At 71.4% G+C, this 57,671-nt stretch carries 48 protein-coding genes, 1 pseudogene and 1 CRISPR repeat array (1 of these 50 only partly in view); of the genes and pseudogenes, 8 read left to right on the forward strand and 41 right to left on the reverse strand.

The features are described 5' to 3' along the window. Positions 1-59: 59 nt before the first annotated feature. A CRISPR array of direct repeats spans positions 60-4,253; the repeat unit is 37 nt; unit sequence GTTGCGATCCTCGCCCGGCGCGGTGGCCGGGCGCAGC. A gap of 126 nt (positions 4,254-4,379) precedes the next feature. The 17 genes from cas2 to amcA all read right to left on the reverse strand — a co-directional run bounded on the left by cas2 (position 4,380) and on the right by amcA (position 21,788). Next, complete coding sequence (gene cas2 / locus AB0C02_RS18420) at positions 4,380-4,670, reverse strand: CRISPR-associated endonuclease Cas2 (protein ID WP_357549425.1); 291 nt, start codon at positions 4,668-4,670, stop codon at positions 4,380-4,382. 3 nt (positions 4,671-4,673) lie between these two features. Then, positions 4,674-5,702 (reverse strand): type I-C CRISPR-associated endonuclease Cas1c, encoded by a 1,029-nt coding sequence (gene cas1c / locus AB0C02_RS18425; protein ID WP_357549427.1) that lies wholly within the window; start codon positions 5,700-5,702, stop codon positions 4,674-4,676. Beyond that, positions 5,695-6,345: a CRISPR-associated protein Cas4 gene (gene cas4 / locus AB0C02_RS18430; protein ID WP_357549428.1), complete on the reverse strand. Its 651-nt coding sequence runs from the start codon at positions 6,343-6,345 to the stop codon at positions 5,695-5,697. The genes cas1c and cas4 overlap by 8 nt, the downstream gene beginning before the upstream one ends. Then, positions 6,342-7,232, reverse strand: a complete 891-nt coding sequence (gene cas7c, locus AB0C02_RS18435; protein ID WP_357549430.1) for a type I-C CRISPR-associated protein Cas7/Csd2 — start codon at positions 7,230-7,232, stop codon at positions 6,342-6,344. The genes cas4 and cas7c overlap by 4 nt, the downstream gene beginning before the upstream one ends. After that, positions 7,229-9,058 carry a type I-C CRISPR-associated protein Cas8c/Csd1 gene (gene cas8c / locus AB0C02_RS18440; protein ID WP_357549431.1) on the reverse strand — a complete coding sequence of 610 codons (1,830 nt, stop codon included), beginning with the start codon at positions 9,056-9,058 and terminating at the stop codon, positions 7,229-7,231. Before cas8c ends, cas7c begins: the two co-directional genes overlap by 4 nt. Beyond that, positions 9,058-9,747, reverse strand: coding sequence for a type I-C CRISPR-associated protein Cas5c (cas5c, locus tag AB0C02_RS18445; protein ID WP_357549576.1), 690 nt, complete (start codon positions 9,745-9,747; stop codon positions 9,058-9,060). Before cas5c ends, cas8c begins: the two co-directional genes overlap by 1 nt. Before the next feature lie 834 nt (positions 9,748-10,581). Continuing rightward, the gene (gene cas3 / locus AB0C02_RS18450; protein ID WP_357549432.1) at positions 10,582-12,846 is read right to left on the reverse strand and encodes a CRISPR-associated helicase Cas3'; all 2,265 of its coding nucleotides are present in this window, start codon (positions 12,844-12,846) and stop codon (positions 10,582-10,584) included. Positions 12,847-13,102: 256 nt separating this feature from the next. Continuing rightward, a complete protein-coding gene (locus AB0C02_RS18455) occupies positions 13,103-13,582 on the reverse strand; it encodes an NUDIX domain-containing protein (RefSeq protein WP_357549435.1) in 480 nt (159 codons plus the stop codon). A 426-nt stretch (positions 13,583-14,008) separates the two neighbouring features. Continuing rightward, entirely contained in the window at positions 14,009-14,857 is an 849-nt protein-coding gene (locus AB0C02_RS18460) for an aminoglycoside phosphotransferase family protein (RefSeq protein WP_357549437.1), read from the reverse strand. After that, the gene (locus tag AB0C02_RS18465) at positions 14,854-15,501 is read right to left on the reverse strand and encodes a histidine phosphatase family protein (RefSeq protein WP_357549438.1); all 648 of its coding nucleotides are present in this window, start codon (positions 15,499-15,501) and stop codon (positions 14,854-14,856) included. Before AB0C02_RS18465 ends, AB0C02_RS18460 begins: the two co-directional genes overlap by 4 nt. Before the next feature lie 23 nt (positions 15,502-15,524). Then, positions 15,525-16,262, reverse strand: coding sequence for a phosphotransferase (locus tag AB0C02_RS18470; protein WP_357549439.1), 738 nt, complete (start codon positions 16,260-16,262; stop codon positions 15,525-15,527). 94 nt (positions 16,263-16,356) lie between these two features. After that, complete coding sequence (locus AB0C02_RS18475; RefSeq protein ID WP_357549440.1) at positions 16,357-16,878, reverse strand: topology modulation protein; 522 nt, start codon at positions 16,876-16,878, stop codon at positions 16,357-16,359. Positions 16,879-16,929: 51 nt separating this feature from the next. Further along, positions 16,930-17,976, reverse strand: coding sequence for a hypothetical protein (locus tag AB0C02_RS18480; protein WP_357549443.1), 1,047 nt, complete (start codon positions 17,974-17,976; stop codon positions 16,930-16,932). Beyond that, positions 17,961-19,670, reverse strand: a complete 1,710-nt coding sequence (locus AB0C02_RS18485; protein WP_357549445.1) for a carbamoyltransferase C-terminal domain-containing protein — start codon at positions 19,668-19,670, stop codon at positions 17,961-17,963. The genes AB0C02_RS18480 and AB0C02_RS18485 overlap by 16 nt, the downstream gene beginning before the upstream one ends. Then, the gene (locus AB0C02_RS18490) at positions 19,667-20,620 is read right to left on the reverse strand and encodes a thymidylate synthase (RefSeq protein ID WP_357549447.1); all 954 of its coding nucleotides are present in this window, start codon (positions 20,618-20,620) and stop codon (positions 19,667-19,669) included. Before AB0C02_RS18490 ends, AB0C02_RS18485 begins: the two co-directional genes overlap by 4 nt. A 17-nt stretch (positions 20,621-20,637) precedes the next feature. After that, entirely contained in the window at positions 20,638-21,606 is a 969-nt protein-coding gene (locus AB0C02_RS18495) for an NAD-dependent epimerase/dehydratase family protein (RefSeq protein ID WP_357549449.1), read from the reverse strand. Next, positions 21,606-21,788, reverse strand: a complete 183-nt coding sequence (gene amcA / locus AB0C02_RS18500; RefSeq protein WP_357549451.1) for a multiple cyclophane-containing RiPP AmcA — start codon at positions 21,786-21,788, stop codon at positions 21,606-21,608. Before amcA ends, AB0C02_RS18495 begins: the two co-directional genes overlap by 1 nt. 443 nt (positions 21,789-22,231) lie before the next feature. Between amcA and AB0C02_RS18505 the strand changes: the two genes are divergently transcribed. Continuing rightward, positions 22,232-23,566 (forward strand): helix-turn-helix transcriptional regulator, encoded by a 1,335-nt coding sequence (locus AB0C02_RS18505; RefSeq protein WP_357549453.1) that lies wholly within the window; start codon positions 22,232-22,234, stop codon positions 23,564-23,566. On the opposite strand, the gene AB0C02_RS18510 is transcribed toward AB0C02_RS18505, so the two are convergent. The 10 genes from AB0C02_RS18510 to hpnC form a co-directional block, all read right to left on the reverse strand. Further along, entirely contained in the window at positions 23,563-24,219 is a 657-nt protein-coding gene (locus AB0C02_RS18510; RefSeq protein WP_357549454.1) for an HAD family hydrolase, read from the reverse strand. The two genes, AB0C02_RS18505 and AB0C02_RS18510, sit on opposite strands and share 4 nt — an antisense overlap. A gap of 241 nt (positions 24,220-24,460) precedes the next feature. Beyond that, complete coding sequence (locus AB0C02_RS18515) at positions 24,461-25,000, reverse strand: hypothetical protein (protein WP_357549455.1); 540 nt, start codon at positions 24,998-25,000, stop codon at positions 24,461-24,463. Beyond that, positions 24,997-25,389, reverse strand: coding sequence for a hypothetical protein (locus tag AB0C02_RS18520; RefSeq protein WP_357549458.1), 393 nt, complete (start codon positions 25,387-25,389; stop codon positions 24,997-24,999). Before AB0C02_RS18520 ends, AB0C02_RS18515 begins: the two co-directional genes overlap by 4 nt. Positions 25,390-25,919: 530 nt before the next feature. Continuing rightward, positions 25,920-26,921, reverse strand: coding sequence for an adenosyl-hopene transferase HpnH (hpnH, locus tag AB0C02_RS18525; protein ID WP_357549460.1), 1,002 nt, complete (start codon positions 26,919-26,921; stop codon positions 25,920-25,922). Then, positions 26,918-28,468 (reverse strand): 4-hydroxy-3-methylbut-2-enyl diphosphate reductase, encoded by a 1,551-nt coding sequence (gene ispH, locus AB0C02_RS18530; protein WP_357549462.1) that lies wholly within the window; start codon positions 28,466-28,468, stop codon positions 26,918-26,920. Before ispH ends, hpnH begins: the two co-directional genes overlap by 4 nt. After that, the gene (gene shc / locus AB0C02_RS18535; RefSeq protein WP_357549463.1) at positions 28,465-30,417 is read right to left on the reverse strand and encodes a squalene--hopene cyclase; all 1,953 of its coding nucleotides are present in this window, start codon (positions 30,415-30,417) and stop codon (positions 28,465-28,467) included. Before shc ends, ispH begins: the two co-directional genes overlap by 4 nt. Further along, entirely contained in the window at positions 30,417-31,424 is a 1,008-nt protein-coding gene (locus tag AB0C02_RS18540) for a polyprenyl synthetase family protein (RefSeq protein ID WP_357549465.1), read from the reverse strand. The genes shc and AB0C02_RS18540 overlap by 1 nt, the downstream gene beginning before the upstream one ends. Next, positions 31,421-32,788, reverse strand: a complete 1,368-nt coding sequence (gene hpnE / locus AB0C02_RS18545) for a hydroxysqualene dehydroxylase HpnE (RefSeq protein WP_357549467.1) — start codon at positions 32,786-32,788, stop codon at positions 31,421-31,423. Before hpnE ends, AB0C02_RS18540 begins: the two co-directional genes overlap by 4 nt. Further along, on the reverse strand, positions 32,785-33,654 hold the full coding sequence (gene hpnD, locus AB0C02_RS18550; protein WP_357549470.1) for a presqualene diphosphate synthase HpnD: 870 nt from the start codon (positions 33,652-33,654) through the stop codon (positions 32,785-32,787). Before hpnD ends, hpnE begins: the two co-directional genes overlap by 4 nt. Further along, complete coding sequence (gene hpnC / locus AB0C02_RS18555) at positions 33,651-34,508, reverse strand: squalene synthase HpnC (RefSeq protein ID WP_357549473.1); 858 nt, start codon at positions 34,506-34,508, stop codon at positions 33,651-33,653. The genes hpnD and hpnC overlap by 4 nt, the downstream gene beginning before the upstream one ends. 296 nt (positions 34,509-34,804) lie before the next feature. Here hpnC and AB0C02_RS18560 point away from each other — a divergent pair, with 296 nt between their 5' ends. The 6 genes and pseudogenes from AB0C02_RS18560 (at position 34,805) to AB0C02_RS18585 (ending at position 40,048) form a co-directional block, all read left to right on the forward strand. Then, complete coding sequence (locus tag AB0C02_RS18560; protein WP_357549474.1) at positions 34,805-35,677, forward strand: SAM-dependent methyltransferase; 873 nt, start codon at positions 34,805-34,807, stop codon at positions 35,675-35,677. Positions 35,678-36,061: 384 nt separating this feature from the next. Next, positions 36,062-36,655 (forward strand): dihydrofolate reductase family protein, encoded by a 594-nt coding sequence (locus AB0C02_RS18565; protein ID WP_357549476.1) that lies wholly within the window; start codon positions 36,062-36,064, stop codon positions 36,653-36,655. Between the two features lie 88 nt (positions 36,656-36,743). Continuing rightward, on the forward strand, positions 36,744-37,157 hold the full coding sequence (locus AB0C02_RS18570; RefSeq protein WP_357549577.1) for a YciI family protein: 414 nt from the start codon (positions 36,744-36,746) through the stop codon (positions 37,155-37,157). Beyond that, positions 37,154-38,298: pseudogene (locus tag AB0C02_RS18575) on the forward strand (DUF6596 domain-containing protein). The gene AB0C02_RS18570 and the pseudogene AB0C02_RS18575 overlap by 4 nt, the downstream one beginning before the upstream one ends. Positions 38,299-38,417: 119 nt before the next feature. Then, entirely contained in the window at positions 38,418-39,311 is an 894-nt protein-coding gene (locus AB0C02_RS18580) for an SGNH/GDSL hydrolase family protein (RefSeq protein WP_357549478.1), read from the forward strand. 200 nt (positions 39,312-39,511) lie between these two features. Continuing rightward, complete coding sequence (locus AB0C02_RS18585) at positions 39,512-40,048, forward strand: GNAT family N-acetyltransferase (protein WP_357549480.1); 537 nt, start codon at positions 39,512-39,514, stop codon at positions 40,046-40,048. A gap of 38 nt (positions 40,049-40,086) precedes the next feature. On the opposite strand, the gene AB0C02_RS18590 is transcribed toward AB0C02_RS18585, so the two are convergent. Then, positions 40,087-40,740: a GPP34 family phosphoprotein gene (locus tag AB0C02_RS18590; RefSeq protein ID WP_357549481.1), complete on the reverse strand. Its 654-nt coding sequence runs from the start codon at positions 40,738-40,740 to the stop codon at positions 40,087-40,089. A 195-nt stretch (positions 40,741-40,935) separates the two neighbouring features. Between AB0C02_RS18590 and AB0C02_RS18595 the strand changes: the two genes are divergently transcribed. Next, positions 40,936-42,453 (forward strand): APC family permease, encoded by a 1,518-nt coding sequence (locus AB0C02_RS18595; RefSeq protein WP_357549482.1) that lies wholly within the window; start codon positions 40,936-40,938, stop codon positions 42,451-42,453. A gap of 100 nt (positions 42,454-42,553) precedes the next feature. On the opposite strand, the gene AB0C02_RS18600 is transcribed toward AB0C02_RS18595, so the two are convergent. From AB0C02_RS18600 to AB0C02_RS18660, 13 genes are all read right to left on the reverse strand, one after another. After that, the gene (locus AB0C02_RS18600) at positions 42,554-43,552 is read right to left on the reverse strand and encodes a prenyltransferase (protein WP_357549483.1); all 999 of its coding nucleotides are present in this window, start codon (positions 43,550-43,552) and stop codon (positions 42,554-42,556) included. 203 nt (positions 43,553-43,755) lie between these two features. Then, positions 43,756-46,653, reverse strand: coding sequence for an FAD-linked oxidase C-terminal domain-containing protein (locus tag AB0C02_RS18605; RefSeq protein ID WP_357549484.1), 2,898 nt, complete (start codon positions 46,651-46,653; stop codon positions 43,756-43,758). 2 nt (positions 46,654-46,655) lie between these two features. Further along, positions 46,656-47,858, reverse strand: coding sequence for an L-2-hydroxyglutarate oxidase (gene lhgO / locus AB0C02_RS18610; RefSeq protein ID WP_357549486.1), 1,203 nt, complete (start codon positions 47,856-47,858; stop codon positions 46,656-46,658). Beyond that, positions 47,855-49,351, reverse strand: a complete 1,497-nt coding sequence (locus AB0C02_RS18615) for an aldehyde dehydrogenase family protein (protein WP_357549489.1) — start codon at positions 49,349-49,351, stop codon at positions 47,855-47,857. Before AB0C02_RS18615 ends, lhgO begins: the two co-directional genes overlap by 4 nt. Further along, complete coding sequence (rbsK, locus tag AB0C02_RS18620; RefSeq protein ID WP_357549493.1) at positions 49,348-50,295, reverse strand: ribokinase; 948 nt, start codon at positions 50,293-50,295, stop codon at positions 49,348-49,350. The genes AB0C02_RS18615 and rbsK overlap by 4 nt, the downstream gene beginning before the upstream one ends. Beyond that, the gene (locus AB0C02_RS18625; RefSeq protein ID WP_357549496.1) at positions 50,292-51,305 is read right to left on the reverse strand and encodes an acetamidase/formamidase family protein; all 1,014 of its coding nucleotides are present in this window, start codon (positions 51,303-51,305) and stop codon (positions 50,292-50,294) included. The genes rbsK and AB0C02_RS18625 overlap by 4 nt, the downstream gene beginning before the upstream one ends. Further along, positions 51,302-52,066, reverse strand: coding sequence for an alpha/beta fold hydrolase (locus AB0C02_RS18630; protein WP_357549498.1), 765 nt, complete (start codon positions 52,064-52,066; stop codon positions 51,302-51,304). Before AB0C02_RS18630 ends, AB0C02_RS18625 begins: the two co-directional genes overlap by 4 nt. After that, entirely contained in the window at positions 52,063-52,821 is a 759-nt protein-coding gene (locus AB0C02_RS18635) for a glutamine amidotransferase (RefSeq protein WP_357549502.1), read from the reverse strand. Before AB0C02_RS18635 ends, AB0C02_RS18630 begins: the two co-directional genes overlap by 4 nt. Before the next feature lie 53 nt (positions 52,822-52,874). After that, positions 52,875-53,807, reverse strand: coding sequence for a nucleoside hydrolase (locus AB0C02_RS18640; RefSeq protein WP_357549505.1), 933 nt, complete (start codon positions 53,805-53,807; stop codon positions 52,875-52,877). Continuing rightward, positions 53,804-54,715, reverse strand: coding sequence for an ABC transporter permease (locus tag AB0C02_RS18645; protein ID WP_357549509.1), 912 nt, complete (start codon positions 54,713-54,715; stop codon positions 53,804-53,806). Before AB0C02_RS18645 ends, AB0C02_RS18640 begins: the two co-directional genes overlap by 4 nt. Beyond that, positions 54,712-55,830 (reverse strand): ABC transporter permease, encoded by a 1,119-nt coding sequence (locus AB0C02_RS18650; protein ID WP_357549514.1) that lies wholly within the window; start codon positions 55,828-55,830, stop codon positions 54,712-54,714. The genes AB0C02_RS18645 and AB0C02_RS18650 overlap by 4 nt, the downstream gene beginning before the upstream one ends. Beyond that, positions 55,827-57,380, reverse strand: a complete 1,554-nt coding sequence (locus AB0C02_RS18655) for an ABC transporter ATP-binding protein (protein WP_357549518.1) — start codon at positions 57,378-57,380, stop codon at positions 55,827-55,829. Before AB0C02_RS18655 ends, AB0C02_RS18650 begins: the two co-directional genes overlap by 4 nt. A gap of 70 nt (positions 57,381-57,450) precedes the next feature. Beyond that, on the reverse strand, positions 57,451-57,671 hold the final stretch of the coding sequence (locus tag AB0C02_RS18660) for a BMP family ABC transporter substrate-binding protein (protein WP_357549520.1). 817 nt of this gene lie beyond the right edge of the window; the window shows 221 of its 1,038 coding nt (coding positions 818-1,038); its start codon lies beyond the right edge, outside the window — the gene reads right to left on this strand; the stop codon is at positions 57,451-57,453.

A 57,671-nucleotide genomic window follows, 5' to 3' on the forward strand; every position in this document is an offset into this window, starting at 1 on the left:
GCGCGGTGGCCGGGCGCAGCTGGTCGCGGGGCCTACGCGACCTGCTGTTGCCCGATGAGGTTGCGATCCTCGCCCGGCGCGGTGGCCGGGCGCAGCTGGTCGCGGGGCCTACGCGACCTGCTGTTGCCCGATGAGGTTGCGATCCTCGCCCGGCGCGGTGGCCGGGCGCAGCCCGCGAATAAATGCGGATGATCTCACCGTACGATGCGTTGCGATCCTCGCCCGGCGCGGTGGCCGGGCGCAGCCAGCGGTTCTTGACGACGCTCAGGAGGTACGGCAGGGCGTTGCGATCCTCGCCCGGCGCGGTGGCCGGGCGCAGCTAGGCAGCGACCGCCGCCGCGTCCCGCTTGACCAGGTCGTTGCGATCCTCGCCCGGCGCGGTGGCCGGGCGCAGCACGGCGGCGATCTGCAGGATCTCCCCGGAGAGCTTGAGGTTGCGATCCTCGCCCGGCGCGGTGGCCGGGCGCAGCGCTCGGACGCGGCCAGCCGGTCATTCGCCGCGCGCCTGTTGCGATCCTCGCCCGGCGCGGTGGCCGGGCGCAGCTGAAGCCGTTCTGGCGTGGCGTCCTGGCGGGGACGACGTTGCGATCCTCGCCCGGCGCGGTGGCCAGGCGCAGCCGGTAGCGGCGGCACCCCATCCGTTGCTGGTCGTGCGGCTGTTGCGATCCTCGCCCGGCGCGGTGGCCGGGCGCAGCTTCGCGGAAGACTTTCGGCCAACCTCCACCCACGCGAGTTGCGATCCTCGCCCGGCGCGGTGGCCGGGCGCAGCGACCAGCCGGGAATGTTGGTTCGTCAATCCGTGGATCGTTGCGATCCTCGCCCGGCGCGGTGGCCGGGCGCAGCAGCGGCGCCGCGTTGGCGCCCGTGCCGGACCACACCTGGTTGCGATCCTCGCCCGGCGCGGTGGCCGGGCGCAGCGATGGACCGGAGCACGCCCCACGGGTGGGCGGGGAGGTTGCGATCCTCGCCCGGCGCGGTGGCCGGGCGCAGCTAAGGAGCGGTTGTCCCGGCGCGACGAGCGCGACATCGTTGCGATCCTCGCCCGGCGCGGTGGCCGGGCGCAGCCGGGCCAGGGACGCGCTCGCCAGCCTCAACAAGGAGCGTTGCGATCCTCGCCCGGCGCGGTGGCCGGGCGCAGCACCCGGGGCGGTTGGCGGGACGCGTCCAGCATCGTCACGTTGCGATCCTCGCCCGGCGCGGTGGCCGGGCGCAGCGCCCACAACAACCGGGCGCTCGAACCCCGCGAATACGAGTTGCGATCCTCGCCCGGCGCGGTGGCCGGGCGCAGCGCAGGCGAGGCGGACAGTCGGACGACCAGGTTGTTGATGTTGCGATCCTCGCCCGGCGCGGTGGCCGGGCGCAGCCCGAGAGGACCGAGATGGGCCTGTTCAGCAACCCGCAGTTGCGATCCTCGCCCGGCGCGGTGGCCGGGCGCAGCTAGGCGATCAGCGCCTCGTCCTTGGACATGCGGACGCCGTTGCGATCCTCGCCCGGCGCGGTGGCCGGGCGCAGCCGGCGACGTCACGGACGAAGTCCTCCGCAGTCATCCCGTTGCGATCCTCGCCCGGCGCGGTGGCCGGGCGCAGCCGCCACAGCCTGAGGAGGAAAGACTGTGCCGACCAGCGTTGCGATCCTCGCCCGGCGCGGTGGCCGGGCGCAGCTTTGGTAGCGCGCGCCACACCGCCATCGGTTTCAGCGTTGCGATCCTCGCCCGGCGCGGTGGCCGGGCGCAGCCTCGGGGCTGTTCTCCATCGGTTCCTCCTTCAGTCTTGTTGCGATCCTCGCCCGGCGCGGTGGCCGGGCGCAGCGCCATAGCCGGCGGCAAGACACCGACCGGCAGGCCGGCGGTTGCGATCCTCGCCCGGCGCGGTGGCCGGGCGCAGCCTGGGTGGCGCTGCCGTTCCTGCAGGGCGGCCCGGTGTTGCGATCCTCGCCCGGCGCGGTGGCCGGGCGCAGCGGGCTGCTGGAACTGCTGCGCAAGCCGACCAAGGCGGAGTTGCGATCCTCGCCCGGCGCGGTGGCCGGGCGCAGCCCGCCTCATCCCACGGCCGGCCCGCCCGGCGCACCACCGGTTGCGATCCTCGCCCGGCGCGGTGGCCGGGCGCAGCGCGTCCCGCCTGCCGTTGACGGGGTGCGTCCACTCCACGTTGCGATCCTCGCCCGGCGCGGTGGCCGGGCGCAGCCCGACGATGAAGATCGTGGCATCCTTGGCGATCAGCGAGTTGCGATCCTCGCCCGGCGCGGTGGCCGGGCGCAGCGATCTTCCGGACGGGCAGATCGCTTCCCAACAATGGGTGGTTGCGATCCTCGCCCGGCGCGGTGGCCGGGCGCAGCTCACCCGTGGCACGGTCTCCTCCTTTACTGCGCTACTGTTGCGATCCTCGCCCGGCGCGGTGGCCGGGCGCAGCTTCCCGGCGTTCCCGGTGTCGGCACCCGGACCGTGCGGGTTGCGATCCTCGCCCGGCGCGGTGGCCGGGCGCAGCTCCCGCTCAGCCTCAGACGCCCCGGCGTCATCGCCCAAGTTGCGATCCTCGCCCGGCGCGGTGGCCGGGCGCAGCACCTCGGCCAGGGCCTCGGCGATGACCGCGCTCGGGCTGTTGCGATCCTCGCCCGGCGCGGTGGCCGGGCGCAGCCGTCGGAGTAGTGCCCGACGCGGCGTGGCAGGCCCATGTTGCGATCCTCGCCCGGCGCGGTGGCCGGGCGCAGCGCGACGCCGGCTCCGCAGCCGACCACCCCGCCCACCTCGTTGCGATCCTCGCCCGGCGCGGTGGCCGGGCGCAGCGCCATCCGTTCGGCGTCTTCTTCGTCCTTCGGCGCGAAGTTGCGATCCTCGCCCGGCGCGGTGGCCGGGCGCAGCTTCCGGCCCCAGGTCCGCCCAGTCGACCCGATCCGGTTGCGATCCTCGCCCGGCGCGGTGGCCGGGCGCAGCCAGCTGATGGACGGCAGCGGCCGATGGGTGGTGCTGCTGTTGCGATCCTCGCCCGGCGCGGTGGCCGGGCGCAGCGCCTGCGCGGGGAGATGACCCGGCTGCTCGCCGACGCGTTGCGATCCTCGCCCGGCGCGGTGGCCGGGCGCAGCCGCCGGGCGGTGGCCGTCACCTCGCTCGGCTGGGCGGTGTTGCGATCCTCGCCCGGCGCGGTGGCCGGGCGCAGCGCCGCCGGCTTTTTGCATCCGGCCGAGACCCTTGATGTTGCGATCCTCGCCCGGCGCGGTGGCCGGGCGCAGCTCGCTCGCGTAGGCGTTGGCCACGTGCGAGGGCCCGCTGTTGCGATCCTCGCCCGGCGCGGTGGCCGGGCGCAGCGGCCGCGGCCGGCGACGCGGGGCGGGTCCACGTGCGGGTTGCGATCCTCGCCCGGCGCGGTGGCCGGGCGCAGCCTTGGCGTCGGCCAGCAGCCGGCCCAGCTCGGAGGCGTTGCGATCCTCGCCCGGCGCGGTGGCCGGGCGCAGCCCCCTGCTGGCGACGCTGTCGCTACGCCGGCGGCTGTTGCGATCCTCGCCCGGCGCGGTGGCCGGGCGCAGCGCCACGCGCGGGCTTGCAGCGTGTCGCTCACACACCGGTTGCGATCCTCGCCCGGCGCGGTGGCCGGGCGCAGCGTCAAGGAGACCGGCACGGGCAACACCGGCTGGATCGCGTTGCGATCCTCGCCCGGCGCGGTGGCCGGGCGCAGCCGTGCCGTCGGGGGCCACCTGGTCGGGGTTGATGACGTTGCGATCCTCGCCCGGCGCGGTGGCCGGGCGCAGCCAGGGGCAGATCGCGCAGATGGTCGACACCGACCGGGTTGCGATCCTCGCCCGGCGCGGTGGCCGGGCGCAGCCCTTGCCGAAAATCCAGAGCATCAGGCCCGAGCAGTCGTTGCGATCCTCGCCCGGCGCGGTGGCCGGGCGCAGCCGTGCCGTCGGGGGCCACCTGGTCGGGGTTGATGACGTTGCGATCCTCGCCCGGCGCGGTGGCCGGGCGCAGCCAGGGGCAGATCGCGCAGATGGTCGACACCGACCGGGTTGCGATCCTCGCCCGGCGCGGTGGCCGGGCGCAGCCCTTGCCGAAAATCCAGAGCATCAGGCCCGAGCAGTCGTTGCGATCCTCGCCCGGCGCGGTGGCCGGGCGCAGCCACCAGATCACCGAGAACCGGGTCACCGCACTGTCGTTGCGATCCTCGCCCGGCGCGGTGGCCGGGCGCAGCTCTAGCGCATTAGCGGGTGCCGTAGGCCCGTCCGCGTTGCGATCCTCGCCCGGCGCGGTGGCCGGGCGCAGCGGTTCGCGAGCAGCGGCGATAGCGATATGCCGATACGTTGTCGACTTGCCCGCGTTCCGGTTTGTTCATTTGATCCGCATTTCTCGGCTCGGAACCCTCTGGGGTTTCCGCGTTCACTTGGGGTTCCTAGATCACCAATGGCCCCCGTGGGTCGATCAACCGTGGCTTGCCAAGATGTTCTACATCGTCGAGCGCGTGGGCCGGCAGCCGGTAGATCCGGATGCTGTCCTGGGTCGGGTCGATGGCCTCCTGGAGTGCGGCGACCAAGCGCACCTTGTCGGTTTCGCGGCAGACGACCTCGAACACCGACTGCTGCACGCGGTGGCCGTACGCCTCACAGATCTTGGCGACCTTGCGCAGTCGGCGTTGCCCCTGTGGGGTGACTGTCTCGACGTCGTACGTGACGAGCAGGTCCATGGTTCAGTTCACCGTCCATGGCTCGTACGCGACCAGGTCCCCGCGGAGGTGGCGGGCGAGTAGCCGGGCTTGCACGAGCGGTAGCAGCGCGGCGGGCACCTCACGGCCGAGTTGGGCGTGCGGCCAGTTGCGTTGCCGGCTCTGTTGCCATGCGGCCAGCACGGTCTTGCGTCCACCGTCTGTGAGCCGGTACGCCTTGTTCGGCAGTTCTTCAAAATCGTTCGGGGTCAGCTCGCGTCGGTTGAGCATGGTGAGCGCGAGCCGGTCGGCCAGTAGTGGCCGGAACTCTTCCATCAGGTCTAGGGCGAGAGCGGGTTTGCCTGGCCGGACGGCGTGCAGGAAGCCGATGTACGGGTCGAGTCCGACCTGCTCGAGTGCGCCCTGCACGGCGACGCGCAGCATGCCGTACAGGAAGGAGAGTAGGCAGTTCAGCGGATCGGTGGGCGGTCGTTTGTTCCGCCCGGATGCCTTCCAGTCCGTGCTTGAGCCGAGCAGGTACGGCATGGCGGCGAAGTAGTCGCGTGCGGCGATGCCTTCGACGCCGAGCACTTCGTTGGTGCTTGCTGCGGTGGTGAGCAGTTCAAGCCGCCCGGCGAGAAGTTCGGCGCTCGCTCGTAGCGCGGTCTGCCGGTGTCCGCTGGTGTCCCGGGCGGCGCGTAGCAGCACTTGTCGCGCGTTGTGTATTTTGCCGGCGACGATGGCGATCGCGATGGGCAGTTGTCGGTCCGGCGAGTCGGCGGCCCGGTGTTGGGCTTGGCGGAGCAGCGGGTTGCCGTGGGTGGGGCCGACCAGGCCGGCTCGGAACCGTCCGCTGCCGGTGAGCCAGCTGACGGAGCGGCCGTCGTCGGCGCATCGCAGCAGCAGGTCGTCGCTGGGCGTCACACCGCTGAACAGGACCAGGTGATCGAGCCGGACGAGCGGCAGCAGCCGGCGTCCGGGCTGGTCGGGGTGGTATACCCGGACGGTGTCGCCGTCGAGGTGCAGGCTGGTGCCGGGGGTCTGCACATAGAGGGTGTTGAGCAGCTCAGTCACGCCACTGTCCCAATGGTCGTGGGGTCAACAGGTCGGGTGTGGCCTGCCGCCGGCCGTCGGTCAGCTCGGGCAGGCAGTCCTCCCGGAGCGAACATCGCCGGCAGCGGGCGTCGTTGCGTGCCGCCGGCAACGCGGGGGTGTCGAGCAGCCGGCGTACGGCCACGGTCGCGACCGCGACCCGGTCGAGCAGGTCGGCGTCGATGGGTACGGCGTGTCGGCGGCGTTCGGCGACCGAGTAGATGTAGCCGGTTGGCACGTCGAAGCCGGCTTCGAGGAGGCAGAGTGCCTGCCCGCCGAGTTGCAGGTCGGCGGGCCCACCGGCTTTGTAGCGTCCGACCTTGTATTCGACCGGTGTGGCCGTACCCTTTTCGAACTCGACGATGTCGCAGATGCCGCGCAGGCCGTGGGTGTGGCTCCACACCGGTAGCGACCGGATCACGGTGAGGCCCCGGCGGTGTTGGATGCCGGGCAGGTCGACGGTGGTGTGGCTGAGGTCGCCGCGTACCGTTTCGACGCTTTCCGACCAGACGCCCTCGACGTGGATCAGCGCGGTCTGCCGGTGGCAGTAGGCGTAGTGCTCCAGCGCGGACAGCGGCACCTCCCGCAGGTCGGTGCCGCTGTCCGCCGAGTGGTCGCCGGTCACGGCCAGAGGTCGACCAGCTTGGTCAGCTCGACGCCGTCCGGTAGCCCCGACTCGTCGATGTTGCGGGTGTAGTCGGTGTGAGCGCGCGCCGCCTTGTCCTTGTTCTCTCGCTCAAGCGTGATGCGCTGCGTGAGGGCGGCCGAGGGGGCGATCCCGAACGCGTCGGGGTGGCTGAACACGTAGAGCCCGCACAGCTTCATCTCACCCCGGGTGGCAGCCCGGTCGTGGTCGAACATGACCGTGATGGCCTGCCACAGTGCGGCCAGGTCATCGCTGGTCACGCCAGTCTTCGCGGCCCGGGGCGCGGAGTAGAACACGTGCGCCCGGTACAGGCCGTACGGAACGGTCCACTTGGAGCCGATCTCCGTACGCTCCCCCTTGTCGATGTCCTCCTGCCGGGTCTGGGTGACCCGGGTGATGGTGTGGTCGGTGGGCAGGATCGGATGGATGCTGCGGGCGAAGGTGAGCTGGAGCGGGCCGCGGACCTGACCAGCACCTCCGCTCTTCCCGGTGCTGAGCACCGCGCCAAACATCCGTACATCGAAGTAGTGCTCGCAGAGCCACTGTTGGGCCACTGCGATCTCGGCCGGGGTCGGCTTGTTACTGATCTTGGGTGGTCTGGCGACGAAGGCACCGTCGATCCGAGTGTTCAGGGCGAAGCCGGCCTCGACGAAGATGCCGTAGCGGGGATCGTCGCCCCGCAGCAGCGATACCGTGTCGCGGATCTTGCGCTTGATCGCCACGTCGGTGACCAGGCCCTGTCCGGTCTCGTCGTCGGTACGCGGCTGGTTGCCGGCGTCCGGGTCACCGTTCGGGTTGCCGTCGCTGACGTCGAACAGCAGGACGGCGTCGTGGCGGCGGGTTGGGTCGAGGTGTGCGGCGGTCATGCGTCGTCTCCTTCGTCGTCGGTGGTCGGCGCCAGGTCGTCGGGCTCCGGGGGCAGGTCGGTCTTCTTCTTGTTCGCGGCCGCCGCGAGTCGCTCGGCCCGCATCGCGGCCCGCTGCTGGTGGTAGCCGAGGATGAACTGGGCCTTGTCGGTCAGCACCGCGCCGCCGGGAATCGCGTCGAGCTGGACAAAGAGGTCGTCGAGTCGACGTTCGTAGGCGTCGGACCAGTTCGGCCGGTGTAGGGGCCCGCGCAGGCGTTTGAGCCACGCCTGCACATTGCGGCGGCCGGAAACGATGACGACCTGCGGGTTGTCGATGGCTCGGCCGAAGTAGCGCTCGGCGAAGGTGGTGTTCAGCTTCTGGTCGGCGACCCGGAACACGGTCCGTTGCAGGTCGTCCATCACGGCGAAGATTCGGCCGGACACGTAGGCCGGCTTCTGCTTGTGCTCCACGTTCAAGGTCGGCGTCAGCCTCTCTCGTTCATGCTCGGGCAGATTCGGGTGGCGGCGGAGAGCGAGCCGGATCAGCGCGGCGCGGGCCGCGTCGAGCCGACCGTCGATACGGATCCGGTTGATGACATGGTTGAGCAGTTTCGGCGGCAGCGGCCGCTTGAGCAGCGCGGCCCTGAGCAGGCGGTGGAACAGGTCGGGCGGTCGGTGTTCGCCGGACGCGCCGAAATTGGTCCAGGTCCCGGGGCCACCGTTGCGTCCGGCCTCGAACCGCCCGGCGGCCCGGGCCAGCTGGGAGACCTTGATCTCCACTACCTCACCGGTCCAGGCGTCGACAATCCTGTGGTCCTCGAACCAGGCTCGGATGTTCTCCTTCACTTGGCGGATCGGCTGCTCGATCCAGTCCCGTACGACCACCCGGGCGACGTTGCCGCCCACTGTCACCGAGCAGTAGCGGGACAGATCCTCGACCGCTGCTTCCTCTCCGCTGGCGGGGCCCGCGATCAGGCTCTGAATCTGGGCCGGATCTAGCTGCTCGACGGTCGCCCACGGTTCGAAGGTCGACCCGCCCAGCACCCACCAGGCGAGCCGAGCGTTCTGCCCGGACAAGGCGGTGCTGTGCAGCGGATCGGACAGCAGACCGGCCAACGCGGTCATGAACTTGAGACCGCAGCCGGCGCAGATCGGGGTGTTGGTGAGTTGCTCTTGCAGCTCGTAGCCGTGCACAGCTTTGTTCATGCTGACCAGCGACGCGTTTTGGGTGGCACCGGGCACCCAGCGCCGAGGAATCTGCTGCGGCACGGTCTTGAGCAACGGCTGCACCTGGCCGCAGACCAGACACAGCCCTGAGCGCCCTGAGCTCTTCCGGTCACCGGCCACCCCGGCCCAGAACCGCCGCGCCGCGCCGGTGTCCGCCGCGTAGACTCCGTCGACCCAGAATCCGATCAGGTCGCCTCTGCTCCAATCGGCCGGCGGTTGGAGCTTGCCGGCATGCCCGTCCCGGTAAAAGGCGGCGATCGCCGGGCCCGGGCCATCCGGTTCGGCGGCGGCCCATTCGGTGATCAGGGCGCAGAAGGCGTCGCGCTGTTTCGCGACCCGCTCCGGCTTGGCGCCCTCCGACAGCCAGCCGAAGACGTACTCGCCGTTGTCGACCGCGAGCGCGGGCGAGATTCCGCTCGTCTTGACCACGGCCGGTACTAGCCGCTGCACGCCGAACCGGCGTTGCGGGTCGTCCTTGTCCGCCGTACTGACAAGATCGCCCCGAGGTACGCCATTACCGTCGATCTCCAGGCTCCAGCGCACGGGTTTCCGAGCGTAGAACGCCGGGATGACGTCCTCGCTGGTGTCGGCGTACTCCACCAGCCGTTGCAGCAGCACTAGACCACCTGGCCTTCTACCGGGAGCGCCAACTCGATCCCGCGCTCGGGCACGTAGAGCACACCGTCAACGACCCGGGCGGCGAACCACTCCATCCGCGGCTGACCAGGCTTCCCGTCACGGTGGACGGAGTGCAGCATGATGCCGACCTCCTCGTCGACGTCGGCCCGTGGGGTGTCATCCGGCCAGCCGAACTCGGCACTGAACTCCCGAGTGCCGAGGTACGGCTGCTGGAAGCAGGCGCCCTTGCGGACCCGGCGACGAAGCTGGTCACGGTACGCCGCGACCGTCTTGTCCGCGTGCGCGGCCAACTCGATGTGGGCATGGATTCGATACGCCACGTCGCGCAGGCACACGGCGTTGCGCTGGTCGCGGTGCGCCGCAGTGTCCACCCGGCGGGTGCCCTTGATCGCCTCGGCCAACGGCGCGACGTCAGAGGTCTCGTTGCGCCGGACCGAGAACTGCTTCACCGGCTTCAGCACCTCGATCGCAACAACCTGGTACCGCATCTCCGGCTTCCAGAAGATCGATTCGAGTACGCCCACCGCAGCCGACGGGGTCATCACCGGATAACTGACCCGCTCCACCTTCAACTCCGGCCGCGAGAACAGCGCCGCCTCACCGCTGACCTGCACAACGATCGGGAGATCACCCTCCGCGCTTCGCCGCAGAGTCAGCCCGTTGACCACATCCGTCGTCACAGCACAAATCCCTCCAAGATCAAAGCCAATCGAACAAGATCGAAAATTCACTGACCACGGGATCGGCGAATCCCCCACAGAACGGGTGCGAGCTTGCCTCATCGGTACGACACTTCTCACCTTCGGCCGGCATAGATAGATCATCTCCTGCCCGAGGTACTGCGACATCGGGAAGAGCGACGCCCCATGGCGACCTGCCGTCGAAGAACTCGCATCGCTCGACCTAGGACCGCTCGCACACTCGGACCAGCGCATGCCGCGCCAGCAACGTTTCGATCCTCAGCGCTCGTGAGCACTGCAGCCAGAACCATCCAGCAGAGGATGGTCGTGCACCAACCAGCGGCTGAAAACGCGAGCCTTCGTCGCGAACCTCGAAGTCGCGCATTGCTCAATCTTGGGTTTTGATACTAGCGCAACTTTCGTTGCAGGCGCCGCAGGCTGCCTCCCAAATGGTTGCTGCCGCCGACCAGCTATGGCATCCTTCTTCCGGTTAGCCCAACGGGCCATTCGGATCAACCAGTTGATCGAGCCCAAGGAAGATGCATGGGTAATGATCAAAAGAGCACAGCCCTGCTCAACGGCCAACAGACTGCGCCTTCCAACAAACGAATGCCGTTAAGGGTTGCGTTGATCTTGACGGTGGCGATCCACCTAGCGATCGCCGCAACTCCCAGAGACGGCCTGGCAACTGGGATAACAGTCGGCCTCCTCGCGGTTCTAGCCCTAGCTCGCCTGATGGAATGACGTAGCTCCGCGTCGCTGGCCGGAGGCACGCAGGCACTCACCCAGGCAACCACTTAGGACCGAGGCGGCATCTGGCTGTCAAATCACGAACTGCTCCAGGTTCGGGTCGAGGTTGATGCCGGTGGCGTCGTACTCGCCGACCCACTCGACCAGCACGCCCCGCCGCACCTCGTTGCCGAGGATCGGCCGCAGAAGCGCCATCACACCGGGTTGGCGCAGCGCGCTGGGGTGAAGGTTCGTCGTATACGCCTGCAGCCGCCGCAGCTTCACAAGGTCCGGAACCGGTGCCTGACGCAGTTCCTCGACCAAGGTCTCCAGTTCACGCCGCAGTTCAGGTGTCTCGGCCCCCTGTGTCGTCACCACGCTGATCCCGTCATCGTCGATCATTCGGAACGCCAGCTTCCGATCCCGCTGTTTGGTGCCCGCGTCCATCGGCCCCTCGGCCACAGTCTGGAACTCCCAGCGCCGCCGAGCCTGCTGTGTGCGCTGCCCGACGTGCTGGCCGTCGGCGAGGTTGAGCACGTCGTACACGTTGCGGTAATAGCGTCCGAGCGCCGCCAGGTCGTCCGGGTCGACCTTGTCCGGTCCGAACTGGCGCCCGGTACAGCCGACCAAGGTCTTGTACGAGGGCGGCTGCCCGCCGTCCTCCGGCGCGAACACGATGACCCGCCCACCGTCCGCCATCCGACCCTCGCGGTTGGCTCGCCCGGCCGCCTGAAGCAGCGAGTCGGCCGGAGCCATCGCACGGAACACGACCGGGAAGTCGACGTCCACCCCAGCCTCGATCAGTTGGGTAGCTACGAGCAGGACCCTTTCGCCCCGGTTGAGGCGTGCCCGCACCTTTTCCAGTACCCGTTGCCGGTGGTCCGGGCACATCCGGGTGGACAGGTGCCAGGCCACACCGTCCGGCTCGGCATCACGCCACTGGTCGAACACCGCTTTCGCGTCCGCGGTCGTGTTGACCACGACCAGCGCCGCCGGCTCCGACGCGGCCTGGTCAGCGACGCCGGCCAACGTCGGCTTCGGGTCGAGCTGCCACTCGTACCGCACTCTTCGCAGATCACTGACCAGCTTCGGAGTGTCGTGGATCAGGTCGGTGCAGGGCACTTCCTTGAACTCGTTCAAGGCCCAGAAGCTCGGCTGTGTCGCCGAGGAGAGCAGCACGGTCGCGCCGAAGTGCCGCACGAGCAGCCGGAGTCCGTCGAGGATTGGCGCGAGCATCGCGTGCGGCAGCGCCTGCACCTCGTCCAGCACGATCACCGAGTTGGCGAGCCGGTGCACCCGGCGCATCGCCGATGGCTTGCGGGCGTACAACGACTCGAAGAGCCGGACGAAGGTGGTGACGACGAACGGCGCATCCCAGTTCTCGGCCGCAAGCCGAGCCCACCGGCCGGCTTCCGGGTCGTCAAAGTCGGCCTGGCTGTGATGTTCGAGGACGACCGGCTCCGCGCCGTCCTCGTCGAGCAGCCGCCGGTAGACGGCGGCATTCTGCTCGGTGATGGTGAGGAACGGGACCGCCACGATGACCCGACGCAGGCCATGCTTCTCCGCGTGCCGCAGCGCGAACCCGCCACTCGCGAGGGTCTTACCGGCCCCGGTCGGCGCGCCGAGGCGGAACACCCCGCGATCCCGGTCGGCCGCCGCGAGGCAGTCCGCGTAGACCTGCTCCCGCAGACTGCCGATCGGAGTGCCGCCACGCCCGGCGAGTTCATCACGCCGCCGCTGTTCGAACACCTTGTAGAGGTGCCCGAAGTCGGCGTCCGGACGTACGCGTGGGCTGGCCAGTCCCTGGAAGTGCGCGCTGGTGTCCAGGCTGTCCGCGTCGACCAGGGCGCTGTAGCACAGACGCAGCGCCATCTCCCCCACCAGCGGATCTGCCCGCCAGTCCGCCGGCACCAGATGGTCGAGCCGTTCCGGCAGGTCCGGCAACAGCCCGGGCAGCGCCCGCTCGGCGGACGTCACGTTGTCAGGCGCGTCAGCAAGTCGACTCCGGAACGAGGCGCGCAGTTGTGGCGCGTCGATCAGCCCGCCGTGATGGCCGAAGATCGCACCGGCGAACGCGGCAAGTCCACGTTCGTATGCGATCCGGGTGCCGAGTGACTTGTGGTCGATGCCGACTGGGCGGCCGGTGGACGCGACAGCAGCAAGCTTGTCCTGCCAGGCGCAGGCCGCCTTGCCCACGTCATGCAACGCGCCAAGCCAGTACGACACGTCGCCCCCGCCGAATGGGCCGGTAAACCGTCGCGCCAGCTCTGCGGTGCTCCGAAGATGATCGGCAAGAGAATGCCACCGGCTGCTTTCAGGAGCAGGGCTGTGGGCCCAGAGAGAACTTACACCAGACACGATCGGTCCCCACGAACGTCGTCGAGTTGCCTCGGCAGTGAACCGCAGATTCAACACCAGGGCCGTGAGATATCGGTGGTTGGCGGTCTATTCGGCGTGTCGGGGCGACGCGAAGCCGGCGCCTACATCCTGTGCGAGGGTACCGAGAAGGCATTGCCTGCCTTGGCCCGCGCTCTGAACCAGCTTGGCGAGCGGGTAATGCCTCGTTGGCGGCGCAGGCGACCGCCGGGGATCCGGCCGTCGATTGCCGCCACAGTTAGGCGACGTCGCCCACGTAGCCGATGTGCGGGTCGCTGGCGGCGAGGGCGGCGATCCGTAGCCGCAGGGCGTGAGGCAGCAGGTTGCGGCCGGGCACCTTCTCCAGTTCGACCCACTCGAGCCCGGTTTGCAGGTCGTCCTCGGCGTGGCCGCTGAGCTGTCCCGGCGTCCCATCCGGCGTGCAGTGGAAGATCGCCTCGATGCGGTGGGTGCCGGCTTCGGTGTCGGCGTGTTCGTGGTTGGCGCCGATGTACTCGCGCAGCCGGAGCATGCGTACGACTCGCACGGTCAGGCCGGTTTCTTCGTGAACCTCACGGCATGCGGCGGCGTCGAGCGGTTCGCCGGGACGTTGGCCGCCGCCGGGCAGGAAGTAGCAGTCCGTGCCTTCCCACATGGCTCGTTGGAGCAGGACGCGTCCGTTGTGGACGACGACGGCTTTGGCGGAGGTGCGGATGGTCGGGGTCACGGGCTCGGCCACGAGGTGGTCTCCTTCCTCGACGAGGGCGAGTGGGGTGTCGGCGTTCGGCCTTGCCGAAACCGCGGTGATGCTTGGTGACCTTTTAAAGGATCAGTTTCCAGGGGCCGGCCGGCCCGACGAACGGCTGGAGCGGGCTGGCCGCGATCACGGCGAGGGAATGACGGGGAGATACCAGCGGCGGCCGGTCGGCGGAGCGGGGCGGCCCGGACGGCGACGTGCAGCGCGGGGATGAGGGCGAGTAGCCGTGCGGTGAGCAGCGGGCCGTGGAGCACGATTCCGAGGACGCGACCGCGGCACGCAGGGGCCCCGGCCCACCAGGCGGAGGCGACGGCTGCGGCTGCGACTGCCAGGGGCTGCTGCAGGCCGCACGGTACGTCGAAGTTATCGACGGCCGATTCCGCAGAGGCATGACCCCTGGCCTGAGGATCAAATTGGATGGCTCGCCTCCCGGCCGTAGCCGGGGAGTTTCAACTGGCTGGCGGCGCGGCCTCCAGGCGAGGACGAGCTGCACAGCTTGGTCAGGGCGTCGAATTGGGCGCAGTGCTCCATCACCTCGTAATCGGTGGTGGTGAGCGAGCCATAGCCGTCGAGGAAGCTGTCGCGTAGGTCGGGGCGGTGGGGCCAGATGCGGGTGGCGAGGCGTACGAGGTCGCGGGCGGGGAGGTCGTAGCGGCTGTGTTCGAAGTCGATCAGGCGTACGACGCCTTCGTTGTAGATCATGTTTCGGGGCATGAAGTCCAGGTGGCAGGGCCGGGCCGGTACGGGAGCGAGGTCGCGTAGGGCCTGCATGTGGGCGCGTATTTCGCTTCGGCGGTTGCCCGTGATCTGGTCTCCGGCGCGGTGGATCCAGTACTCGGCGCGTTCGGCGAGCCAGGCGGTCCAGTCTGGTTCGAAGCGGGGCGGTCCGGCCGCGTGCAGGGTTGCGAGTAGCCGTCCTGACTGCCGGTACGCGTCCTGCTCGGTCTCAGGGTCGAGCTGACGCTGAGTGAGCGGAACTCCGGGCACAGCGGTCACCACGATGGCGGGTGGGTCGTCGGTTGCGGCGAGCAGCCGGGGTGCTCTGTCGCCGAGCGCCGGGATCCAGGTGCGGTAGGCGTGGACTTCCTGGGTGTGGCGTTCCGGGCTGCGGTGCGCTTTGACGATGACTTCACCGTGGTCGCTCGTTGAGGCGCGTAGTGCGCGGGTGCCGGCGTGGCCGGGATGCCAGGCGACGGGTACCGCGTCGGTGTCGAGGAGGCGTTGGCAGAGCCTCAGGAGAAGGTCGAGGTCGGTCACCGCGGGTTCCCGAGGTGTCGGGTGTCGTTGTGGGTGACGAGCTGCCAGATGGTGCGGCCGAAGCGGTTGGTTGGCTTCTGCCAGCGGTTAAGCGAGGCGTGGTCGGTGACGAAGCCGAGCCGGAGGCGGGTGCTCTGGGTAAGGCCGAGTAGCAGGGTGTGGGCTGCCTCGACGGTTTCGCCGTGGGCGGCGATGAGGACTCGCTCGCCGTCGTGTCTGGCGAGGATCTTCTGGAGGGCGGTCGTTGCCCGGTTGAGATATTGGTTCCAGGTTTCGGAGCCGTGGGCGTAAGGGCGGTCGGGAGCGTGCTGGGGCGGTCCCTGGAAGGCTGTCTTGACGTCCACCCATGGCTGGCCGTCGGCGTCGCCATGGTCGGGGCCGCGGAGTTGCGGTTCGATGGTGGCGGGCAGGTGCAGGGCTCGCGCGATGATCTCGGCGGTCTGCATCACGCGGAGCCGTGGGGTGGCGTAGTAGGCGGTGTATGGCCGGTGTGAGTGCTCGTTGGCCAGGCGGGCGGCGAGTTGTGCGGCCTGATCGCGGCCGAGGTTGGTGAGTCCGGTGCAGCCGCGTTCGCCGCCGACGATGCCGGCGACGTTGCAGGCGGCTTCGCCGTGGCGGGCGATGACGAGTTCGGTCGGGACCATTCGAGGGTCTCCTTGGCGGTTGGTCAGCTTGGCGGGAACGGATCGGGCCAGGGCCGGACAGTGGGCCACGGGTGCCGGTAGCCGTTGCGGCCGAGGTAGCGGAGTGTCAGCAGGTGGTGCAGCTCGGCGAATTGGTGCAGATCAGCGGGGCGACACTGCTGGGGTGCCACTGCGGTCTGGTAGGCGTCAACGCAGCGGGCGAGGGTCTGTTCGTCGAGGCGGCCGTAGGTCATGGCGGCAGTGACGAGCAGTCCGGCGAGGTCGTAGCCGAAGGGGGCGAGGGTCAGGTCGTCGAAGTCGACGACGGCGACGTCTTCCCCGTCCACGAGGTAGTTCCGGACGTTCGGGTCCTTGTAGAAGGCTGCTGGCAGGCCGGGACGGTCGAGTAGGGCATCGAGTGCCGCCGCGTCGATGCCCGCGATGGCGGCAGCGCGGTGCAACGCCGCGCGGCGTGGGTCGGCGAAGTCCGGGATCACCAGTCCGATCGTCGTGGTGTGGGGTTGCTGGAGGCGCGCAGCATGCAAGTCGCGGTCGTGTGCGGCGGCGTGCAGGCGGCCGAGCGCCGCTGCTATCCGAGGCAGGTCAGTGACCGCCGGTGTATGCCCCGGCAGTCGCTCGAAGATCAGACGCTGGGCGTCGCTCGTCAGTAGGCGCGGGAGGCGGACACCGGCGTTCAGGCTGGTGAGCCAGGCGTGGTGGGCGGCAGCGGCGGCGCAGCGTGCCGGATCGTCGTACCGCTTGACGAAGATTCCGCCGCTCATGCCGGCACCGCTGTGCTGCAGCTGACGGTGGACTGGGCGGTGCAGGATGGTTCGGCGTCAGAAAAAGTGGTGGTTGTCGACCCGTCCGCTGCGCTCAGGCTAGGGGCTGGTGTTCGCGGCGTACGCGGGTGACGAGCTGGTTGGCTTGTCGCCGGCTGGTGAGGGCGATCAGTCGAGCGTGTGGTCCGTGCTCGCGGAGGAGGTTTTGTACTCGTGGTCGCATGCTTCGCCGGTATCCAAGGATGTAGCGGACGAAGTTCCAGGTGATGCGGTCGTAGACGCCGTCCTGGTGGTGTTGTCCGCCTCGGTAGCGCCAGCGTCGCTGGGCGATGCCCCACAGGCAGGTGGCGGCGGGTAGGTCGAGGAAGATGACGGTGTCCGCGGCGGCCAGCCGGATGGGCAGGGTGCTGGCGTAGTTGCCTTCGATGATCCACCGTTCGCCGGCGACGAGTTTCTCCTGCTGGGCGACGAACTCGTCCTGCGGCAACGGCCGCCACTGCTCGTCGTAGTAGACGGCGTCGAGGTGGGTCAGCGGTGCGTCGAGGATCCGGGCCAGCTGCCGGGCGACGGTGGATTTGCCGCTGCCGCCGCAGCCGACGATGGCGATCCTGTCCATGGCTCTCCAGGGTACGGGTCCGGTGGCGTCGCGCCGAGGCGACACGGTGAGTCATGAGGCCAGCGTTTCCGGGTGACGCAGGAGGCGATCGAGCACGTCCAGCTGGGTGGAGAGCCGGAACGGGTTGAGGTGTCGTAGGCATTCGGCGATCAGCCGGGCGTGCTCGCCGGTGCCGGCGATCTCGGCGAGCCGGCCGACGCGGTGCCGGACGTCGGTGGCATTGCGGACGATCAGGAAAGGCGGTACGAACGCGGCGCCACCTCGGACATCGGCGGGGAGAAGCGGCGCGCAGCCGGCGAGGACGGCTTCGAAGATCCGCTGGGTCATCTGCCCGGCGGCGGCGTAGCGGGCGGGCAGCAGCAGGACGGTGGCGAGGGCCTCAGCGTAAATCTCGGCGACGCGAGGAAAGGGGACCCGGCCGACGAAGCGCAGGTCAGGCCAGCGTGCGGTGTCGGTCCACTTGCCGGCCACCAGGTGGGGTAGTCGGACGGCGGCGGGCGCGAAGTAGGTGTCAAAGGCGTCGTCGCGGTCGTACTGGTTGCCGACGTAGACCAGCGGGATGGGGCGGGGCAAGGCCGCCAGAGCATCGGGATCGGTGGCGTCGATGGCCGTATCGGCGACCGGGAACAGCAGCGGCACCGCGCCGGGATTCGGGCAGAGCGCTGGTTCGCAGACGGTGACGTTGCGGGTGCGGCGGAGTGGGTCCGTGGCGGGGAGTTGGCGGTCTTTGTCCCACAGGATGGTTGGGGTGCCGAGCCGGTGGGTGTAGTGGGCGAGCAGCTCTGCCTGGCGGTGCAGGTCGCAGGTGTGCCCGGGCCGGCCGCATGGCGTGGTGCTGCGGCCGGGGATGGGCCAGCGCCATTCGAGGAACAGGGCGTCGATGTCGGGTAGTCGCGCGTCCCAGCGGTAGTGGCCGGTAAGGTCGTCCCCTGCCTCACACAGGTCGCGGTTGGGTTGCAGGAAGACGACGTCGTAGCCGGCCGCGCAGAGTCCGTCGACCAGGGTCCGGCGGTGGCTGCGGCCTCCGTCCGGGGTATCGGTGACGCCGGCCCCGAGGAACCCCCAGAAGCTGTAGCCGACTCTCACTTCGTCACCCACCAGTCTTCGATGAGCAGCGCGTCGAGACCGGATTCGACGAGACAGTCCAGGGCCATGTCGGGCGTGCCGCAGATGGGCTTGCCCTTGATGTTCAACGACGTGTTGATCAGGACGGGGTGTCCGGTGATCTCACCGAAGGCGGCGAGGACGTCGGCGAGGAAGGGGTGCTGTTCGCGGGTGACGGTCTGGACCCGGGCGGTGCCATTGACGTGCACGATCGCCGGTAGCTGGTCGCGGGTCAGGTCGGTTACCGGAGCGGCGAGCGACATGAACGGCGAGAGTTGACGCAGTCGGACGTAGTCGGCGGCCTTGTCGGCGAGGACGACCGGGGCGAACGGCCGGAACGGTTCGCGGAACTTGACGGTGGCGTTGAGTCGTTCGACCACCCCGGCGTTCAGGGGCGAGGCGAGGATCGACCGGTGGCCCAGGGCCCGCGGTCCGGCCTCCAGCGCGCCGGCGAACAGTCCGACGATCTCGCCCTCGGCCAGACGCCGAGCCAGGTGCTGTGCGGGTTCGGCCGGACGGCTCGCGTGGAGCCCGGGTCGGGGTGTGGCTGGCAGCGTCAGGCCAGGGTAGGCGGGTCCGAGGTAGCAGCGGTGGTCGATGCCGGTGGGCGGGAGGCCGGTCGCGTCCAGCCAGGCTACGGCGGCGGCGCCGATCGCGGTGCCGGAGTCACCGGGGGCGGGCGGTACGTGTACCTCGTCGACGATGCCGGCCTGGGCGATGAGGCCGGCGGCAACGCAGTTCATCGCGACCCCGCCGCCCAGGCAGAGCAGCCCGGATCCGGTCAGCTGGCGGGCGCGGGCGGCAAGATGCAGCATCACCTGCTCGGTGCGTTCCTGCAGGGCGGCGGCGAGGTCGGCGTGTACGGGCTCGACCGGCGCTGTCGGCGGTCGGGGCGGGCAGGTCGCGTCGGCGAACGCGGGCGTGACTCGGCCGTAGCGGCTGGAGAGCACTCGCAGGGCGAGCAGCGTCGGATCGAGGGTGAACCCGTCGTTGGTGAGCCGGATCGCCCGGGACATCAGGTCTCGGAAGCGGGCTGGGTCGCCGAGGGCGGCGAGGGCCATCACCGTCCCCTCCTCGTCGCTGCGTCGCCAGCCGAGGTGTTCGGTGATGGCCCCGTAGGCATATCCGAGGGAAGCCGGGTCGTTGATCGCGTGCCGCAGGTCAAGGGTGAGCCGCGAGTCGCCCCGCCGGGCGTACCAGGTGGTGGTGGTTTGCAGCTCACCGAGGCTGTCGACGGTCAGGACCGCAGCATCGTCCACACCGGAGGCGAGGAACGCGTACAGTGCGTGGGCACGGTGGTGCTGCACGGGCTGAAGGCGGGCTCGCGGGTACCGTTGGGACAGGTCCCGCATCCGGGACTGGTAGCGACGGTGGACCGTGGTGAAGCTACGAGCTCTGGCGAGAGCCCGGGTGCGGCTGGCCGGCTGCCGCAGGTGGGCGGGCAACTGGCCCAGCGCCGACAGGTAGCGGCGCCCGTCGAAGTTATATGCCACCGTGGTCACGTCCTGCGGCGACAGGCCGGCCTCGCCGAGCAGCCAGGCGACGCCATGCTCCGGGTACGCCTTGCTGTGTTTGACGCCGTCGAGCCGTTCCTCCTCGACGAAGCCGACCATCTGGCCGTCGACCAGCAGCGCTGCCGCCGAGTCATGCGTGTACGCGCATAGCCCGAGCACCACGCTGGCGGTCATGACGGGTCCCCAGGTGTGAGCGCCGCCGGGGTGAGGTGCTCGTACCAGGTGGTGAGGGCGGCGCCGAGTGGGCCGGGCGTGTCATGGGCGAGCTTGCGGGCCTCGTCCCGCTCGCCGGCCTTCCAGGCTCGGTAACCGGCCAGCACGCGCCCGAACACGCTCCATGGGGTGCCATCCGGCAGGCCGCTGTCGCCGGAGATGACCTGCGTGAGGACGGCATCCAGGCTGGGCCAGGCCACGGAAATCGGCGGCATCTCCGCGACCTCGGGCTGGTACTGGAGGCATTCGGCGGCGGCAGCAGCATTTTCGGCGTACAGGTGCAGCGAGTCGACGTGGTGGTGGTACTCGCCGACCTCGACCCCGAGCCACCCGGCCATCAACTCGTGTAGGAGGGTGGTGGCGAAGATGTCGTACGGGAAGCCGAGCCAGACATCCTGACTTCGCATGCTGGTGTGCATCACGAGACGGCCCTGCCGGATGAAGAACCGGTACCCGAGCGTGCACGGCACGTCCCGGTAGCCGCGGTGGTCACGAGACGGGTCGTAGATCTGGATGACGGCCTGCCGCGAATCCCGGTCGGACGACAGCTTCCGCACAACCGCGTCGAGCTGGTCGACGCTGCCGCCCCATCGGCGGATCCTCGGCCCGTACGCGCCCTGCAGCACGCCGTCGTCGGCGTATCGGCGCAGATTGGCGTTGAAGTCGAAGATCCACGGGTCGTCGGAGCCGGACAGGATCCACAGCGCCTCCGCGACGGCGAACGCCGGGTTGATCACGCGGGCGGGCGGGACGGCGACCAGCCGCCGCCGCGGGTTCGTCAGGCACAGGTGCGCGCCCACGACCTCGGTGGTCGCCATGTCCCGGGGGCAAACCGCTTGGCCGTTGAGCAGCACCGCCTGGCAGGCGGCGATGAACAACTCGCTCGCGGTGTCCGCAGTTAAGACGATCATGTGAGTCTTCCTTTGAGTCAGGAGGTGAAGGCGGCGAGCCGATCGCGGGAAAGGTTGACCAGCCAGGCGGACTGGCGTGCCATGCCCTCGTGTAGGCCGACGGTGGGCCAGAAGCCGAGCAGCCGGCCCGCGCGGGTCAGGTCGGCCGACGTCGAGGGGACGTCCCCGGGCTGGGCGTCCGCTACCTGGACCGGGATGTGCCGGCCCGTGACCTTGGACGCCTCGTCGATCGCGCCGCGCATGGAGACGCTCGACCCGCCGCCGACGTTGACCACGGCGTAGCGGGCATCCGCGTGCGCGGCGGCGAGCGTTGCGGCGACGACGTCGCCGACGTAGGTGAACTCCCGCCGCTGGCTGCCGTCGCCGAAGATCGTGATCGGGAAGCCGGTGTAGGCGGCGAACAACAGCCGGCCGATGGCCATGTCCGGCCGCTGCCGCGGCCCGTACACGGTGAAGTAGCGCAGCGCCACGACGGTGAGCTGGCTGTCCGGCCGTCGGGAATGGGCCAGGCACAGATGCTCGGCAGCGAGCTTGCTCACCCCGTACGGCGAGACCGGGCAGGTCGGGTCAGCTTCACGGCTGGGCCGGTTCGCCGGGCCGTAGACGCTGGACGAGGAGGCGTAGACCAGCCGCCGCACGCCCGACCGAGCGCAGGCGTCGAGCAGCCGGTGGGTGCCGAGCACGTTGGCCTGGGCGTAGTCGACGAACTCAGCGCCCCACGACGGACGGACTCCCGGCCGGGCGGCCAGGTGAAAAACGGTGTCGCAGCCGTCCACGGCGTCGTCGAGCTGGTCGGTGGACAGGTCCCGGCACAGCGGAGTGAACAGCGGATTCCCGACCGCCGCCGCCAGGTTCTCATCGGCGATGGCGTGCTCACCGAGCCGGCGGCGGTCCACGCCGACCACCTCCACACCCCGGGAGAGAAGCGCGTCGACCAGATGTGAGCCGATGAACCCGGCAGCGCCGGTCACCAGCACCCGGGCCATCATCGCTGCCCGCCAACGCCGGTCCGCTGCGCGAACACCCGCTGCCACGCGTGCGTGAGGAGGGGCGGGTCGGACGGCAGCACGGTCGCCTGGCCGGTAGCCACCCGCGCCGAGGCGGAAGCCAAGGGGCATGGCGTGCCCGTGTTGCTGGCGAGAGCGTGCCGCGAAACGTACACGGTCATGACGCCACCGCTCGCCGAACCTGGCCCCTCGGCTGCCAGTCCTGGTGGACCCGCCGGGATCCCGGCGGGTCCACCAGCGCGAGGCGGCGACTGGGAGCACCCCGCCGGTCACACGCCCGCGCAGCCCCGATGGCGGTACGCGGACGAGGAGTCAACCTCACGAACACGCATCCGGCCGCTGCCACAGTCGGCCGGGCAAACTCCCTGGCCGCCTTGTCAGACTCGATGAATCTGTCCACCATGAATCCCCTGGCGTCGATGACAATGGGTCGGTGAGCTGGCCCGCCGCTCAGCAGCGGTCTTCGATGCTCGTCAACAGCGAACCGTCCACAGGGGCCGGGCGGTACCGTCCACTGCCCGTCCGCTGGCGACCAGGTAATGACGGGCCGTAGCGGAAATGACTAGCGTGACCCTCGTCGACAGACAACGCGGGAGGTGCTCAGATGGCCGGACGGCGCTATCCCCCCAACCGGCGGCTAGCGTGGGAGAGACTCCAGCGGGGCTGGTCGTACGAGGAGGTCGCCGAGCGCATCCGCGCGGAGATGAGCCACGCCGGAGAGACCGACACCGGGCTCAACGCCAACACGGTGCGGCGATGGGAGACCGGCGAACGATGGCCGGACCCGCGCTACCGCAAGCACCTGGTGGCCATCTTCGACAAGCCAGCCAGCCAGCTCGGCCTCCTCACCCCCGACGAGCTGGCCATGTGCCCGCAGGCGGAAACACTGCACGAGTTCAGGAGGTTGTGGGACATGCTCACCGGAGACGAGAACGAAGGCGGTTGGGACCGGGCAGCCGTCCTGCGCGCACTGTTCGGCGCCAGCATGCTGCCCCTGGTCGCTCCGCTGCTGTCACTGGACCCGCAGCCGGCGCACGCCGACACGAAGACCATCGACCCGGACGCCTACACCGAAATCGTCCGCTGCCAGCGGGCGCTGTACTGGACCAGCCCGGCCCGGCCGCTCTACGAGGCCGCGTACGCCCACACGCAGCTCGGCACCGGGCTCGTCCGCGCGGCGAGCGGCGCCAGCCGCGTCGCACTCGCCACCGCCCTCGCCGAATCCGCGCTCCTCACCGCCCGGCTGGCGTTCTTCGACCTCAACCAACCCGCCATCGCCCAGCGCTGCTACGACGTCGCCCTCGCCGCCACCCGGGAAGCCGGAGACCACGCCCTGGCCACCGCCGTCCTCGGCCACATGGCCTTCATCCCCGCCTTCAGCCACGACCCCTCCGCCGCCCGCCCCCTGATCGACGCGGCGCTCCAGCACACCTGGCACGGCGTCAGCGCGGCCGTCCGCTCCTGGCTACACTGCGTCGCCTCGGAAGTCGAAGCCCGTGCTGGCGCCGGAGCTGCCAGTCGCCACCAGATCGACCTCGCCGCAACCGCGATCGAGGCCAACCCCACCCCGCCGGAATGGCTCGACTTCTACGACGCCGGCCGACTGCACTCCTTCGCCGGCTACGCGGCCCTCGCGGCCGACGACCACCCCGAGGCCGCCAGACAGCTCACCACGGCCTTGGCCGGCCTGAGCGCCACCGCGGCCAAGCAGCGCAGCGTTATCCTCGCCGACCTCGCCACCGCACACAGCGGCGACGGCGACCACGCCGCCGACTACCTCAACCAAGCGATGGACGCCCTGCACAACGACTGGTACGGCACCGGCCTGGAGCGGGTCAGGGCCGTCCGGCCCGTACTCGGCGACAGCCGGCAGGGCAGGCAGCTCGACGAACGGATCGCCGCCCTCGCCGCCAGCCGAGCCGCCCTACCCGGCAGCTAAACCGCCGACTCGTTGTGCTTGCGCACCAACTCGGGCAGCTCAGCCAGCGAGTCGAGCCGGAACAGACACCGCTCGCTAACGGCCTTGTCGTCGAGGATGTGCCCCCACGGGCCGCGCCGCACCAGCGCGGTCGCGATCCCGGCCTCCTGCGCGGGCCGGATGTCATTGTCCAACCGGTCCCCGACGTACAGCACCTGATCGGCTGGGCAGCCCGCCTCCGCCACAACGCGGTCGAAGAACGCCGCCGACGGCTTCTCCACGCCCCAACCGTCCGACGTGCCGATCACGTCCACCGGCAGGTCCAGAGCGCGCAGGATCGTCTCGGCCCGTGCGGTCTGGTTACCGGCCAGGCCAACCTGCACGCCCAACTCGCGCAGCGCAGCCAGGCACTGCCGGGCATCCGGGTACAGGTCCGCCTCGGAGAAGTGCTCCGGCTGACCGGCAGCAGCACGGCGCTCCCGCTCCTCGGCCAGGTCGAACCCGGGCCGGAAGACCTGGAACGTCTCCCGGTAATCCAGGCCGCGAGCGATCACCGCCCCGAAGACCGCCGAGAAGGTGTGCCGGGGTACGCCCAGCCAGTCCGCCCAGGTCCCGTACTCCCGGGACTCGTCGACGATCGTCTCGCCCACATCGAAGAACACGCTCGCGATCACCCTGCGATTGTGCCCTTCTTGCCCAAAGTGATCAACACTATGGCGGCAGCCCGCTGCGAATTTAGGCGGTGCAGGTTGAGGCGGCTGCGCTTACATCGGTGCCGCCCCGGGTGCCGGTTCGATTGCCGGCGTCCGTTCCTCACCTCGGAGCCCGACAACCACGCTCTGCGCCTGTCCCAGGAGGCGCCGGACGGATGGACCGGGCAGGCACTGGAAGGCACTCCGGACCGCAGGAGGGCACTCAGTAGCACCAGAAAGAACCAACGACAAGGTCCGCGACCAATTCGTTACGCGATATTGGGTTGACTGAATCGGTGTTGCCGGGGCGTACTGTTTGTACGTTCCCGCACCGCCGCCTGGCGCGGTCGGCCATCGATGCGGGCAGGCACTCCCAGTCCTGGGGTGCCTGCTCTTGTTCGTGCCGACATGTCGGAGGCGTCGAAAGATGGGAGGCCCACACATGAAGGATCGCCTGTCGGCGAGTTGAGCCGCCGCACCACACCACGGGAGCGACGTAGGCGCTCGCCTGTTCGTTGAGCCACCAGTGCGGCAGGCCGAGTTCGTCGGCGACGGCTCGCGCCTCGTCGAGCACGACCCCGTGCGGCTGGAACACGGCATCGATGTCACGGGTCGCCCGTCGTGCGTCGTAGGCCAGAGCCATGGCGGCGCCACCGAAGATGTACAGGTCTGCGACCACGCCTCGCCTGGCCAGCCGGTCCCCGAGCCGACGGAACGCGTCCTCGATCGCGGCACGGTCCAACAGCGGATCATCGAGACTCACGCGACGTTCAACTCCTGCGCCGACACGTATACGCCACGACGACGGAACGCCGCCGGCGCGTGCACCACCGCGTCAACCCGGGCGGCGCGGGTGTTGAAGGGAAACCAGAAACGCCGCAGCGACCGCGTCTCGACCCACGACGGCGCACCGCGCCCGTCCTTGGCCGCCAAATGCTCCGCCAATGCTGCGAGGAATACGTCCCAGTGCTCGTCCCCGGTAGGCGATGGTTCCAGTTCCAGCAGACCAACGCGCACCTCGGACGGTTCCCATCGGTACTCCTCCAGGAACTCCGCCACCAGCCGCCACCGTCGCGTCTCGTCAGCTCCGACGAGCAGGGCACCCAGGCGCGCCACCGTCAGTGGCTCATACCTCGCAGCACGCTTCCCCATGCCCCTGACGCTAATACATCGGGAGGCGGATGCACGCCCAGCCACAGCCCGCCATGAACAGTCCGGCAAGCCGTCACGGGGTCACGGCGGGCCGGTCCGCGAAGAAGATCAACAAGGTGCGCCAATGCCAACACCGCCATCACCGGTGACCTGATACCCGCACATTTGACCAGGCCATGGGATCCGGGGTGAGGTCCGATGGGCCCTATTCGCGGAGGGTGCTGACGGCATCGTCACCGGCGCCGCACAGCCGTAGCCCGCTCGTGAAGAAGACGGCGTACGCCTGGTCGGCGTTGAGAAGTCTGGCGGCGACCTACGTTGGTGCGCACATCCGCCGCGCACCTCGGTCAAGGCACGCTGCACCGGCTCGGACCCGGGTACTGGTACAGCGGCCACTGGCTCGCCGTCACCCTTCTCCGCGTCGTCGAGCAGGGGCCACGTTGAGCGCGACTGCTGATCTGGACTGGGCGTCGCTGGGGGTTCTTCGCCTGGTGGGCCGCCAGGGACTCGAACCTCGAACCAGCGGGCCATCAGTTGCGCATGGCCCGCAGCGACTGGCGCAGCGAGGACATGGTGGCCAGCACGGCGGTCGGCTCGTACCCGCAGTGCGCCATGCAGTTGGCGCACCGCGCGTCGCGGCCCCGGCCGTAGCTGTCCCAGTCGGTCGAGTCCAGCAGTTCCCGGTAGCTCGCGGCGTATCCGTCGTTCATCAGATAGCAGGGCCGCTGCCAACCCAGCAGCGAGTACGACGGGATGCCCCAGGCGGTGCAGGGGAAGTCCACCTTCCCCTCGAGGAAGTCCAGGAACAGTGGCGAGTGGTTGAGCCGCCAGCGGCGACGCCGGCCACCGGCGAACGCCTTGCGGAACAGCTCCCGGGTCTCCGTGACGCCGAGGAAGTGCTCCTGGTCCGGCGCCTTCTCGTAGGCGTACGCCGGGGAGAGCATCATCTCGTCCACGCCCAGTTCGTCGTTGAGGTAGTCGAGCACCTCGATGACGGTCTGTGGGGTGTCGGTGTTGAAGAAGGTGGTGTTGCTGGTGACCCGGAAGCCGCGCCGTTTGGCGTCCCGGACGGCGGCCACCGCGGCGTCGAAGACGCCGTCCTTGCAGACCGCCGCGTCGTGCCGCTCCCGCAGCCCGTCGATGTGCACGGTGAACGCGAAGTACGGCGAGGGGCGGAATTTGTCGATGTGTTTCGGCATCAGGACGGCGTTGGTGCACAGGAAGACGAACTTCTTGCGCCGTACCAGCTCGGCGACGAGAGTGTCGATCTGCGGGTGCATGAGCGGCTCGCCGCCGGCGATGGAGACCATCGGCGCACCGCACTCCTGCACGGCGGCGAGGGCCTGCTCCACCGGCATCCGGCGCTTCAGCAGGTCCGCCGGCTGCTGGATCTTGCCACAGCCCGCGCATTTGAGGTTGCAGGCGAACAGCGGCTCCAGTTCGAGCAGCAGCGGGAACTTCTTGCGTCCGCGCATCTTCTGTTCCATTAGGTAGCCGGCGATCCGCAGGCTCTGGCGCAACGGCATGCTCATGGCTGACGTACCTCCTTCGGCAGGGTGAAAGCGACGTCCTCGATGGTCGTGGTGTGCTCGCTCACCTCCCCCGCCCCGAGCGCGGTGAGCGCGGCGACGACCTCGTCGACCAGCGCAGGCGGCGCCGAGGCGCCGGCGGAGACGCCGATCGTCGCGGCACCGGCGAGCCAGCGCAGGTCCACCTGGCTGACGTCGTCGACCAGGTACGCCCGCGCGCCGGCCCGCTCGGCCACCTCGACCAGCCGGCGCGAGTTCGAGGAGTTGCCCGAGCCGACGACCAGGACGACGTCGGTCCGGGCCGCGACCTCGGTGACGGCCTGTTGGCGGTTGGTGGTGGCGTAGCAGATGTCGTCGGAGCCGGGGCCGCCCAGCGCCGGGAAGCGCTGGCGCAGGGCGTCGACGACCCCGGTCACCTCGTCGGTCGCGAGGGTGGTCTGGACCAGGTAGGACACTCGGGCCGGGTCGTCCACCCACACGGTCTCGGCCGTGGCGGGGTCGGGTACCAGGCGGATCCGCCCGGGCGCCTCGCCGAGCGTGCCGTCGGTCTCCTCGTGGCCGGCATGCCCGATCAGCAGCACGGTGTCGCCCCGGCCGGCGAACCGGCGTGCCTCGGCGTGCACCTTCGCCACCAGTGGACAGGTGGCGTCGATCACCGGCAGGCGCCGCTCGGCGGCCTCCTGCCGCACTGCGGGGGCCACCCCGTGGGCGGAGAAGACGGTGACGCCGCCGTCCGGCACCTCGTCGAGTTCGTCCACGAAGACCGCGCCGCGGGCCCGCAGGTCGGCCACGACCCGGGCGTTGTGCACGATCTGCTTGCGGACGTAGACCGGTGGGCCGTGCTGTCGTAGTGCCTGCTCCACCACCGCGATCGCCCGCTCCACGCCGGCGCAGAAGGAGCGGGGCGAGGCCAGCACGACCTGCCGCAGGCTGCCCGCCGCGGCCCACTCGGCCAGCGCCGACGCCACGGCGGGCAGCACGGCCAGCGCGGTGCGGATCCGGCGGAGCGTGGCCGGCCGGTACAGCGACCCGGCCGCCGTGTCGGCGACCACCCGGACGCAGGCCGCCGGCCGGTCGCCACGGCCGGCCAGCAGCCACGCGGATTCGCAGTCGGCGACCAGCGCGCCGGTCGCGGCCAGCCGGGTCCGGTCCGCGCCGTCGACCAGCCGGTCGGTGCTGAGTACGGGGCCGACGTGCACCCGCAACCCGCGCCGGCGCAGGGCGGCGGCGAGCATGGGGGCGTCGGGCAGCAGCACCCGCGGCGAGCCGCCGTGGGTCAGCGGGTCATGTCGCACCTCGCTGGCCACCACGACGTCGCCGCAGGCCAGCCCCGGGGCCAGCCCTCCCCCGATCCCGGCGACGGCGACCGGGGTTCCGCCGGCCGGGCGGCGGGCGGCGGCCGCCCGGGCGCGCCGCGGCCCGACGCCGGTGCGCCGCAGCACCGGTCGTCCGGGCGAGGCGCGGTGGGCCAGACCGCGCCGCAGCGCCGACGCCTCCGCGCGCATCGGCGCGTACAGCGTCCAGGGCGGACTGTCCGTTGGTTCGGTCACGGCAGTGCCTCGGCGTCGAGGCCGGTGGCGCGCGCGTCCAGGATCCGGCCGAGGGCGCTGATCGGGAAGACCAGCCGGTACAGGCCGTAGTTGATGTAGAAGTCGCCGGGAAAGCCGGTGCCGGTGTACTGCGGCTCGTCCCAGCCGCCGTCCGGCCGCTGGGTGTCGACCAGCCAGCGGACCCCGCGGGTGGCGGCCTCCCCCGACCCGTGTCCGGCGGCGTGCAGCGCGAGCAGCGCCCACGCGGTCTGGGAGGCGGTGGATTCACCGCACCCGATCCAGGCCGGGTCCCGGTAGGAGCGCAGGTCCTCGCCCCACCCGCCGTCGGGATTCTGGTGCGAGAGCAGCCAGTCGACGGCTCGGCGGATCGCCGGGTGCCCGGGCCGCAGGCCGGCGGCCACCAGGGCCGGCACCACCGCTCCGGTGCCGTAGACGTGGTTGGCTCCCCAGCGACCGAACCAGGACCCGTCCGGCTCCTGTGTCCGCAGCAGCCAGGCCACGCCGCGCCGCACCGGCACCGTGTCGGCGAAGTTCTCCGCCGCCAGCGCCTCGACGATGTGCGCGGTCACGTCGGCGCTGGGTGGGTCGATGACCTCGCCGAAGTCGCAGAACGGCAGGTCACCGAGCGCCTCGCGGGTGTTGTCGGCGTCGAAGGCGGCCCAGCCGCCGTCGCGGCACTGCATGCCGAGCAGCCAGCGGACGGCCCGCAGCACGGCCGGGTCGGCCGGTACGTCGGTACGCCGCAACGCGATGATCACCTCGGCGGTGTCGTCGGTGTCGGCGTACCCGTCGTTCTCGAACTCGAAGGCCCAGCCGCCGACCGGGGTGTGCGGCCGGCGGACCGCCCAGTCGCCGCGGACCCGGATCTCCTCGTCGAGCAGCCACATGCCGGCCCGCTTCAGGGCGGGATGCCCGGCCGGCAGCCCGGCGTCGGAGAGCGCGGTGACCGCGAGGGCGGTGTCCCAGACCGGTGACTGGCAGGCCTCCAGCCAGCGCAGCGGGCCGTCCGGGCTCGGCTGGCGCACGGTGAACCGGTCCAGCCCGGCCAGGCCGCTGCGCAGGACCGGGTGGTCCAACGGATAGCCGAGCAGGTGCAGCGCCATCAGCGAGTACACCCAGGGCGGCTGGATCCCGCCCCAGGATCCGTCGGCCTCCTGGCGGGCCACGATCCACTCGGCTGCCCGGCGCAGCGCGTTGCGGCGCAGCGGGCCACGGGCGATCCGCTCGTAGCCGGCGGCGAGCCGGTCGAGGCGGTGCAGCACGCCGGGCCGGGACAGTAGCCGGGGCGGTCGCGGTGGCACGGCGGCGACGCGCAGCTCGTCGACGGTGAAGCCGAGGTCCCGCACCGGGCGCAGCGCCCGGACGATGGACAGCGGGACGATGGTCTGGCGGGCCCAGCAGGCGAAGTCGTAGATGTTGAACGGTACCCACGGGGGCAGCAGCACCAGCTCGGGCGGCACGGCGGGCAGCCGGGACCAGGGCCAGTGGCCGAACAGGGCCAGCCAGAAGCGGGTGAAGACGCGGCTGGCGGCCAGCCCGCCGTGCTCGCGGACGAACGCGGCGGCGTTCGCCATGTGCGGCGCTGCGGGCGGGTCACCGGCCAGCCGCAGGGCCAGATACGCCTCGATCGTGGTGGACAGGTCGCCTGGGCCACCGTGGAAAGTGGCCCAGGCGCCGTCGGGCCGCTGCTGGGATCGGATCCAGCGGGCGGACTCGGCGGTCTGTTCGGCGGTACGGATGCCCAGGAACTGCCGTAGCAGGAGATCCTCTGCGTCCATGGTGACGTTGGTGGCCAGGTCCCCCTTCCACCAACCGGCGTCGTCCTGCAGCGCGAGCAGGTGGTCGCGGGCCCGGCGCAGGGCTTCCCGGACTTCGTCGGATGCGGTTTCACCCGCCAGCGGGGCGGTGACGACGGACGCGGTGGGCTTCGGCGAGAGCAGCTCGGTCATCAGTGATCCCGTCCGGTGATGAAGGTGGTGATGTCGGCGAGTTCGCGGCGGACGTGGTCGGGCAGGTCCAGGGCGGCCAGCTCCGCCCGGGCCCGCTCGGTCTCCCGCGCCGCCCGCTGCCGCGTCCACTCACGGGCCCCGGTCGCCTCGATCAGTGCGGTCGCGCGGGCGACGTCCTCGTCGGCCAGCGGTGCCGGCGACCGGTAGAGCTCGGCCAGCGCCCGGCCGGCGCGACCGCCGTCGGTCACCGCCCGCACCACCGGGATGGTGCGTTTGCGGGCGCGCAGGTCCGAGCCGACCGGCTTGCCGGTACGGGAAGGGTCGCCCCAGATGCCGAGCAGGTCGTCGACGAGTTGGAAAGCGAGCCCGAGGTGCAGGCCGAACCGGGACAGCCCGTCGACCAGCCCGGCGGGGCCGCCACAGAGCAGCGCCCCGAGCGCGCACGAACCGGACAGCAGGGCGGCTGTCTTGTCCCCGGCCATGGTCAGGCACTCGTCGAGGGAGACGTCGTCACGGTGTTCGAAGGCCAGGTCGGCGCCCTGTCCACGGATGAGGGCGCGCACGTCCAGGGCGAGTCGCCGCACCGCCGGACCGCCACCGGTGACCTCGGCGAGAGCCTCGTACGCCAGCCCGATCAGGGCGTCCCCGGCGAGGATGGCGCGGCTGACGCCGAACACGGCCCAGGCGGTGGGCCGGTGGCGACGTTCGGTGTCACCGTCCATCACGTCGTCGTGCAGCAGGGAGAAGTTGTGCGCGAGTTCGACCGCGGCGGCGGCCGGCACGCCGGCCTCGGGTTCGGCCCCGGCGGCCTGGGCGGACAGCAGGGCCAGCGCTGGGCGCAGCCCCTTGCCCCGGCAGGCAGCGGGCGACCCGTCGGCGTTCCAGTAGCCCATCTGATAGCCGGCGACCAGCCGGTTACCTGGGTCCAGCCGGTCCAGCAGCACCCGGATCGCCGGTTCCACGTGGGTGTGGATCTGGCTGGTGCTGTGGCTGTGCGCGATGGTCATCGTGCGGCCTCCGTGTGATGTCGGGGCCGGGACGCGAGCTGGCGGGCGACGACGTCCGCGGCCTCCTGGCCGCTGCGCACCGCGCCCTCCATCGTGTCCGGCCAGCCCGTGTCGATCCATGCGCCGGCCAGCACCAGCCCAGGTAGGCGGGTCGTCGTGGCCGGCCGGTACGCGCGGGTGCCGGGTGCCTGCCGGAAGGTGGCCCGCGGCTCCCGGGTGACGAACGCGTCGCGTACCGGGGTGTGCCGCGCGGCGGGGAACAGCGCGGCGAGTGCCGCGCGCTGGGCCGCCACCAGTTCGGCGGCGGGTCGGTCGATCTCGGTGTCGGCGGCCGACAGGGACACCACCACCTGCTGCGTGTCGTCCGGACCGGGCCGAGTGAAGATCCACTGTGCCGGGGACTCCACGGCTGCGGCCATGGTCAGCTCGGTGACCCGCTGGGCGTAGCGCAGGTGCACGTTGATGATCGGCGCCGCGCCGAGCCGGTGCCAGTCGCCGGCGCCGGGCGCGGCGACCGGCGGCACCAGCGCGGCGGCGACCTGGTGCGGCACCGCCAGGACGACGGCGTCCGCGGCGATCTCGCCGGCGGTCAGGCCGACGCGGAAGCCGTGGTCTTCCGGGTGGATCCACCGGACGCGGGACCGGGTGTGCACCCGGGCGCCGAGCTGGTGCAGCAGCCGCCGGGCCGGCACGGCGTGCAGTTCGGTCAGCGGGACCGTGGGGCGGCCGATGTCGCCGGCGTCGGCGGCGTCGAGCAGCCCGGTGCGGAACACGCGGGCTGCCAGGGCAAGCGACGCGTGGGCGCTGGGCAGGTTCAGCGCGGCCACGGTGATCAGATCCCAGAGTCGACGTACGGCCCGCTCGTTCTGGCCGTGCTCGGCGAGCCAGTCGCCGAAGCTGCGGCCGTCGGTCGCCGGCAGGTCGGGGTCGACGTTTCGCAGCGCGGCGGCGGCTCGCACGGCGGCGAGCCGCTCCCCGGGGGTGAGCAGCCGGTAGCCGGCCAGCCCGGGCAGCAGGTGCGCCGGTGCCGGCAGCCGGCGGCGGGCCAGCAGGTGCGGGGCCCGTCCCGGCAGCAGCACCGGCACCGCGAACCGTGGTTGCACGTCGGTGTCGCTGGTGACGCCGAGCCGGTCCAGCAGGCCACGGTAGGCGTGGTAGCAGCGGAGGAAGACGTGCTGGCCGGTGTCGACGGTCAACCCGTCGCGGCGGAAGGAGTAGGTCGCTCCGCCGAGTTCGGGTCGGCTCTCCAGCAGCGTCACCGGTAACCCCTGCTCGGCGAGGCGGATCGCCGCGGCGATGCCGGCCAGGCCGCCCCCGATCACGCAGACGCGGCCGGCTTCGCCCGGCTCCTGCGGGGCGGTCATGTGGAGCGTCCGACGAGCGCGCGGGCGGCCACCCACGCCTTTTCCCGGCCGGGCAGCGACACCCGGCTCCGGGTGACCGCCAGTGGGTCGGCCGCGATCCGGGTGAGCAGGCGGCGGTAGATGCCGGCCATCGCGGCGGTGCAGGCCGCGCTGCGCCGGTCCAGCAGGGGCAGCAGCCGCAGCCCGGTGTCGTACCACTGGGCGGCCCGACGCGCCTGGAAGCGGACGAGCTCGACCAGCCGCTCGGGCGGGTCGGTGAACCGGGTGCCGTCCAGCCGCAGGGTGCAGCCGAACCGGTCCAGGTCCTCGGCCGGCAGGTAGACCCGCCCGTCGACCCGGTCCTCGACCAGGTCGCGCAGGATGTTGGTCAGTTGCAGCGCTACGCCCAGCGCGTCGGCCAGCGGTTCGGCCGGGGTCGGGTCGGCGGCCCCGAACACGCCGAGGGAGAGCCGGCCGATCGAGCCGGCTACGCAGCGGCAGTACCAGTGCAGGTCGTCGAAGGTGGCGTACTCCCGGCCGGTCACGTCGGCGGCGCATCCGTCGATGAGTTCGTCGAAGGCCGCCAGGGGGATCGGCATCCGGAGCGCGGCGTCGCCGAGCGCGGTGAGTACCGGGTCGCCGTCGTCGTTGCCGGGCAACTGGTGCAGCGCCTCCCGGGTACGGGCCAGGTGGTCCAGCTTCTCGTCCGGCGGCAGGGTGCCGTCGCCGATGTCGTCGACGCGCCGGGCCATGGCGTAGATCGCCGACAGGGCGCGGCGTTTCATCGGCGGCAGCAGCCGGATCCCGTACGCGAAGTTGGCGGCCCGGCTGCGGGTGATCTGCTCGCAGCGCCGGTAGGCCGTGTCGACGTCGCAGATCGTCGTCATCCAGCGCTCCTCACAGTGGCGGACAGCCAGCGGCGCAGGATGCGCCGGCCTTCGGGGCGAACGGTGGCCGGCAGCGGATCGTGGTCGGCCGCCGCCAGCGCGTCGAGGGTCGCCCGGCCGCCGGCCAGGTAGCCGCTCACCGCGATCCGGGCCCAGCCGTGCAGGGCCGCCACGAGCGGTGCGCCGGCGTCGAGCCACGCGCTGGCCCGCTCCGCCTCGAACTCGATCAGGTCGCGGAGCTGGCGGCTGGCGGCGGGGCGGGCGAGGTCGGCCTCGGTGACGCCGAACCGGTCCATGTCCTCCGCCGGCAGGTAGATCCGACCCCGGCGGTGGTCCTCGGCCACGTCCTGCAGGTGCTCGACGAGCTGCAACGCTGTGCAGATCCGGTCGGACAGCGCGATCCTGGCCTGTCCCACCTGCTCGAAGGCGTGCAGAACCAGCTCGCCGACCGGGTTGGCCGACAGGGTGCAGTACTCGACCAGCTGGTCGAAGGTGGCGTACCGGGTGACCCGCTGGTCGACCCGGTTCGCCTCGATCAACCGGACGAGCGCGTCGAGGGGCAGCCGGCACTCGGCCACGGTGGGCGCGAGGGCGCGCACCACCGGATGGGTCACCTCGCGGCCGGCGTAGAGGGTCCGCAGCTCGGCCTCGATGTCGTCGAGCGCGGCGAGCCGATCGGTGGTGTCGGGCAGGGGTTCGTCCCCGATGTCGTCGATCTGGCGGGCGTAGGCGTAGATCGCGAGCAGATGGCGGCGGTACCGGCCGGGCAGGACCCGCAGCGCGACCGGAAAGTTCTCCCGCGACCGGGCCTGCTCGACCCGGCCTAGCGCCGCGACGGCCGTGCGTTGGCTCATCAGCATTCCTTCCTGGCCGGGCACGGGGCCGACGGTGTCTGCTCGTCCGGGCAGCGCCCGGTGCAGGACCGCGCGCGGCGATGGGCGGCGCGGGCGGCGCCGGGGGAACGCCGATCCCCGGAGCCAGCGTGAATTCACCTTAACCATGCAGATCGGTGCCAATTCCCTGATTCGCGCCAAATCCCCTGAGCCGAGACGGGCGGGCGACGGCTCGGCTCAGCCGTGGCGGGTGGCAGGACGCAGCGCGACTTGAGCGGGCCCTCCGGCCGCGGGTCGGGCCGCTATGATCTCGGTGGATGCCCATCATGGACGGGGAGGTCGCGGTGGCGGACACGACATCGGGCGTACGCCCAGCACCGGAGCAGTCGCCGTCGGCGCGGATCGACCCGTCCGTGCCACATCCCGCCCGCCGCTACGACTACTGGCTCGGCGGCAAGGACAACTTCGCGGCGGACCGACAGTCCGGCGACGCCGTCGCCGCAGCCTACCCGGCGATCCGGACCACCGTGATTGAAAACCGACGGTTCATGCGGCGGGCCACCCGTCACCTGGCCGAGACGGCCGGCATCCGGCAGTTCCTCGACATCGGCACGGGCATCCCGACCAGCCCCAACATGCACGAGATCGCCCAGCAGATCGCGGCCGACTCGCGGGTCGCCTACGTCGACAACGACCCCATCGTGCTCGCGCACGCCCGCGCCCTGCTGACCAGCGCGCCGGAGGGTGCCACCGCGTACGTCGACGCCGACCTGCGCGACCCGGAGCGGATCCTGAGCCACCCCGACATCCGGGCCACGATCGATCTTGAGCGGCCGGTCGGGCTGATGCTGGTGGCGATCCTGCACTTCCTCACCGACGACGACGATCCCTACGGGATCACTCGTCGGCTGATCGAGGCCCTCCCGTCAAACAGCTACGTGGTGATCTCGCACGCCACCACCGACCTGGTGCCACGCGAGGTCGCCGCCACCGCGGCGCCGGTCACCACGACCAGCATGATCGACATGGCCTTCCGGACCAGGGACGAGTTCGCCGCGTTCTTCGACGGCCTGGAACTCGTTCCGCCGGGCATCAGCCCCGTCACCGAATGGCGCCCGGACGGTCCGCCCGAGCGCCGGACGCCCGCCGCGCAGGCCTCCATGTACGCGGCCGTCGCCCGCAAGCCCTGAGTCGACGCCTTCGGGCGCCTCATGATCACCATGCAGGCGGTGACGCGATCCCGGCAGCCACCGAGTCTCGAAATTGGGCCTTGAATACGGGGGGGTAGTGCTTGCCCTTTTGAAGACGGCCCAAAAGTGAGATGCCGCTGAGGCATGAATATGCCGCAGCGGCATATCGGCCTCAAGGAGGGTGCCCCCTCGCCCGCGCCACGCCGGTGTCGCTACCCATGTCAGCGGCGGCGCTGCAGCGCGCCCGCCGGCGCGTTCGGCGGTGCGGATCGCCGCCGTGCGCCGTTGATGGCATGTCGAGGACGGGCGCCGGGCTCCGTCCTGGGTGACGGGACGTCAGGCTGCGCTGCGGCGAACGCAGGGCAGCGACCGTAGGAGACCAGAATGCGGAAGTTGATCGCAAACGAGTGGATGACACTGGACGGGGTGGTGCAGGCCCCCAGCTACGCCGATGAAGATGTGACCGGTGGTTTCCGGCACGGTGGCTGGCATGCCCGCTACTTTGATGATCTGTCCATGAACTGGGTGATCGAGAACGTGCGCGGCGCGGGCGGTTACCTGCTGGGGCGCGGCACGTACGAGATCTTCGCCGCGCACTGGCCGGACGCGCCACAGGACCAGCAGGTGCTCGCCGAGCCGCTCAACGCGTTGCCGAAGTATGTCGCCTCGACGACGCTCGACGAGCCGCTCGGCTGGCAGAATTCGACGCTGCTGCGCGGCGACATCGGTACGGCCGTGCGCGCGTTGAAGGCGGAGCAGGGCAAGGACCTGCATATCATTGGCAGCCCCGTACTGCTCCAGAGTCTGCTGGGCCTGGGCCTCGTGGATGAACTCCGGCTGATGATCGATCCGTTGGTGGTGGGCGGGGGTAAGCGACTGTTCCGCGACGACGGCGCGCGCCGCCCGCTGCGGTTGGTCGAAAGCCAGGTGACCAGCACGGGAGCGATCATCGCGACGTACGCGGCGGCGGGTGGCTGACCACCTGGACGATGTCGAGAAGCCGTGCCCGGTTCCGTCCCCCCTGTGGCGGCGGCGCGATGGCTGCCGCGTGATACGAGGAGTGAAGATGCCGAAGTACCTTCTGCTCAAGAATTACCAGGGTGGCCCGGAGCATCACCCGAACTTCGTGCCGATGAGCGAGTGGACCGAGGACGAAATCACCGCGCACATGGCGTTCCAACGGCACGTGGGCGAGATGCTGCGCCAGCAGGGCGAGTTCGTCGACGTGCAGGCGCTGAATCCGGACGTGACCTACGTTCGCTATGGCGGGCCGGATGCGGCGCCGGTGACCACCGATGGCCCGTTTCCGGAGACCAGGGAACTCGCCGCGGGCTGGTTCATGATCGACGTTGAGTCTGAAACACGGGCGCACGAGGTCGCGGCCTACCTGTCGTCCGCGCCGGGCAAGGGCGGGCAGCCGATCCACGAGTGGATCGAGGTGCGGCCGGTGATGAGCGGCGCACCCGCCGCCATGGAGTGAACGAGCGCATCGTCCGCGTCCTGGCGCCGCAGGTGCTCGGCATCCTCGTCCGTCGCGGCAACGACTTCGCGGCGGCCGAGGATGCCGTGCAGGAGGCGCTGTTGCAGGCGCACCGGTCGTGGGGTGACGCGCCCCCCGACGACGCGAAGGGCTGGTTGCTCACGGTCGCGGGCCGCAAACTGCTGGATACGCGGCGCTCCGAGGCGGCACGACGCCGGCGCGAGGACGCCTCGCCCTCGAGTCCGAACCCGGACCGGCCGCACAAGCCGACGACACGCTGTTGCTGCTGTTCCTGTGCTGCTACCCGGCGCTGAGCCCCGCGTCGGCGATCGCGCTGACGCTGCGCGCCGTCGGCGGGCTGACCACCAGGCAGATCGCCGACGCGTTCCTGGTTCCGGAGCCGACCATGGCACAACGCATCAGCCGCGCGAAGCGGACGATCAGCGGCCAGCCGTTCGCTCAGCCCGGTGACGTCGCGGTCGTGCTGCGGGTGCTGTACCTGATGTTCAACGAGGGGCACGCTGGCCGCGTCGACCTGTCCGCCGAAGCCATCCGCCTCACCCGCCAACTGGTCCTCGCGTGCGGCGAACCCGAGGTTGCCGGGCTGCTGGCGCTGATGCTGTTGCACCACGCCCGCCGCGACGCGCGCAGCGACGAGCATGGCACGCTCATCCCCTTGGACAAACAGGACCGCGCCCGATGGCGCCTGACCGAGATCGCCGAAGGCGTGCGGATCCTGCAGGCGGCGCTGGCCCGCGACCGGCGCGGCGAGTACCAGATCCAGGCCGCTATCGCCGCCCTGCACGACGACGCCCGCATCGCCGCGGAAACCGACTGGCCGCAGATCCTCGCCTGGTACGACGAACTCCTCGAACTCACCGACAATCCGATGGCCGCGCTCAGCCGCGCGATCGCGGTCGGCGAGGTCGACGGTCCCCTTGCCGGGCTGCGCGCCGTCGAGGAGATCGCGGCGCGGCTCGGCGATCATCACCGGCTCGACGCGGTGCGTGCCCGCCTGCATGAACGGGCCGGACACCCCGACGCCGCCGCCGAGCACTATGCTCGCGCGGCCGCCCGGGCGCGCAGCATCGCCGAACGGGACTACCTCGCCCGGCAAGCGGCCCGGTTGCACCATCGGTGATCGCCGCGAGCACCCTCTGACGGTTGTCGCGACCAGCATTGAAAGAATCTGGTAAATATTGACGTCTGTCATCGGCGCGGACAGAATCACGGCACCCCATGATTCCCCTGGGAGGTGCCATGACCCGTCCCCGCCTGCCGGTCCTCCGAGCGGCTACCCGAATGGCCGCGATCGCCGCCACCACCGCCGGTGTTCTTCTCGCCTTCACCCAGCCCGCCAGCGCCGCCGTGCCCACCGGACGCTACGTCGCGCTGGGCGACTCGTACACCGCCGGTCCGCTCATTCCCACGCAGGTCGACCTGAACTGCCTGCGCTCCAACCGCAACTACCCAACCCTCGTCGCCGCATCCGCCGGCTCCTCGTCGTTCGCCGACGTCAGCTGCTCCGGGGCCACCACCAACGACATCCTCAACAGCGGCAGCGGTCAGCTGGGCATCTCCGTACCGCCGCAGCTCGCTGCGGTGACCTCCAGCACCGCTCTGGTCACCGTGCAGATCGGTGGCAACGACATCGGCTTCTCCAGCATCATCAGCGACTGCGCGCAGGCCAGCTTGAGCAGCCCGCTCGGGTCGCCGTGCAAGAACAAGTACACCGCCGGAGGCACCGACCAACTACAGGCCAGGATCAACGCCGCCGCCCCGAAGGTGACCGCCGTGCTGCAGGCGGTTCATGCGGCCGCCCCGGGCGCGAGGGTCGCGGTGATCGGGTACCCGGCGATCCTGCCGGACAGCGGCTACGGCTGCTGGCCCGTGGTCCCGATCGCCTATCAGGACGTGCCGTACCTGCGCGCCGTCGAGAAGTCGTTGAACGCGATGCTCGCCAGTACCGCGGCCGCCAACAACGCCACCTACGCCGACGTGTACACGCCATCGATCGGCCGCGACGCATGCCAGAGCAGCGGAACCCGGTGGATCGAAGGGCTGATCCCCCAGAACTCGGCCGCCCCGTTCCACCCGAACGCCACCGGCGAGCAGGGCATGGCCAACGCCGTACTGGCCAAGCTGAACAGCTGACGCCGGCCGCATCTCCACATAGGTCGCCTCAGGCATCTCCCTGGGGACTTTTGGTGGGCACCGCTGGGCATCGCGGCTGGTAGCGTACTCGGCGCTCATCGATCAAGTCAGTGACACCAACGTGGGGAGCAGGAGTGGTTGGTTCGCAGGAAGACATCCGCCGAGCGTCGAGCGCCGACGCCGCGCTCGTAGGGATGGTCATGGCTGAAGCGTTCATGCGTGACCCGGTCAGCGAATGGATCTTCCCGGACGAGGAGCATCGGGCGGAGGCGCATCCCGCGTTCTTCGGAGAGTTCGTCGGTCTCGTTCTTGAGGCGGGAGAGGTCTATCTGGCCGGCGAGGGGGCGGGCGTCACCCTGTGGCTGCCCGCCGACGGCAGCGATGAGCCCGACGAGGGACCGGATCTGCTGCAGGCCTTGGAAGCCGCTGTCGGCGCGGACGCGGCGAAGCGGTTCGCGGTCCTCGACGGGCTGATGGCGGCCAACCACCCGAGCGAGCCGCACTGGTATCTACCGTTCATCGCGGTGCACCCCGACCAGCACAGCAAGGGGGTGGGTTCGGCCCTGCTGCGGCACAAGCTCGCCCAGCTCGACGAGGCCGGCTCGGCTGCCTACCTGGAGGCGAGCTCGCCGCGTAACGCGGCGCTCTACAAGCGGCACGGTTTCGCGGCCAGTTCGTCTACTCTCGACCTTCCGGACGGTCCGAGCCTCTACCCGATGTGGCGGAACCCGGCCTGATCAGCGGCGCCTGCCCCGCTGCGGCGGGGCAGGCGCGCTCAGCGCCGGATGCTGACGGTGGACGCGTCGAGCGCGGCGACGACGGCTCCGAGCAGGCTCTGCAACACCCCCGGCAGCAGCTTTCCGCACTCCCGCATCCGTGCGCTCACCTGCGAGTCGAAGACGTTGGGACCCAGATTCACCGGCTCGATGAGAGCCGCCAGCAGGAGCGTCTCCACGTCGAGGTCAGTGCTGGGCTGACGCATCAGCATCGCGGTCAACCGCACCCTCGGCGAGGCGGCCTGGTTGGGATCGACCGCGGGCCAGCGGACCGATCGGCCGAGCAGCCGGCCCTGCTCCCGCCGCACCACACCGGCGGTCGCCAGCCGGGTGCCGACCCGCTCGCAGATGTTCAGGTGATCCCGCAGATACCGGATCCACAACCGGATCGGGTGGGCGCCCTCCCGTCGCATGATCTCGGTGATCAGCAGATCGGTCAGCGGCTCCTGCCACAAACGTCCGTCGATCGCGACGATCCTGCCGTCCTCCACGGCGATCCGGCGCTCGAACATCAGCTCGGCGAGCGCGGCCCCGGCGAGTGCGCACTCGAGCCGGTCGGAGGCCCCGTGCGGCTTGCCGGAAAACTCGTCATGGCCGATGAGGAACAACGCGTCGGCCAGCCGGTACGTCGGGGGTGCGCCGGAGTAGGTCATAGTCCATCCTCAGCAGACGGCCGTGATCGTCGACACGGCACGGTACGGCATGACCACGCGCAGTTCAATTCGGACGATCGTTCCGTCATCAGGTGATCAACGAGAAGCGGGGTTGTGACGATCCGTGATCACCAATACTCTGCTCCCGGCTCTTCTAACACGGGCTTCAACCCCTTCCCACGCCCTGGAGAAGTCTTGTCGGCTGATTCGTTCTTTTCTGATAGTGGTCTGCGCCGTGGTCGCCTGGGCACGGCGCACCTGGTGTTCTTCACCGTCGCGGCCTCCGCGCCGTTGACCGTGCTCGGTGGTGGTGTCACCACCATGTTCGCCGTGAGCGGCAACGTCGGCGCGGCGCTGGGATACGTGCTCCTCGCCGCAGTGTTGGCGGTGTTCGCCACCGGCTACGCGGCGATGAGCCGCTACGTGGCCAACGCCGGCGCCTTCTACGCGTACATCGCGAACGGCCTCGGCCGGGCCGGCGGGGTGGCCGGCTCGGCGGTCGCTCTCGCGGCGTACAACGCGATCCAGATCGGTCTCTACGGTCTGATCGGCGCCATCCTCCAGGACTTCTTCGCCGACAAGGCGGGTCTGGATCTGGCCTGGTGGGTCTGGGCCCTGCTCGCCTGGGTCTTCGTCGGTCTGCTCGGCATCCTGCGGATCGACCTGAACGCCACGGTGCTGGCGGTCCTGCTCGGCCTTGAGTGCGTGGTCGTGCTGATCTTCGACGCGGTCTCCCTCACCCACCCGGCGGAGGGCACGGTCAGCTTCGCCGGCATCGATCCAGGCAATCTGTTCACCACCGGCTTCGGCGCGGTGCTGGCGTTCACGATCGCCTCGTTCACCGGCTTCGAGAGCGGCGCCATCTACAGCGAGGAGGTCAAGGATCCGCGGCGGACGGTGGCCCGGGCCACCTACCTCGCGGTCGCCTTCACCGGCCTGTTCTACGCCGCCTCCGCCTGGGCGCTAAGCGTGCTGACCGGCCCGGAGAACGCGGCCCAGGCCTCCGCGGATGCAGGCCCGGGCGTCGTCTTCGGCGCGCTTGAGCAGTACGCGGGCACGGCGGTCGCCGACATCGCGAACGTCCTGTTCATCACCTCGGTGCTGGCGGCGCTGCTCTCCTTCCACAATGGTGTCGCGCGGTACCTCTTCGCGCTGGGCCGCGAGCGGGTTCTGCCGCGCTTCCTCGCCGCGACCTCGGCCCGCAGCGGTGCACCCCTTGCCGGCTCGCTCGTGCAGAGCGCGCTCGCGGTGGTGGTCTTCCTGATCTTCGCGATGGCAGGCCGGGACCCCATCGTCGACCTGTTCACCTGGCTGTCCGGCGCGGCGGCGGTCGGCGTCGTGCTGCTGATGACGCTGACCTCCGCCTCCGTGGTCGGGTTCTTCCACGGCCGGCCTGGTCCGGAGACCATCTGGCAGCGGCTGCTCGCGCCGGTGCTCGGCACGATCATGCTCGGCGTCGTGCTGGTGGTGCTGGTGTTCAACTTCGACGCTCTGCTCGACCCTGAGAACCCGAGCTACCTGAAGTGGCTGTTGCCGGCGTTCCCGGTGCTCGCCGGGGTGATCGGCCTCATCTGGGGCATCGCCCTGAAGTCGATCCGCCCCGAGGCGTACGCCCGGATCGGGCGGGTCGCGGAGGACGGGCTGCACGAGCCGGGCCTGCACCCGGCGCCGGCGCCGGAACCCGAGCGGTGGTCACACGCCGGTCACCGGTAACGGCCGCCCCGGTTCCACCCACGACGGCCCGCCTGGCTGCCTCAGGCGGGCCGTCGTGTCAGGTCGGGAGCGGAACGTGTCGGATGCTCGCCGGCTGCGCTCAGACCGTGGCCGATGCGCGGCGTGCCAGCCACAGGCGGTGGGCGAACAGCAGGGCGTAGCCGGCGAGGACCGCGCCGAGCACGGCCAGCGCGCCGGTGCTGGCGGAGCGTCGGATCGCATCCAGGACTACGCCGAGCATGGCCGCCGCGACGATCAGGGAGACGTGGTTGGAGGCCCAGAACACCACCGGTGTCATCCGAACAGGGTCGAGGTCGCGCATCGCCCCACGGCGGAGCTGGATGACGAGCCAGACCGACAGGGGCGCGGTGGCGGCCATCGCCGCCCACACCAGCCACGGCACCCAGCCGAGCAGCGCGAAAGTGGTGACCATCCCGTACGCGAGCGGTTGCGCCGCGATGATCAGCCGCACCGCCGGCCGGTAGCCGAGGATGACCGGCAGCGTGCGCTTGCCGACCGTGGCGTCGGATCGGCGGTCTCCCAGGTTCATCACCATCATCCGCGCCACCTGCAGCACGGCGGTGGGCGTCAGCACGGCCACCAGCAGCCACGGCACGGTGCCCGCTTGGAGCACCACCGCGACGGCGGGCCACAGGCCGTTGAGGATCGCGGCGACCGTGAGCTCGCCTGCGCCCCGATAGTTGAGTCGCCCCGGTGGCGCGGTGTAGAACCAGGCCAGCACCACGGCCGTGGCGGCCAGCAGGCGTGCCGGCAGCGACGGCATGGCCGCCACCATCAACGTCGACAGGCCGAACAGGACGAACCCGGCACCGAGCGACACCACCGGCGCGACCATGCCGTCCACCAGCGCCCGGCTGCCCCCGGTCCAGGGCGTGAAGAAGACGTTCGCCCGGTCGGCCTCCAGGTCGAAGTACTCGTTGCAGAAGTGCGTCATGAGGTGGACCGTCCACGCGAACAGTTGCGCGACGGCGTACCAGGTGAGGTTGATCGGGTGGCCCTGATGCACCGACACGGCCACGGCGAGCCCCACCGGCAGGAGGTTGTAGAGCAGGAAGCGGAGCCGGGCCAGGCGGAGCAACCCCCGCCACTGACGAGGGACACGCTCGGGGGTGGCCCCGGCGACGGCAGGTCGGGGTCGTGGAACAAGGCGAGGTCCCCGCATCGCAGCCACCGGCAACGCCTCCCCGTAGTCGGACCGTCACCGAATCTATCCGCCGGGCGGCGGGAACGACAGATCGTGTCGGGTACGCGCCTGCACGCGGTCCACCGAGGGGACCGCGCTCACCGGCTCGGCGGCTCCGGCGGCAGGTGGCGGGCGAGCAGTTGGGCGAGGTGCTCCCCGGACCGGTCGGCGAGCGTGTCGAGCTGGGTGCGGCAGCTGAATCCGTCGGCGAGCACGACGGCATCGGACGCCGCGCCGCGTACCGCGGGCAGCAGGTCGTGCTCCGCGACGGCGACCGACACCTCGTGGTGGCCCCGCTCGACCCCGAAGTTGCCGGCGAGGCCGCAGCAGCCGCCGAGTCGCTGGACCTCGACGCCGGCCCGCTTCAGCAGCGCCGCGTCGGCGTCCCAGCCCATCACCGCGTGATGGTGGCAGTGCGGCTGGGCGACGGCGGTGGCCCCGGACAGGTCCGGCGGCGTCCAGTCGCTGGTGGTCGCCAGCAGTTCGGCCAGCGTACGGGTGGCCGCCGCCACCTGCGCGGCGGCGTCGGCGTCCGGGCCGTCGAGAAGTTCGAGGGCGTCGGAGCGCAGCACCGCCGTACAGGATGGTTCCAGGCCGACCACCGTGGCGCCGGCCCGCACGTACGGGGCCAACGCGGCGACGGTGGCCCGGACCTGCCGGCGGGCGCCGTCGAGCTGGCCGGTGGAGATCCAGGTCAACCCGCAGCAGACCGGCTTCTCGGTCACGCGTACCCGGTAGCCGGCCTGCTCCAGCACCGCCACGGCGGCCCGCCCGACCTCGGGTGAGAAGGCGTCGGTGAAGGTGTCGACGAACAGCACCACGTCTCCGTGGCGTCCCGGCGGGGACGGCCGGTCGCGCCGGGCGAACCAGCGGCGGAAGGTCGTGGTGGCGAAGGTCGGCAGCGTACGCCGGGCGTCAACGCCGGCGGACCAGGTGATGAGCGGGTGCAGCACGGTCGAACGCATCATCGCGTTGACCACGCGGGTCACCGCCGGCACCCAACCGGCCAGTCGCGCCCAGCGCGGCAGCCAGCCGAGGACGTAGTGCGACCGGGGACGCAGCCGCCGGCGGTAGCGCTGGTGCAGCGCCTCGGCCTTGTAGGCGGCCATGTCCACCCCGGTGGGGCAGTCGGCGGAGCAGCCCTTGCAGGACAGGCAGAGGTCCAGCGCGTCGTGCAGCGCGGCGGAGCGCCAGCCGTCCGGGCCGAGCCGTCCGGAGACCACGTCCTGCAGCACCCGGGCCCGGCCCCGGGTGGAGTCCTTCTCGTCCCGGGTGGCCAGGAACGACGGGCACATCACGCCGCCGGACCCGGTGTTGTCGGCGCGGCACTTGCCGACGCCGGTGCAGCGGTGCACGGCCATCGACAGGTCGCCCCGGTCGTGCCGGTAGGCGAGCCCGAGGCCGGGCAGCTCGGTGCGGCGCAGCGGCGGCGCGGCGGCGACCCGCACGTCGGCGTCCAGCGGCGCCGGCCGGACGATGACGCCCGGGTTGAGCACGTCGTGCGGGTCGAAGACCGCCTTGACCCGCTCGAACAGCGTGATCGCGTCGGGCGAGTACATCAGCGGCAGCAGTTCGCCGCGGGCCCGCCCGTCCCCGTGCTCACCGGACATCGACCCGCCGTGGCGGGCGGCCAGCTCGCCGGCCGCGTAGAGGAAGTCCTTGAAGACCTTCGTGCCGTCGGGGGCGTCCAGGGGGAAGTCGATGCGGATGTGCACACAGCCGTCGCCGAAGTGCCCGTACGGCAGCCCGGTCAGCCGGTAGTCGGTCATCAGCGCCTCGAACTCGCGCAGGTACGCGCCGAGCTTCTCGGGCGGTACGGCGGCGTCCTCCCACCCGGCGTGGGCGGGCGCGCCGGCGGGCGTACGGCCGGACAGCCCGGCCCCGTCCTCCCGGATGCGCCAGAGGGCCGCCGCGTGGGTCGGGTCGGTGACCACCATCGCGTCGAGCGCGCCGGCCCCGGCGGCCAGGCGCCGCGCCGCGTCCAGCACCGCGGACCGCTCGTCACCCGCCAACTCCACCAGCAGCCAGCCGTCGCCACGGGGCAGGTCGGGCACCACGGCGGCACCCCGACGCGCGCGGACGACGTCCACGATCCGCCCGTCCAGGCCCTCACAGGCGATCGGCGCGTACGGCAGGATGGCCGGCACCGCGTCCGCGGCCTCCGCCATGGACGGGTAACCGAGCGCCACCAGGACGCGGACGGGGGCGTCTTGGACCAGGCGGACCCGGGCCGCGAGGGTGAGGGCCAGGGTGCCCTCGGAGCCGACGAGCGCGCGGGCCACGTCGAAGCCGTGCTCGGGCAGCAGATGCTCGAGGGAGTATCCGGAGACCTGGCGGCCGAACCGGCCGAGCTCGGTCCGGATGGTGGCCAGGTTTCCCCGGACCAACTGCCGCAGGTCGGTCAGCAGCGGCGAGTCCTCGGTGGCCCCGTCGATCGCGCCGAGGCGCAGGCGCTCGCCGGTGCCGGCCACCACGTCGAGGCCGAGAACGTTGTCGCTGGTGCGGCCGTACCCCAGGGCCCGGGACCCGCAGGCGTTGTTGCCGATCATCCCGCCCAGGGTGGCCCGGTTGTGGGTCGACGGGTCGGGGCCGAACCGCAGGCCGTACGGCGCCGCCGCCCGTTGCAGGCTCGACTGCACGACACCCGGTTCGACCAGCGCGGTCCGCGTCTCCGGGTCGATCTCCAGCACCCGGTCGAGGTGCCGGCTGGTGTCCACCACGATGCCGGGTCCGACCGCGTTGCCGGCGATCGAGGTGCCGGCGCCGCGCATCGTCACCGCGACCTGGTGCTCCGTGGCGACGGCCAGCACGGCGAGCACCTCGTCGACGTGCCGGGGCAGGACGACCACCTGCGGCGAGATCCGGTACAGCGACGCGTCGGAGGAGTAGAGCGAACGGCGCAGGGGCGAGTCGTCGACCTCGGCGACGCCGGCGCGGTGCAGCGCGCCGACCAGGTCGCGGGTGGCCGCCGGCGCGTCGATCGAACCCGTACCCATCACTACCCCCGTTCGGTTACTGCGGACAGCGCCCGCTCCACCACGTGCTCGGCGATGGCCAGCGAGGACGTCGCCGCGGGCGAGGGGGCGTTGCGTACGGCGACGATCCGCCCCATGATCTCGATGCGGAAGTCGTCGACCAGGTCACCGCGCCGGTCCACGGCCTGGGCGCGGACACCGGCCGGGGCGCGGACCAGGTCGGCGGCGGTCAGCTCGGGCACGTAGTGCCGCGCGGCGGCGACGAACCGGCCCTTGAGCACCGACCCGAGCATCTCCTGCACCCCGGTGCGCCAGTGCCGGGCGGCCAGCCGCGCGAACCCCGGGTAGCCCAGCGTCGGGAGCAGGTCGCCGAGGCGGACGTCCCGGCGACGGTAGCCCTCGCGGGCCAGGGCGAGCACGGCGTTGGGGCCGACGTCGACGGTGCCGTCGACCCGGCGGGTGAGGTGGACGCCGAGGAACGGGTACCGCGGGTCGGGTACCGGGTAGATCAGCCCCCGCACCAGCGACGACCGTTCCGGCCGCAGCCGGTAGTACTCGCCGCGGAACGGCAGGATCCGCGGCGCGGAGTCCCCGCCGGCCAGCGCGGCCAGCCGGTCGACGTGCAGCCCGGCGCAGAGGATGACCTGCTCGGCCACCACGCTCTGCCCGGTCGTCGCGAGCACCACCTGCTCGCCGCGCCGGGTGAATCCGGTGACGGCGGTGTCCAGCCGGACCTCGCCGCCGAGCCGGGCCACGTCGGCGGCGAGGGAGCGGGCGACCTGACCGAAGTCGACCACGGCGGTGTGCGGCGAGAGCAGGGCGGCCCGGCCCCGCGCGTGCGGCTCCCGCTCCCGCAGACCGTCCGGGCCCAGCAGCCGTACGCCGGGCACGCCGTTGGCCTGCGCCCGCGCGAACAGGTCTACGAGCCGGGCCTTCTCCGTCGCGTCCCGCGCGACGATGACCTTGCCCAGCTCCTGGTAGGCGATGTCGTGCTCGGCGGTGTACTCGCGCAGCAGCGCGACCCCGCGCCGGCACAGCGTCGCCTTCAGCGACCCCGGCTGGTAGTAGACGCCGGCGTGCACGACGCCGCTGTTGTGGCCGGTCTGGTGCAGGCCGACCTGGTGTTCCTTCTCGAGCACGACGACGGAACTACCGGGGCGACGGATCAGCAGTTCCCGGGCGACCGCCAACCCGACGATGCCCGCCCCGACGACGACGTGGGTCATGACACCGCCTCCTGGTCCGTCGCCGGCAGGTGCAACCGCCCGTCCCGGCGCACCGGCAGGCCCGGGTCGTCCCCGCCGACCGCGTCGCGCAGCTCGGCGGGCAGCAGCGCAGCCGGCCAGTTCTGCAGCGCCGACGGGCGCAGCCAGCGCCGGATCGCGGTGGCGCCCACGCTGGTGGTGCCGGAGGCGGTGGAGGCGGGGTAGCCGCCGCCGTGATGGGTCGCCCAGCCCACCCGCAGCCCGCTGGTCGGCTGGTTCCACACCACCCGCCCGGCCCGGTCGACCAGCGCGGGCAGCACGTCGCGGGCGTCGGGCAGGTCGTCGTCGGTGGCGTACACCCCGGCCACCAGGGAGGACGGCAGCGCGGCCAGGGCGGTACGCAGCTCCGCCACGGACCGGTAGCGCACCAGGACCGCGTACGGGCCGAAGCACTCCTGCAGCAGGTCCGCGTTGGCCTCGGCGAGCAGGCCCGCCACGGTGGTGGCGAGCAGCACCGGGGGCACCGGAACGCGCTCACCGTCGCCGGCCGCGACGCCGTCGCCGCAGCCGACCTCGACACCGTCCAGCGCCGCCCGCTTCGCGGTGCCGGCCAGGTACGCGGCGGTGATCGACGCGTTGAGCAGCACCGGGTGCGGGGCCGTCGCCATCCGCTGGCGCAGCCGCTCGGCGAGCTGGTCCGCGTCGTCGGGCAGGAAGATCAGGCCGGCCTTGGTGCAGACCTGACCGCCACGGGTGAGCATCGAGGTGACGAGCGGCTCGATCACCGCTTCCGGGGTCCGGGCAGCATGCGGCAGCACGACAGCCGGGTTGACGCTGCCCAGCTCGCCGTAGAACGGGATCGGCTCGGGGCGCGCGGCGCACAGGTCGAACAGGGCCCGTCCGCCGCCGACCGATCCGGTGAACCCGACGGCCGTGACGGCCGGATGCGTGACGAGCTGCCCGCCGGCCTCGAACCCGCTGACCATGCCGATCACGTCCGGGCTGAACCCGGCCGCCACGGCCGCCGTACGCAGGGCGGTCAGCACGGCCCGGCAGGTACGCGGGTGCGAGGGGTGCTCCTTGGCCACGACGGGACACCCGGCGGCGAGCGCCGAGGCGGTGTCCCCGCCAGCGACGCCGTACGCGAAGGGAAAGTTGCTGGCGCCGAAGACCCCGACCGGCCCCAGCGGCCGCAACCAGCGCAGCACGTCGCCGGCCGGGGCGGTGTCGACGGTCGTCTCCAGGTACGAGCCCTCCCGCACCACGTCGGCGAACATCCGCAGCTGGTCGGCGGTGCGGGTCACCTCCGCGTCGAGCACGTCCGGCGCGAGAGCGGTCTCCGCCGCGGCGGTGGCCACCAGTTCGGCGCGGGACCGGTCCAGGTGCGCGGCCATCGTCTCCAGCAGCTGGGCGCGCTGCTCGCGTCCGGCGTCGGCGAACTCGGGCGCCGCCCGGCGGGCGCGCTCGACGACGTCCGCGACCTCGCCGAGCCCGTCATCGTAGGTTCGCGTCATGACGAAACCCCCATCCTGTCCTCGGGGTGTCGGTCGGCCGGTGCCGTCAGGGCCAGCACCTGCTCCCGGGTGGGCATGGCCGCCTGCGCGCCGGCCGCGGTCACGCTGATCGCCGCCGCCCGCACGGCGAACGCGGCGGCGTCGACCAGCGGGCGCCCGTCGGCGAGGGCGTCGGCGAGGGCGCCGCAGAAGCAGTCCCCCGCGCCGGTGGTGTCCACGGCGGTGACCGCGGGCGGTGCGAGATGGCGGACGGTGTCGCCGTCGACGACCAGGGCGCCGTCGCCGCCCAGGGTCACCACCACCGCGGCGCAGGGCAGCCTTCGGGCCAGCGTCGCGACCTCGTCCACCGTGGCCGGCAGCTGGGCGCCGCACAGCTGGGCCAGCTCGCCCCGGTTCGGGACCAGCACGTCCACCCGGCGCAGCAGCTCCGGTGGCAGCGGTGCGGCCGGCGCCGGGTTGAGCACGAAGGTGCCGCGGGTGACGGACGCGGCGGCCAGCACGGCGTCGACGGGGATCTCCAGCTGCGCCAGGACCACCTTCGCCTCGGCCAGCTCCGCGTGCGCCCGGCGGACCAGGTCGCCGTCGACGGCCGCGTTGGCGCCGGGCGAGACGACGATCGAGTTCTCGCCGGACCGGTCGACGAAGACCACCGCCTGGCCGGCGGGGCCGTCCACGGTGGCCAGCCGGTCGACGTTCACCCCCTCGGCGGCGAGCTGTCGGGCAAGGTCGGCGCTGGCCCGGTCGGAGCCGACGGCGCCGACCAGGGCGACGGATCGGCCGAGCCGGGCTAGAGCCACCGCCTGGTTGGCGCCCTTGCCACCGCTGAGCCACGCGGGCGATCCGCCGTGGATCGTCTCCCCGGGCCGGGGCAGCATGTCGACCTCGATGCGCAGGTCGGCGTTGACGCTGCCGACCACGACGACGTCCGGGGTGCTCCCGGTCATGCCGCCACCTCCGTCCGGTGCCCGCGCAGCCGGTCGTGCGTGCCGTCCATGAGCACCGGCCGGCCGGGCAGCAGGGCCTTGGGCAGCGAGACGCTGACCGTGTACGCGGGGTTGACCAGGTTGCCGATGCGGGCCGAGCAGCCCTGGGAGACCAACTGGTAGGCGTCGTGCGTCGCCAGGTCGCAGCTCAGGCTGACCCAACGGACGAGGGTGTGCACGGCGACGCGTACGGCGTCCTCCAGCGGCCGACCGGCGCCGATGGCGATGATCTCGTCGTCGGTCTCCATCCGCGGCCAGTCGACGTCCCGGGCCGCCGGGTGCTCCTCCGCCAGCACCGCGGTCCGCAGTCGGGTGACCATGGCCCCCTCGACGGCGGTGCCGCCGAACTCGCCGTCACCCTGGGCGAAGTGGCCGTCGCCGAGGTAGAGCATCGCCCCGTCCACGTTTGCCCGCAGGTAGAGGGTGGTGCCGGCGGCGAGCGCCGGCACGTCGAGGTTGCCGCCGTAGGCGTCCGGCACGGCGCTGGTGCGTACCTCGCCGTGCGCCGGCGCCACCCCCACGGTCCCGTGGAACGGGCGCAGCGGCACGGCCAGCTCCCGGTCGTCCGCCGTGCGGGTACGCACCGTGCCCGTCGCCGGGTCGACCGACCAGATCCACACGTGTTCCGACGTCTCCGCCTGCAGGTTGGGGCTGAGCCGGGTGCCGGAGAGCGCGCCGAAGTTGGGCGACAGGGTGGAGACGCCCCAGTCCCGGGCCGGGGTGAGCTCGACCAGGTGGACCGCGACCACGTCGCCGCGCCGGACGCCCCGCAGCTCGATCGGCCCGGTGAGCGGGTTCACCCGCGGGAACGGCGCGACCTCGCGGGGGCGGCCGGTGACCGAGGTCAGGCGCCCCGAGAAACAGTCCTCGGTGAACACCTCGAGCTCCGCGCCGACCTCGGCGGTGGCGATGGGGGGCAGCCCGCCGACGGTGAAGGCGAACTGCTCCGGCGCCGGGTGGATACGGGTCACGAACGGCTCCTCGGGTCGTACAGCGATGTCACCACGTCGACGAAGCGGTCCAGGTCGTCGCGGTGGATGCTGTGCCCGGCGTGCGGCACAACGACCACCGAGTCGGCGTCGACCGCCGCGCGCAACGCCGCGACGTCCGCCGCCGGGACGAACCGGCTCTCGCCGGGCAGCACCCAGCGGGTCGGCACGGTGGCGGCGACCCGGGCGGCGGCGTCGCGCAGGTCCCAGGGGGCGTTGCCGGCGAACGCCGCGCGGGCCCCGTCCCAGTCGACCTGTTCGAGGCTGAGCAGCTTGCCGGCGGCGTCCAGCCGGGTCCAGTGCGGGTTCAGCGCCATGGTCCCCTCGATGTCGCGGGGCAGGTGCGCCCGGTCGTACGCCAGCATCGCCGTGGGCACCTCCTGGTCCGGCTGGTGCGAGACCGGGTCCTCGAGGATCAGCGCCCCCGGCCGGAACACGCCGCGCAGCACGGCCTCCTGGGCGAGGTAGCCGCCGAACGAGTGCCCGATGAGCACGTCCGGCTCTGCCGGTACGACGGCGGCGAGGTCCGCCAGCAGCGTGGCGGTGTCGTACCCGTCGGCCGTCTTCGGGCTCTCGCCGTGCCCCCGCAGCTCGGGGGCCAGCACCCGGAAGCCCAGTTCGGCCAGGCGCGGCCCGAGCCGGGTCCAGGAGCTGGAGTTGGCGGTGATGCCGTGCAGGCACACGCAGACCGGCCCGCCCGCCGCGCCCCAGCTGGCGACGTTGAGCGGGACGGCGCTGGTCATCGTTCTTCCCCGGCGGTCCAGGACACCATCTGCTGCCAGAGCGGGGCGTAGCCGTCCCAGTCGGTGAAGGCCGGCGGCGCCCAGTGGGGGCCGCAGTCGGAGGTGAAGGCCAGGCCGCGTCCCCGGCCGTAGTCCCAGGTCACCACCAGCGGGTCGGCGTCGACGGCGACGACCACGTCGGCCTCCGGCCGGGGCTGCACCACGTTGTAGCCGAGCAGGTCCGGCCAGGGGCCGGTGACGCCGCGGATCGCCGGGTGCTCCGGGAGCTTCACTGCCGGGGTGACGCCGGCGGGCCGCTCGGAGCGGTCGTCGTACGGGTGCATGGTCACCGGCAGGGCGTCCTCGATGGCGGTGCCGGCGTAGCGGGCCTTGCCGTCGATGCCCTGGAAGGTGAGGTAGCCACCGACCATGATGACCCCTCCCCCAGCCTGGACCCAGTCGCGCAGCACGGCGAGGCGGTCCGGACGCGGCACCGACTTCGTGAAGGTCTCCGGGTGCAGCAGGAAGTTGTTGGCGCCCACGTCGCTGATGATCACGCAGTCGTAGGCGTTCAGCTCCTCCACCGTGCTCGGGAAGTCGGTGGCCGCCACGTGCGCCGGCTGGTAGGTGACCTGCCAGCCGCCGTCCTCCAGGGCCTGGCGCAGCCAGCGCACCCCCTCCGCGTACTCGGTGGTGGTGAAGCTGTCGAAGCCCTTCTGGTGGATGCTGTGGACGGTCCAGGACTCACCGGCGATGAGGACCGATTTGCGGGTCACGGTATGGGTTCCTTTCGCAAGCCGCGGTTCGCGGAAATTGGTGCGGTATGAGGTCAGGCGGCGAGCTGGCGGAGGCTGTCGACCAGCGCGTCCTGCACGGCGGCGGCGTCCAGGCGCAGCACGACGTCGACGTTGGGCGGTTCGGGGCTGCGCCCGCCGAGGTCGAGGACGGTGCGCCCGTACGTGTGCCGGCCGGCCAGCTCGACGTCGGCGCGGACCCGCGTCAGCTCACCGAGCCCGGGGTCGGCCGCGTACAGGACGGCGCACGGGTCGTTGAGCGGCACCGGGGTCGGCCCGAGGATGTTGCTGCGGTGGGTGCTGCGCAACGACTGCATCAGCTCCACCGCCAGGGCGGCGGCGGGGCCGGGCAGCTGCGCCACCCGGGCGACGAGATCCTCGTCGACGGGTACGCCGCCGCTGGCCTCGGTGGGCAGCACGGTGACCGGCACCGGGGCCGAGTAGACGACCGCCGCCGCCTCCGGGTCGCACCACACGTTGAACTCCGCGGCGGCGGTCTTGCCGCCGAGACCCCAGGCGCCGCTGAGGGTGATGATCCGGGACAGGTCGTCGGCGACGGCCGGGTGCTTGCGCAGCGCCGTGGCGACGTTGGTCAGCGGTCCGGTGGCGACCAGTACGGCGCCGGGCCGGGCCCGCACCGTGTCGATGATCAGGTCGACGGAGTGGCGCGGGTCGAGCGCGACGGCCGGCAGATCCTCCCGGACCCGGTCCAGCCCCTGCTCCAGGTCGAGGATCCCGGCGAGCACCTGGTCGCGGACCAGCGGCAGCTCGCTGCCGCGGCTGACCGGGACGGCGGAACCGGCGGCGGCCAGGGCGATCGCCGCGTTGCGAGCGGTGCCCTCCGCCACCAGGTGACCGGCCACGGTGGTGACCGCCAGCAGGTCGAGCCCGGGGTGACCGACGGCCGCGAGGACGGCCAGGGCGTCGTCGTTGCCGGGGTCGCAGTCGTAGACGATGGGGGTGCTCACGCGGTTGCCTTCACTTTCTTGCGGATGCGGACGCGACGCAGCACGCCCGCCTTGGACAGGCTCAGCGCGACGATCGCGGCGAGGTAGGGCAGCGCCAGGACCAGTTGATTGGGAATGGCACCGCTCTGCAGCCGGTCGCCGGCCGCCCCGGCGACGCCGAACAGCGCCGACGCGGCGACCGCGCCGCCTGGGGTGGCCCCGCCGAACAGCATGGCCGCCAGCCCGAGGAAGCCGCGCCCGCTGGTCATGTCGGGCAGGAAGAAGTGCAGGGTGGCCATGGAGAGCTGCGCGCCGGCGAGACCGCCGAGCACACCGCTGAACAGCACCGCGACCAGGCGTACCCGGGGCACGTTGATGCCGGCGGCGCGGGCCGCGGCCTCGTCCTCGCCGGCCGCGCGCAGGGCGTAGCCGAGCGGCGTGCGGTAGAGGATGATCGACGAGACCGGCACGAGCAGGATCGCCAGGAAGACGATGATGCTCTGGCCGTTGAGCGCCGGCCCGATCAGCGGGATCGCCTTCAGCCAGCCGGCCTCGACCCGCCACAGGTCGGGGAAGCTGTCCGGCCGCAGGCCGCCGGGGTTGTGGTAGACCCGCTCGAGCAGGAACACCGTCACGCCCGCCGCCAGCAGGTTGATGCCGAGACCGGCGACCAGCGGGTCGGCGTGCAGGATCAGCGTCACCACGCCGAACACCAGGGCCATCAGCAGGCCGGCGAGCAGGGCCGCGAGCAGGGCGGCGGCGACGCTGCCGGTGGCCTGCCCGACCGCGATCGCCACGAAGGCGGCGGTCAGCATCATGCCCTCGACGGCGACGTTGAGGATGTTGGCCTGCTGGGTGAACATCGCCGCCAGCGCCGCCAGCAGCACCGGGGTGGTCGACAGCAGCGCGGCGTACAGGAACTGGTTCATGCCCCGGCCTCCTTCTGCACCCGGGCGCGGTGCCGACGACGGAACTCGACGGTCATCAGGACGACGAGCAGACCCGTCAGCAGGCTGACCAGCGAGCGGGGCACGTCCGTGGTGATCTGCATGTAGGCGGCGCCGTTGAGCATGGCCGCGTAGAAGAGGCTGGTCAGCAGCACCGCCACCGGGTGCAGCCGGGCCAGCAGGGCCACGGTCAGCGCGATGAGTCCGAAGCCCGGGGAGAAGTTCTGCTCGAAGCGGTGCCCGGTGCCCAGGACGTAGATCGCGCCGGCCAGCCCGGCGAGGCCGCCGGAGACCAGCATCGCGCGGATGATCTGGCTCTTGGCACGTACGCCGATGGCCTCGGCGAAGCGCAGGTTGCTGCCGGAGGCACGCAGCTCGGCGCCCCACGGGGTACGGAACAGCACCAGCCAGGCCACCGGCACCATCAGCAGCGCGATCAGGAAGCCGATGTTGGCGGTCGGCAGGCCGGGGATCTGCGACAGGAAGGACTGCGTCGGCAGCGGCTTGCTGGTGGCGCCGTACGCGGTCGGATCCCGCAGCGGCTTGCTGACCAGGTAGCTGGTGAGCAGCATGGCGAGGAAGTTGAGCATCAGCGTGGTGACGACCTCGTCCACGTTGAGCCGGACCTTCAGCTGCCCGGGGATCCAGGCCAGCGCGGCCCCGGCCGCCGCGCCGGCGGCCATGGAGATCAGGATCAGCGGCACGGCCGGCATCGTGGGTAGCGACAGGGCCACCGCGGCGGCGCTGATCGCGCCGACGTACAGCTGTCCTTCCGCGCCGACATTGAAGATGCCGGCCCGGAACGAGAAGACGATCCCGATGGCGATCAGCAGCAGTGGCGCGGTCCGCATCAGCAGGTTGCCGAAGTTCGCGGGGCTGGCGAAGTTCGCCAGGAGGAGCTGCTGGTAGGCGAGGACCGGGTTGTCGGAGACCACGACCACGAGCAGGAAGCCGGCGACCAGGGTGAGGACCACCGCGATCAGCGGGCGACGCGACGCGGACCAGGTCTCGCGTACCCGCCGGCGCAGGGCGGCGCCACGGGTCTCCTGGTACGCGTCGGCCGCGACCGGCGCCGTCAGGTCAGTTGTCGTGCTCATGCCGCCACCTCCGCTCGTCCGCCACTCATCAACAGGCCCAGCCGGGTCTCCGTCGCGTCGGCGGCGTCCAGCACGTCGACGATGCGCCCGCGCAGCATCACGCCGATCCGGTCGGAGAGCGCGAGCACCTCGGAGAGCTCCGACGAGATCAGCAGGACCGCGCAGCCGCGCTCGGCGGCGGCGAGGATCTGCCGGTGAACGAATTCGCTCGCCCCGATGTCCACCCCGCGGGTGGGCTGGGAGACGACGAGGACCTGTGGTTCCCGGGCGAGTTCGCGGGCGAGGACCACCTTTTGCATGTTGCCGCCGGAGAGCGTCCCGACCGGGGTCTCCGGCGCGGCGCCGCGGATGTCGTAGCGCCGGATCTGCTCGGCGGCGAAGCGGCGCAGCGCCGCCTGGGAGATCAGACCGCGGCGGACCAGCTTGCTGCGGCCGTAGTTCGACGCGGCGAGGTTCTCCGCCACCGACATGGTCGGGCTCAGGCCCCGGTCCAGCCGGTCCTCGGGGATGAACGCCATGCCGGCGCCGCGACGCCGGCCCGCCGACCAGCCGGTGACGTCCGTGCCGGCGAGGGTGACCCGGCCGGAGGTTACGGCGCGCAGGCCGATCAGCGCCTCGGCCAGTTCGGTCTGCCCGTTGCCCTCCACGCCGGCGATGCCGAGCACCTCACCGGGCCGGATGCCGAAGGTGATGTCCTCCAGCACCGCCCGCCCGGTCGCGTTGACGCTGGTCAGGCCCGTTACCGTCAGGTGGTCGTCGCCCCGGTCGGTGTGGGGCGGCACCTGCTTGCGGTCGGCGAGGAAGACGGCGCGGCCCACCATGAGGTCGGCGATCTCCGACTCGGAGAGCCCCTCGTTGTCGCGGGTGCCGACGCTGCGGCCGTGCCGGATCACGCTGACCCGGTCGGCCACCGCCTTGACCTCGCGCAGCTTGTGGGTGATGAACAGGACGGTGCGGCCCCGGTCGCGCAGCACCTCGATGACCTTCATCAGGTCGTCGACCTCGGCGGGGGTGAGCACCGCCGTCGGCTCGTCCAGGATGAGGATCTCGGCGTCGAAGGCGAGCGCCTTGATGATCTCCACGCGCTGGCGCTGCCCCACGGTCAGGTCTCGGACGCGCTGGTCGGGGCGCAGCTCGAAGCCGTACCGGTTGATCAGGTCCGCGGCCGCCTGCCGCATCGCCGCGCGGTCGGCGACGAGGCCGCCCCAGCGGCGGGGCTGCCGGCCGAGGAAGATGTTCTCGGCCACGGTCATCGAGGGCACCAGGGTGAAGTGCTGGTGCACCATGCCGATGCCGAGGCGGGCCGCCGCCGCTGGGCCCGCGATGTCCACCGCTTGGCCCCGGACGCTGATCGTCCCGGTGTCCGGCTGGTGGATGCCGGCCAGGATGTTCATCAGCGTCGACTTGCCCGCGCCGTTCTCGCCGCAGATCGCGTGGACCTCTCCGGCTGCGACGGCCAGGTCGATGGACTCGATGGCCACCTTGCTACCGAACGTCTTGCGGATCCCCTGCAGATGCAGGATCGGGTGACCCGCGGTGGAGGCGTCCATATGGCTTCCTTCGCTTGGCACGATCTGGCCGTGGCCGCGACGGGCGTGCCCGTCGCGGCCACCGGCGTGATTACTTCAGTACGGAGTCGACCTTGACGTCGCCGCTGACCACCTGCTGCTTGGCGGCGTCGATCTTCTGCTTCACCTCGTCGGGCACGAGCGCGTCGTTGTAGACCAGCGCCACACCGTCGTTGTCCAGGCCGTACACGACCGTCTGGCCGAACGTGATCTCGTTGTTCTCGTACTTCTTGACCGAGTCGTAGACCGAGTTGCCGATCTGCTTGAGCATCG

The organism is Micromonospora sp. NPDC048999 (assembly GCF_040649295.1).
Taxonomy (GTDB): domain Bacteria; phylum Actinomycetota; class Actinomycetes; order Mycobacteriales; family Micromonosporaceae; genus Micromonospora.

What these genes read in the sequence shown, in the direction of transcription:
- AB0C02_RS18470 (WP_357549439.1), bottom strand. Translation starts at nt 16,262, where the DNA reads ATGAGCGGCGGAATCTTCGTCAAGCGGTACGACGATCCGGCACGCTGC.
- AB0C02_RS18560 (WP_357549474.1), top strand. Translation starts at nt 34,805, where the DNA reads ATGCCCATCATGGACGGGGAGGTCGCGGTGGCGGACACGACATCGGGC.
- AB0C02_RS18615 (WP_357549489.1), bottom strand. Translation starts at nt 49,351, where the DNA reads ATGACGCGAACCTACGATGACGGGCTCGGCGAGGTCGCGGACGTCGTC.
- AB0C02_RS18585 (WP_357549480.1), top strand. Translation starts at nt 39,512, where the DNA reads ATGGCTGAAGCGTTCATGCGTGACCCGGTCAGCGAATGGATCTTCCCG.
- AB0C02_RS18650 (WP_357549514.1), bottom strand. Translation starts at nt 55,830, where the DNA reads ATGAGCACGACAACTGACCTGACGGCGCCGGTCGCGGCCGACGCGTAC.
- shc (WP_357549463.1), bottom strand. Translation starts at nt 30,417, where the DNA reads ATGACCGAGCTGCTCTCGCCGAAGCCCACCGCGTCCGTCGTCACCGCC.
- AB0C02_RS18655 (WP_357549518.1), bottom strand. Translation starts at nt 57,380, where the DNA reads ATGGACGCCTCCACCGCGGGTCACCCGATCCTGCATCTGCAGGGGATC.
- hpnH (WP_357549460.1), bottom strand. Translation starts at nt 26,921, where the DNA reads ATGAGCATGCCGTTGCGCCAGAGCCTGCGGATCGCCGGCTACCTAATG.
- AB0C02_RS18520 (WP_357549458.1), bottom strand. Translation starts at nt 25,389, where the DNA reads ATGGGGAAGCGTGCTGCGAGGTATGAGCCACTGACGGTGGCGCGCCTG.
- AB0C02_RS18580 (WP_357549478.1), top strand. Translation starts at nt 38,418, where the DNA reads ATGACCCGTCCCCGCCTGCCGGTCCTCCGAGCGGCTACCCGAATGGCC.
- AB0C02_RS18540 (WP_357549465.1), bottom strand. Translation starts at nt 31,424, where the DNA reads ATGACCATCGCGCACAGCCACAGCACCAGCCAGATCCACACCCACGTG.
- hpnC (WP_357549473.1), bottom strand. Translation starts at nt 34,508, where the DNA reads ATGAGCCAACGCACGGCCGTCGCGGCGCTAGGCCGGGTCGAGCAGGCC.
- AB0C02_RS18475 (WP_357549440.1), bottom strand. Translation starts at nt 16,878, where the DNA reads ATGGACAGGATCGCCATCGTCGGCTGCGGCGGCAGCGGCAAATCCACC.
- amcA (WP_357549451.1), bottom strand. Translation starts at nt 21,788, where the DNA reads ATGACCGTGTACGTTTCGCGGCACGCTCTCGCCAGCAACACGGGCACG.
- cas7c (WP_357549430.1), bottom strand. Translation starts at nt 7,232, where the DNA reads ATGACCGCCGCACACCTCGACCCAACCCGCCGCCACGACGCCGTCCTG.
- lhgO (WP_357549486.1), bottom strand. Translation starts at nt 47,858, where the DNA reads ATGACCCACGTCGTCGTCGGGGCGGGCATCGTCGGGTTGGCGGTCGCC.
- AB0C02_RS18485 (WP_357549445.1), bottom strand. Translation starts at nt 19,670, where the DNA reads ATGACCGCCAGCGTGGTGCTCGGGCTATGCGCGTACACGCATGACTCG.
- hpnE (WP_357549467.1), bottom strand. Translation starts at nt 32,788, where the DNA reads ATGACCGCCCCGCAGGAGCCGGGCGAAGCCGGCCGCGTCTGCGTGATC.
- AB0C02_RS18565 (WP_357549476.1), top strand. Translation starts at nt 36,062, where the DNA reads ATGCGGAAGTTGATCGCAAACGAGTGGATGACACTGGACGGGGTGGTG.
- AB0C02_RS18605 (WP_357549484.1), bottom strand. Translation starts at nt 46,653, where the DNA reads ATGGGTACGGGTTCGATCGACGCGCCGGCGGCCACCCGCGACCTGGTC.
- hpnD (WP_357549470.1), bottom strand. Translation starts at nt 33,654, where the DNA reads ATGACGACGATCTGCGACGTCGACACGGCCTACCGGCGCTGCGAGCAG.
- AB0C02_RS18645 (WP_357549509.1), bottom strand. Translation starts at nt 54,715, where the DNA reads ATGAACCAGTTCCTGTACGCCGCGCTGCTGTCGACCACCCCGGTGCTG.
- AB0C02_RS18490 (WP_357549447.1), bottom strand. Translation starts at nt 20,620, where the DNA reads ATGATCGTCTTAACTGCGGACACCGCGAGCGAGTTGTTCATCGCCGCC.
- AB0C02_RS18495 (WP_357549449.1), bottom strand. Translation starts at nt 21,606, where the DNA reads ATGGCCCGGGTGCTGGTGACCGGCGCTGCCGGGTTCATCGGCTCACAT.
- AB0C02_RS18465 (WP_357549438.1), bottom strand. Translation starts at nt 15,501, where the DNA reads ATGGTCCCGACCGAACTCGTCATCGCCCGCCACGGCGAAGCCGCCTGC.
- AB0C02_RS18590 (WP_357549481.1), bottom strand. Translation starts at nt 40,740, where the DNA reads ATGACCTACTCCGGCGCACCCCCGACGTACCGGCTGGCCGACGCGTTG.
- cas2 (WP_357549425.1), bottom strand. Translation starts at nt 4,670, where the DNA reads ATGGACCTGCTCGTCACGTACGACGTCGAGACAGTCACCCCACAGGGG.
- AB0C02_RS18505 (WP_357549453.1), top strand. Translation starts at nt 22,232, where the DNA reads ATGGCCGGACGGCGCTATCCCCCCAACCGGCGGCTAGCGTGGGAGAGA.
- rbsK (WP_357549493.1), bottom strand. Translation starts at nt 50,295, where the DNA reads ATGACCGGGAGCACCCCGGACGTCGTCGTGGTCGGCAGCGTCAACGCC.
- AB0C02_RS18570 (WP_357549577.1), top strand. Translation starts at nt 36,744, where the DNA reads ATGCCGAAGTACCTTCTGCTCAAGAATTACCAGGGTGGCCCGGAGCAT.
- AB0C02_RS18630 (WP_357549498.1), bottom strand. Translation starts at nt 52,066, where the DNA reads ATGACCAGCGCCGTCCCGCTCAACGTCGCCAGCTGGGGCGCGGCGGGC.